This window comes from Pseudomonas sp. LJDD11 (assembly GCF_024584215.1).
GTDB lineage: Bacteria > Pseudomonadota > Gammaproteobacteria > Pseudomonadales > Pseudomonadaceae > Aquipseudomonas.
Map to the genome: position 1 here is coordinate 170,666 of NZ_JANJFL010000007.1, position 56,190 is coordinate 226,855.

The 56,190-nt window shown below is 61.4% G+C and carries 55 protein-coding genes and 2 pseudogenes (2 of these 57 only partly in view); 21 read left to right on the forward strand and 36 right to left on the reverse strand.

Annotated elements, in window-relative coordinates:
* Nucleotides 1–148, forward strand: the 3' portion of a protein-coding gene (locus NRB16_RS11270) for a GGDEF domain-containing protein (RefSeq protein ID WP_257106176.1). The gene continues 344 nt to the left of window position 1, outside the view; only the last 148 of its 492 coding nucleotides appear in the window; the start codon falls outside the window, past its left edge; it ends in the stop codon at nt 146–148.
* A gap of 150 nt (nt 149–298) precedes the next feature.
* On the forward strand, nt 299–757 hold the full coding sequence (locus NRB16_RS11275; protein ID WP_045481782.1) for a hypothetical protein: 459 nt from the start codon (nt 299–301) through the stop codon (nt 755–757).
* 14 nt (nt 758–771) lie between these two features.
* On the opposite strand, the gene NRB16_RS11280 is transcribed toward NRB16_RS11275, so the two are convergent.
* Both NRB16_RS11280 and NRB16_RS11285 read right to left on the reverse strand, forming a co-directional pair.
* Nucleotides 772–2,229, reverse strand: a complete 1,458-nt coding sequence (locus NRB16_RS11280) for a HAMP domain-containing sensor histidine kinase (protein WP_045481785.1) — start codon at nt 2,227–2,229, stop codon at nt 772–774.
* On the reverse strand, nt 2,229–2,942 hold the full coding sequence (locus NRB16_RS11285) for a response regulator transcription factor (protein WP_253118157.1): 714 nt from the start codon (nt 2,940–2,942) through the stop codon (nt 2,229–2,231). Before NRB16_RS11285 ends, NRB16_RS11280 begins: the two co-directional genes overlap by 1 nt.
* 157 nt (nt 2,943–3,099) lie before the next feature.
* Here NRB16_RS11285 and msrB point away from each other — a divergent pair, with 157 nt between their 5' ends.
* From msrB to NRB16_RS11325, 8 genes are all read left to right on the forward strand, one after another.
* Nucleotides 3,100–3,612, forward strand: coding sequence for a peptide-methionine (R)-S-oxide reductase MsrB (gene msrB, locus NRB16_RS11290; protein WP_253141166.1), 513 nt, complete (start codon nt 3,100–3,102; stop codon nt 3,610–3,612).
* Between the two features lie 10 nt (nt 3,613–3,622).
* Complete coding sequence (locus NRB16_RS11295; RefSeq protein ID WP_257106177.1) at nt 3,623–5,362, forward strand: cytochrome c biogenesis protein DipZ; 1,740 nt, start codon at nt 3,623–3,625, stop codon at nt 5,360–5,362.
* Between the two features lie 10 nt (nt 5,363–5,372).
* A complete protein-coding gene (gene msrA / locus NRB16_RS11300; RefSeq protein ID WP_257106178.1) occupies nt 5,373–6,065 on the forward strand; it encodes a peptide-methionine (S)-S-oxide reductase MsrA in 693 nt (230 codons plus the stop codon).
* Between the two features lie 175 nt (nt 6,066–6,240).
* Nucleotides 6,241–6,765 carry a sigma-70 family RNA polymerase sigma factor gene (locus NRB16_RS11305; protein WP_253141163.1) on the forward strand — a complete coding sequence of 175 codons (525 nt, stop codon included), beginning with the start codon at nt 6,241–6,243 and terminating at the stop codon, nt 6,763–6,765.
* A complete protein-coding gene (locus tag NRB16_RS11310; RefSeq protein WP_257106179.1) occupies nt 6,762–7,709 on the forward strand; it encodes a FecR domain-containing protein in 948 nt (315 codons plus the stop codon). The genes NRB16_RS11305 and NRB16_RS11310 overlap by 4 nt, the downstream gene beginning before the upstream one ends.
* Before the next feature lie 160 nt (nt 7,710–7,869).
* Nucleotides 7,870–10,209 carry a TonB-dependent siderophore receptor gene (locus NRB16_RS11315; RefSeq protein ID WP_257106180.1) on the forward strand — a complete coding sequence of 780 codons (2,340 nt, stop codon included), beginning with the start codon at nt 7,870–7,872 and terminating at the stop codon, nt 10,207–10,209.
* Nucleotides 10,210–10,508: 299 nt separating this feature from the next.
* Complete coding sequence (locus NRB16_RS11320; RefSeq protein ID WP_257106181.1) at nt 10,509–12,233, forward strand: ABC transporter permease subunit; 1,725 nt, start codon at nt 10,509–10,511, stop codon at nt 12,231–12,233.
* A gap of 11 nt (nt 12,234–12,244) precedes the next feature.
* Nucleotides 12,245–13,540 carry a nitrate/sulfonate/bicarbonate ABC transporter ATP-binding protein gene (locus tag NRB16_RS11325; protein ID WP_045481808.1) on the forward strand — a complete coding sequence of 432 codons (1,296 nt, stop codon included), beginning with the start codon at nt 12,245–12,247 and terminating at the stop codon, nt 13,538–13,540.
* Nucleotides 13,541–13,548: 8 nt separating this feature from the next.
* Here the strand turns inward: NRB16_RS11325 and NRB16_RS11330 are convergent, their stop codons facing one another.
* Nucleotides 13,549–14,349: an ABC transporter substrate-binding protein gene (locus tag NRB16_RS11330; RefSeq protein WP_257106182.1), complete on the reverse strand. Its 801-nt coding sequence runs from the start codon at nt 14,347–14,349 to the stop codon at nt 13,549–13,551.
* Nucleotides 14,350–14,486: 137 nt separating this feature from the next.
* On the opposite strand from NRB16_RS11330, the pseudogene NRB16_RS11335 reads away from it, so the two are divergent.
* Both NRB16_RS11335 and NRB16_RS11340 read left to right on the forward strand, forming a co-directional pair.
* Nucleotides 14,487–14,585 (forward strand): annotated as a pseudogene (locus NRB16_RS11335) (RidA family protein); the annotation flags it as partial.
* A 9-nt stretch (nt 14,586–14,594) separates the two neighbouring features.
* Complete coding sequence (locus NRB16_RS11340; protein ID WP_045481810.1) at nt 14,595–14,855, forward strand: hypothetical protein; 261 nt, start codon at nt 14,595–14,597, stop codon at nt 14,853–14,855.
* 19 nt (nt 14,856–14,874) lie between these two features.
* Here NRB16_RS11340 and NRB16_RS11345 read toward each other — a convergent pair whose 3' ends face one another.
* The 12 genes from NRB16_RS11345 to kynB all read right to left on the reverse strand — a co-directional run bounded on the left by NRB16_RS11345 (nt 14,875) and on the right by kynB (nt 27,327).
* Complete coding sequence (locus tag NRB16_RS11345) at nt 14,875–15,867, reverse strand: tripartite tricarboxylate transporter substrate binding protein (RefSeq protein ID WP_253141157.1); 993 nt, start codon at nt 15,865–15,867, stop codon at nt 14,875–14,877.
* Between the two features lie 40 nt (nt 15,868–15,907).
* Complete coding sequence (locus NRB16_RS11350; RefSeq protein WP_045481814.1) at nt 15,908–17,410, reverse strand: tripartite tricarboxylate transporter permease; 1,503 nt, start codon at nt 17,408–17,410, stop codon at nt 15,908–15,910.
* Nucleotides 17,411–17,419: 9 nt separating this feature from the next.
* Nucleotides 17,420–17,887, reverse strand: coding sequence for a tripartite tricarboxylate transporter TctB family protein (locus NRB16_RS11355; RefSeq protein WP_253141156.1), 468 nt, complete (start codon nt 17,885–17,887; stop codon nt 17,420–17,422).
* The gene (locus tag NRB16_RS11360; protein ID WP_253141155.1) at nt 17,884–18,858 is read right to left on the reverse strand and encodes an ABC transporter substrate-binding protein; all 975 of its coding nucleotides are present in this window, start codon (nt 18,856–18,858) and stop codon (nt 17,884–17,886) included. Before NRB16_RS11360 ends, NRB16_RS11355 begins: the two co-directional genes overlap by 4 nt.
* 105 nt (nt 18,859–18,963) lie before the next feature.
* Nucleotides 18,964–20,034: an LLM class flavin-dependent oxidoreductase gene (locus NRB16_RS11365; RefSeq protein WP_257106183.1), complete on the reverse strand. Its 1,071-nt coding sequence runs from the start codon at nt 20,032–20,034 to the stop codon at nt 18,964–18,966.
* Between the two features lie 423 nt (nt 20,035–20,457).
* A complete protein-coding gene (locus NRB16_RS11370) occupies nt 20,458–20,955 on the reverse strand; it encodes an RES family NAD+ phosphorylase (protein ID WP_253115124.1) in 498 nt (165 codons plus the stop codon).
* Nucleotides 20,955–21,428 (reverse strand): antitoxin Xre/MbcA/ParS toxin-binding domain-containing protein, encoded by a 474-nt coding sequence (locus tag NRB16_RS11375; protein ID WP_045481829.1) that lies wholly within the window; start codon nt 21,426–21,428, stop codon nt 20,955–20,957. Before NRB16_RS11375 ends, NRB16_RS11370 begins: the two co-directional genes overlap by 1 nt.
* Nucleotides 21,429–21,577: 149 nt before the next feature.
* Nucleotides 21,578–22,852: an OprD family porin gene (locus NRB16_RS11380; RefSeq protein ID WP_045481832.1), complete on the reverse strand. Its 1,275-nt coding sequence runs from the start codon at nt 22,850–22,852 to the stop codon at nt 21,578–21,580.
* Between the two features lie 52 nt (nt 22,853–22,904).
* Nucleotides 22,905–24,320 carry an amino acid permease gene (locus NRB16_RS11385; RefSeq protein ID WP_257106184.1) on the reverse strand — a complete coding sequence of 472 codons (1,416 nt, stop codon included), beginning with the start codon at nt 24,318–24,320 and terminating at the stop codon, nt 22,905–22,907.
* Between the two features lie 245 nt (nt 24,321–24,565).
* A complete protein-coding gene (gene kynA, locus NRB16_RS11390) occupies nt 24,566–25,420 on the reverse strand; it encodes a tryptophan 2,3-dioxygenase (RefSeq protein ID WP_253140720.1) in 855 nt (284 codons plus the stop codon).
* A gap of 10 nt (nt 25,421–25,430) precedes the next feature.
* On the reverse strand, nt 25,431–26,681 hold the full coding sequence (gene kynU / locus NRB16_RS11395; protein ID WP_257106185.1) for a kynureninase: 1,251 nt from the start codon (nt 26,679–26,681) through the stop codon (nt 25,431–25,433).
* Nucleotides 26,682–26,685: 4 nt separating this feature from the next.
* Nucleotides 26,686–27,327, reverse strand: coding sequence for an arylformamidase (gene kynB / locus NRB16_RS11400; RefSeq protein ID WP_253115120.1), 642 nt, complete (start codon nt 27,325–27,327; stop codon nt 26,686–26,688).
* 137 nt (nt 27,328–27,464) lie between these two features.
* On the opposite strand from kynB, the gene NRB16_RS11405 reads away from it, so the two are divergent.
* A complete protein-coding gene (locus NRB16_RS11405) occupies nt 27,465–27,944 on the forward strand; it encodes an Lrp/AsnC family transcriptional regulator (protein WP_045481844.1) in 480 nt (159 codons plus the stop codon).
* A gap of 171 nt (nt 27,945–28,115) precedes the next feature.
* Here NRB16_RS11405 and NRB16_RS11410 read toward each other — a convergent pair whose 3' ends face one another.
* The 11 genes and pseudogenes from NRB16_RS11410 to NRB16_RS11455 form a co-directional block, all read right to left on the reverse strand.
* Nucleotides 28,116–29,933, reverse strand: coding sequence for a glycoside hydrolase family 28 protein (locus tag NRB16_RS11410; RefSeq protein ID WP_257106186.1), 1,818 nt, complete (start codon nt 29,931–29,933; stop codon nt 28,116–28,118).
* Nucleotides 29,934–29,988: 55 nt separating this feature from the next.
* A complete protein-coding gene (locus NRB16_RS11415; RefSeq protein ID WP_253115118.1) occupies nt 29,989–30,357 on the reverse strand; it encodes a 5-carboxymethyl-2-hydroxymuconate Delta-isomerase in 369 nt (122 codons plus the stop codon).
* Nucleotides 30,358–30,386: 29 nt separating this feature from the next.
* Nucleotides 30,387–31,391 (reverse strand): methyl-accepting chemotaxis protein, encoded by a 1,005-nt coding sequence (locus NRB16_RS29650; RefSeq protein ID WP_373568458.1) that lies wholly within the window; start codon nt 31,389–31,391, stop codon nt 30,387–30,389.
* A 75-nt stretch (nt 31,392–31,466) separates the two neighbouring features.
* Nucleotides 31,467–32,000 (reverse strand): annotated as a pseudogene (locus NRB16_RS29655) (cache domain-containing protein); the annotation flags it as partial.
* A 120-nt stretch (nt 32,001–32,120) separates the two neighbouring features.
* Nucleotides 32,121–32,897: an ABC transporter ATP-binding protein gene (locus tag NRB16_RS11425; protein WP_045481854.1), complete on the reverse strand. Its 777-nt coding sequence runs from the start codon at nt 32,895–32,897 to the stop codon at nt 32,121–32,123.
* An 11-nt stretch (nt 32,898–32,908) separates the two neighbouring features.
* Entirely contained in the window at nt 32,909–33,748 is an 840-nt protein-coding gene (locus NRB16_RS11430) for an ABC transporter ATP-binding protein (protein ID WP_045481856.1), read from the reverse strand.
* An 11-nt stretch (nt 33,749–33,759) separates the two neighbouring features.
* Nucleotides 33,760–34,674: an ABC transporter permease gene (locus NRB16_RS11435; RefSeq protein ID WP_045493676.1), complete on the reverse strand. Its 915-nt coding sequence runs from the start codon at nt 34,672–34,674 to the stop codon at nt 33,760–33,762.
* Between the two features lie 61 nt (nt 34,675–34,735).
* Nucleotides 34,736–36,346, reverse strand: coding sequence for an ABC transporter substrate-binding protein (locus NRB16_RS11440; protein ID WP_045481858.1), 1,611 nt, complete (start codon nt 36,344–36,346; stop codon nt 34,736–34,738).
* 53 nt (nt 36,347–36,399) lie between these two features.
* A complete protein-coding gene (locus tag NRB16_RS11445) occupies nt 36,400–37,437 on the reverse strand; it encodes an ABC transporter permease (protein ID WP_253115116.1) in 1,038 nt (345 codons plus the stop codon).
* A 65-nt stretch (nt 37,438–37,502) separates the two neighbouring features.
* Nucleotides 37,503–39,113 (reverse strand): ABC transporter substrate-binding protein, encoded by a 1,611-nt coding sequence (locus tag NRB16_RS11450; protein ID WP_253115115.1) that lies wholly within the window; start codon nt 39,111–39,113, stop codon nt 37,503–37,505.
* Between the two features lie 81 nt (nt 39,114–39,194).
* Nucleotides 39,195–40,349, reverse strand: a complete 1,155-nt coding sequence (locus tag NRB16_RS11455) for a mandelate racemase family protein (protein ID WP_045481867.1) — start codon at nt 40,347–40,349, stop codon at nt 39,195–39,197.
* A gap of 348 nt (nt 40,350–40,697) precedes the next feature.
* Here NRB16_RS11455 and NRB16_RS11460 point away from each other — a divergent pair, with 348 nt between their 5' ends.
* Nucleotides 40,698–41,423, forward strand: coding sequence for an oligogalacturonate-specific porin KdgM family protein (locus NRB16_RS11460; RefSeq protein WP_045481869.1), 726 nt, complete (start codon nt 40,698–40,700; stop codon nt 41,421–41,423).
* Between the two features lie 102 nt (nt 41,424–41,525).
* A complete protein-coding gene (locus NRB16_RS11465) occupies nt 41,526–42,353 on the forward strand; it encodes an NAD(P)-dependent oxidoreductase (protein ID WP_045481872.1) in 828 nt (275 codons plus the stop codon).
* A gap of 9 nt (nt 42,354–42,362) precedes the next feature.
* Here the strand turns inward: NRB16_RS11465 and NRB16_RS11470 are convergent, their stop codons facing one another.
* Together NRB16_RS11470 and NRB16_RS11475 are read right to left on the reverse strand one after the other, a co-directional pair.
* Nucleotides 42,363–42,902 carry a thioesterase family protein gene (locus NRB16_RS11470; RefSeq protein ID WP_045481875.1) on the reverse strand — a complete coding sequence of 180 codons (540 nt, stop codon included), beginning with the start codon at nt 42,900–42,902 and terminating at the stop codon, nt 42,363–42,365.
* 128 nt (nt 42,903–43,030) lie between these two features.
* Complete coding sequence (locus NRB16_RS11475) at nt 43,031–43,624, reverse strand: acyl-homoserine-lactone synthase (protein WP_045481880.1); 594 nt, start codon at nt 43,622–43,624, stop codon at nt 43,031–43,033.
* 131 nt (nt 43,625–43,755) lie between these two features.
* Between NRB16_RS11475 and NRB16_RS29660 the strand changes: the two genes are divergently transcribed.
* Nucleotides 43,756–44,091, forward strand: coding sequence for a hypothetical protein (locus NRB16_RS29660; protein ID WP_373568455.1), 336 nt, complete (start codon nt 43,756–43,758; stop codon nt 44,089–44,091).
* Here the strand turns inward: NRB16_RS29660 and NRB16_RS11480 are convergent.
* Nucleotides 43,987–44,697, reverse strand: coding sequence for a LuxR family transcriptional regulator (locus tag NRB16_RS11480; protein WP_253115111.1), 711 nt, complete (start codon nt 44,695–44,697; stop codon nt 43,987–43,989). The genes NRB16_RS29660 and NRB16_RS11480 overlap by 105 nt on opposite strands.
* Nucleotides 44,698–45,114: 417 nt before the next feature.
* Here NRB16_RS11480 and NRB16_RS11485 point away from each other — a divergent pair, with 417 nt between their 5' ends.
* Entirely contained in the window at nt 45,115–46,572 is a 1,458-nt protein-coding gene (locus NRB16_RS11485; RefSeq protein WP_257106187.1) for a class I adenylate-forming enzyme family protein, read from the forward strand.
* Between the two features lie 73 nt (nt 46,573–46,645).
* Here NRB16_RS11485 and NRB16_RS11490 read toward each other — a convergent pair whose 3' ends face one another.
* Genes NRB16_RS11490 through rutA form a run of 7 tightly spaced genes read right to left on the reverse strand, consistent with a single transcriptional unit; the run spans nt 46,646 to nt 51,700 of the window.
* On the reverse strand, nt 46,646–47,407 hold the full coding sequence (locus NRB16_RS11490) for an SDR family NAD(P)-dependent oxidoreductase (RefSeq protein ID WP_257106188.1): 762 nt from the start codon (nt 47,405–47,407) through the stop codon (nt 46,646–46,648).
* Between the two features lie 23 nt (nt 47,408–47,430).
* The gene (gene rutF / locus NRB16_RS11495; RefSeq protein WP_173426678.1) at nt 47,431–47,967 is read right to left on the reverse strand and encodes an NADH-dependent FMN reductase RutF; all 537 of its coding nucleotides are present in this window, start codon (nt 47,965–47,967) and stop codon (nt 47,431–47,433) included.
* Nucleotides 47,968–47,993: 26 nt separating this feature from the next.
* Nucleotides 47,994–48,584 (reverse strand): malonic semialdehyde reductase, encoded by a 591-nt coding sequence (locus NRB16_RS11500; RefSeq protein WP_045481897.1) that lies wholly within the window; start codon nt 48,582–48,584, stop codon nt 47,994–47,996.
* Nucleotides 48,581–49,381, reverse strand: coding sequence for a pyrimidine utilization protein D (gene rutD, locus NRB16_RS11505; protein ID WP_045481900.1), 801 nt, complete (start codon nt 49,379–49,381; stop codon nt 48,581–48,583). The genes NRB16_RS11500 and rutD overlap by 4 nt, the downstream gene beginning before the upstream one ends.
* Nucleotides 49,378–49,785, reverse strand: coding sequence for a pyrimidine utilization protein C (gene rutC / locus NRB16_RS11510; RefSeq protein ID WP_045481903.1), 408 nt, complete (start codon nt 49,783–49,785; stop codon nt 49,378–49,380). The genes rutD and rutC overlap by 4 nt, the downstream gene beginning before the upstream one ends.
* Before the next feature lie 44 nt (nt 49,786–49,829).
* Nucleotides 49,830–50,579, reverse strand: a complete 750-nt coding sequence (gene rutB / locus NRB16_RS11515) for a pyrimidine utilization protein B (RefSeq protein ID WP_084709820.1) — start codon at nt 50,577–50,579, stop codon at nt 49,830–49,832.
* Nucleotides 50,576–51,700: a pyrimidine utilization protein A gene (gene rutA / locus NRB16_RS11520; RefSeq protein ID WP_045481906.1), complete on the reverse strand. Its 1,125-nt coding sequence runs from the start codon at nt 51,698–51,700 to the stop codon at nt 50,576–50,578. Before rutA ends, rutB begins: the two co-directional genes overlap by 4 nt.
* A 455-nt stretch (nt 51,701–52,155) precedes the next feature.
* On the opposite strand from rutA, the gene rutR reads away from it, so the two are divergent.
* The 4 genes from rutR to NRB16_RS11540 form a co-directional block, all read left to right on the forward strand.
* Nucleotides 52,156–52,800 carry an HTH-type transcriptional regulator RutR gene (gene rutR, locus NRB16_RS11525; RefSeq protein ID WP_084710191.1) on the forward strand — a complete coding sequence of 215 codons (645 nt, stop codon included), beginning with the start codon at nt 52,156–52,158 and terminating at the stop codon, nt 52,798–52,800.
* Between the two features lie 344 nt (nt 52,801–53,144).
* A complete protein-coding gene (locus NRB16_RS11530; RefSeq protein ID WP_045481909.1) occupies nt 53,145–54,239 on the forward strand; it encodes a BMP family ABC transporter substrate-binding protein in 1,095 nt (364 codons plus the stop codon).
* Nucleotides 54,236–55,750 (forward strand): ABC transporter ATP-binding protein, encoded by a 1,515-nt coding sequence (locus tag NRB16_RS11535; RefSeq protein WP_045481912.1) that lies wholly within the window; start codon nt 54,236–54,238, stop codon nt 55,748–55,750. The genes NRB16_RS11530 and NRB16_RS11535 overlap by 4 nt, the downstream gene beginning before the upstream one ends.
* Nucleotides 55,743–56,190, forward strand: partial view of an ABC transporter permease gene (locus tag NRB16_RS11540; protein ID WP_257106189.1) — the start only. 668 nt of this gene lie beyond the right edge of the window; only the first 448 of its 1,116 coding nucleotides appear in the window; its start codon is at nt 55,743–55,745; its stop codon lies beyond the right edge, outside the window. Before NRB16_RS11535 ends, NRB16_RS11540 begins: the two co-directional genes overlap by 8 nt.

Below are 56,190 nucleotides of genomic sequence, written 5' to 3' on the forward strand. Positions count from 1 at the left end.
CCTCTCGATCAGCATCGGCCTGGCCGATCACCAACCGCAAGAATCGCTGCTGAGCCTGATGCATCGCGCCGACCAGGCGCTGTATGACGCCAAGAGCGACGGCAAGAACCGCTATGCGATGGCCCGGCAGGTGGTGATGGTGGTCTGAGTCATCTGATGCGGCGTGCATGAACCAACCTCGCCCTGGCAGGTCGAAGGCCGACGACGATGCCACGCAGGGCTCAGGTTCTGCACAGCGCCGCCCCACCCTGGCACGGCAATCGTGCAAATCTTTCCGGGTGATAACAGGTTCTAAAAGATGAAAAAAATCGTTCTGCCAGTTCTGGCGCTGCTGTTTTTGCATGGCTGCGCGCAGATGCCCGACTACTCCAATGTCGAGGGTGACAAACCGGTCGACGAGTCGCGTTACACCGTGCTCGAAACCGAGACCTGGGCCACCCGCGAGCAGCGCAGCCTTCTGGATGATCGGCCGAATCTGAACATCATCAGAATCAACGACAAGAAGGTCGGCAACATCCCCTTCTCCACCTACTACTACAAGAACGACTCTCCGCAGCGCGCCGTGCTGCAACCTGGGACTTACACCATCCAGCTGGAATACCGGCTGCCGCTGCACTTCATGTTCACCGACCTGAAATTCAACGCCAAAGCGGGCCAGAAGGTCATTGCCCGCTCCAAGTACGTGGGCGTCAGCCGGCTGGAAATCTGGCTGGAAGATGCCGCCACCGGTGAAGTGGTAAGTACCCGGGTGCATTGACCCGCCGCGCACGGCTAGCCGCGCAGGCTCAAGCCGAAACGAAACACCGCGCCCTGCCCCGGCACGTCCAGCAGTTCGATCCCGGCGCCATGCAGTTGCAGAATCTGATAGACGATCCGCAACCCCAGGCCGCCATCACGCCGCGCACCGCCGATGGTAAACGGGCGCAGAAACAGCCCCTCGCGTAGCTCTGGGGCAATTCCCGGTCCGCTGTCGGCAACGATGAAGTTCAGTTGTTCTGCGGTCGGCTCCAGTTGCAGGGTTACGCTGCCGCCCTGCGGTGTATGGCGCAGGGCGTTGTCGAGCAGGTTGGTCAGCACCCGCTCGATCAGGCCCAGGTCGGCATACACGTCCGGCACACTGCGGGGCATCTTGGCCTCCAGGGTGATGCCCTTGGTCGCAGCAGTGAGTTCGAATTTCTGCAATACGTCCTGCAGCAAGTCCGCTGCCGAGAAGCGTTCGATCACCGGTTTGACGAAGCCGTGTTCCAGACGCACCAGTTCCAGCAACGCCTGGGCCAGGCCGCCGACCTTGTGGCTCTGGTCCAGGGCGATGCCCAGGTAGCGGCGGCGTTCTTGCGGGCTCAGGCGTTCACCTTTAACCGACAACACTTCCAGGTAGCCATGCAGTGAAGCCAGCGGGGTGCGCAGGTCGTGGGAGATATTGGCCACCAGTTCGCGGCGTTCCTGTTCCTGGCGATTGAGGGCACGCAGCTGTTCGGCCAGGCGCTGTTGCATCTGCGCAAAGGTGCGCTCCAGAGCGCCGATTTCATCGTTGCGCGGGCGCGCTTCGGGCACGGCTGGCGGCTCGGCGCTGGCGTCGATATCGAAGCGTTCCAGCGCAGTGGTCAGGCGGCGCAACGGCCGGGTGATCCAGGCGAATGCGGCAAGACCGGCCAGCAGGCACAGCGCGGCGATCAGGCCGATGGCCCACACCGCCGTGCTCAAGGCCTCGCTGGTGGCACCTCGGGCGGCAAACCGGTCATGCGCTTCACCGAGCAGCACCACGTAGAGAAAGCCGGCCCGCTGACCGGCGACCATCAGCGGCGCAACGCTGAACACCTTGCGGGCATCGAGGCTGCGCGGGTCATCACCAACGATCGGCAGCGGCTCACCGGCGATGAAGCGCTTGATCGGTGCCAGATCGACCTGGTCGCGCAGCAAACGGTCGCGGGGCGCGGCGTCGCCGATGATGCGCCCGTCGATGTCCAGCAGGTACACCTCAACGCTGGGGTTGACCAGCATCAATTGGCTGAACAGCTCGCGCACCGCGCCGGGCATCAGGCCGTTGGCGTCCATCAGTTGCGTATCGCTGGCGATATGGCGGGCCAGGTCGCGGGACAGCCCTTGCACCACTTCCAGCTCATGCATGCGGCTGGAGCGCACTTGCAGCCAGATCGAGGTGCCGCTGCACACCAGCAGCAGCACGGCGAACACCAGTGCCAGGCGGCGGGTCAGGCTAAGCGAAAACATCAGGCGTCACCGGCGGCTGCGAATTTATAACCGCGCCCCCAAACGGTGAGAATCCGCGCAGGGCTGGCGGGGTCGGCTTCGATCTTGGCGCGCAGGCGGTTGATGTGGGTATTGACCGTGTGCTCATAGCCGTCATGGCTGTAGCCCCATACGGCATCGAGCAGCTCCATGCGCGAGAACACCTTGCCCGGCTGACGGGCGAAAAAGTACAGCAAATCGAACTCCCGTGGCGTGAGGTCCAGGCTTCGAGCATCCAGGGTCGCTTCACGGGTAATCGGATCAATCCGTAAACCGGCGATCTCCAGGCCGCCGCTGTCCAGGCGCAGGTTGTTCGCCAGCGCCTCGACCCGGCGCAGCAACGCCTTGACCCGCGCGACCAGTTCCATCATCGAGAACGGCTTGGCCAGATAGTCGTCGGCGCCCAGTTCCAGGCCGAGAATGCGGTGCATTTCACTGGAGCGCGCGCTGGTGATGATGATCGGCGTGTAGCGGGTCATGGCCCGGGCGCGGCGGCAGATTTCCAGGCCATCGACCCCAGGCAGCATCAGGTCGAGGATCAAGGCGTCCCAGCCGCCTTGCTCCAGCAGGCGCAGGCCCTGTTCGCCATCGGCGCTGTGCACCACCTCGAACCGCTCATCGCGCAGGTGCAGGCAGATCAGCTCGGCGATGTGTTCGTCGTCTTCCACCACCAGCACGCGTTTGACCTGCTCCATTGCGCTAGCCCCTCCGGTATCGATTCGCTGGTCATTCTCACACAGCGCCGCCCGTGCAGTTATCACGAATTGTTTAACTCTGCGTGAGGATTTGGCGAAGCGCCGGGGCGTAGCCTGAGTCCATCAAAAAATTGGCCGTAGCGCACAGGAGACCACCATGCTCTCAAGACGAAAACTACTGCTCAGCGCCGGCTCATTCGGGGTCGCCGCCACCGCCTTTGCCGTGCTGCCACGGCTGGCCGACAGTCAGGTTCTGAATGTCGCAGATGACGACATCGGCAGCTTCGAGGTCAGCCATAGCGACGCTGAGTGGCGCCAACGGCTGACCGCCGAGCAATACCGCATCCTGCGTCAGCAAGGCACCGAACGCTCTTACAGCAGCCCGCTCAATAACGAGCACCGCGCAGGCACTTTTGCCTGTGCCGGTTGCCAGTTACCGCTGTTTTCGTCCGCCACCAAGTTTGACAGTCACACCGGCTGGCCGAGTTTCTGGCAACCGCTGGACAACGCCGTGGGGCAACACACCGACCGCAGCTACGGCATGTTGCGCATTTCAGTGCATTGCCGGCGCTGCGGCGGCCACCTGGGTCATGTGTTCGATGACGGCCCGCGCCCCACCGGTCTGCGTTATTGCATCAATGGCGCCGCCATGACTTTCACGCCGGCTTGAGGACAACCCCATGCTATTGCTGACACTCGCCTACCTGGGCGGCCTGCTGACCATCCTCAGCCCGTGCATCCTGCCAGTGCTGCCCTTTGTGTTTGCCCGTGGCGGGCGGCCGTTGCTGCGCAATGGCCTGCCATTGCTGGCCGGCATGGCCCTGACCTTCGCTCTGGTCGCTACCCTGGCGGCGGTCGGCGGGGCCTGGGTGGTGCGTCTGAACCAATATGGTCGCTGGCTGGCGCTGGCGTTCATCACCCTGTTCGCCCTGACCCTGCTGCTGCCGCAACTGGCAGAACGCCTGACCCGGCCACTGGTGGCAGCAGGCAATCGTCTTAACGCAGCTGCAGGTCACGACCAGCAGCCACGCGCTGGCACCTCATTGCTGATCGGCATCGCCACCGGCCTGCTGTGGGCGCCCTGCGCTGGTCCCATTCTGGGCCTGGTACTCACCGGCGCCGCGCTGCAAGGCGCCAACATCGGCAGCAGCTTGCTGTTGCTGGCCTACGCCGCCGGTGCCGCCACCTCGCTGGGCCTGGCCCTGCTGGTGGGCGGCAAGCTGTTCGAGGCCATCAAGCGCGGCCTGGGTGCCGGTGAATGGCTGCGCCGTGGGCTTGGCGCAGTCATGCTGGTCGGGGTGGCGGCCATTGCTTCGGGGCTCGACACCGGCCTGCTGACCCGTTTGTCGACCGCGACCACGGCTGGGCTGGAACAACATCTGGTAGATCGCTTGACCGGCCAGCAAGACGACGGCGCAATGATGATGCGCGCCACCGACAGCCACAGCGGCGAACTGCCGGTGGAAGGTAACCTGCCCGCCCTTGACGGCGCGGTGCAGTGGCTCAACTCACCGCCGCTGAGCGCCGAAGCACTGAAAGGCAAAGTGGTGCTGGTCGATTTCTGGACCTACTCGTGCATCAACTGCCTGCGCAGCCTGCCCTACGTCAAAGCCTGGGCCGAGAAATACCGCGACCAGGGTCTGGTGGTGATTGGCGTGCATGCGCCGGAGTTCGCCTTCGAGCGTGACATCGACAACGTCAAAAAAGCCAGCCGTGACCTTGGCATCACCTACCCGGTGGCCATCGACAACGACTTCGCCATCTGGAAAGGCTTCAACAATCAATACTGGCCGGCGCATTACTTCATCGATGGCCAGGGCAAGATCCGTTACCACCACTTTGGCGAGGGCCGTTACGACGAGTCCGAGCGGGTCATCCAGCAGTTGCTGCGCGAAGCCGGGCAGCACGACGTTGCCAGCGGCATGGTCAAGGTCGCTGCCAGCGGTGCTCAACAAGCCGCCACCCAGGGCATTCGCTCGCCGGAAACCTACCTGGGCTACGACCGCGCCCAACACTTTGTCTCGCCCGGTGGCGCCCGCCAAGACCGTGTGGCCAGCTACAACCTGCCAGGCAGCCTCAAGCTCAACGACTGGGGCCTGAGCGGCGCATGGCAAATCAACGAACAAGAAGCCGTGTTGGCCCAGGCCGGCGGGCATATCGCCTACCGCTTCAAGGCCCGCGACCTGCATCTGGTGCTCGGCCCGTCTGCCGACGGCAAGCCGGTGCGCTTCAAGGTCAGCATCGACGGCAAAACTCCGGGCGAGGCCCACGGAGTGGACATCGATGCCGATGGTAACGGCACGGTGAACGAACAGCGCCTCTACCAGTTATTGCGCGTGCCCGGCGACGCCGCCGAACACAGCTTCGATATCGAGTTCCTCGACCCCGGCGTGCATGCCTACGCCTTCACCTTCGGCTGAGACCACCACCATGCGAATGATCAAACGCTTTACCTTACAAGCCCTCGCCGGCCTGGCCTTTATCCAGATCAGCGCCTGCTCAATGGCCGCGGAAGATGCCGTAGTGATTCCCGCACCGGCCCATGACCTGAGCAGTACGGCTTCGACAGCCACTGCGGTGTTTGCCGGCGGCTGTTTCTGGGGTGTGCAGGGGGTGTTCCAGCACCTGCACGGCGTGACCCAGGCGGTGTCCGGCTATGCCGGCGGCAGCGCCAATACCGCGCACTATGAGCAAGTCGGCAGCGGCGACACCGGGCATGCCGAAGCGGTGCAGATCAGCTACGACCCGCAGCAAATCAGCTACGGCAAGCTGCTTCAGGTGTTCTTCTCCGTGGCCCACAACCCGACCCAGCTCGACCGCCAGGGCCCAGACCGGGGCACCCAGTACCGCTCGGCAATCTTTGTGCAGAACGACGAACAAAAGGCCGTGGCCCAGGACTACATCAAGCAGCTCGACGCCGCCCATGTCTACCCAAAACCCATCGTCACCCGCCTGGAACCGCCGGCTGCTTTTTACCCGGCAGAGGACTACCACCAGAACTACCTGACCAACCACCCGAACAACGGCTACATCGTGGTCAACGACCTGCCCAAGGTGATGAACCTCAAGCAGTTGTTTGGTGAGTTGTATATGCAGCAGCCGGTGTTGGTGAAGGTGCCCTGAGGTATCCGGCGTGAGCAGTTCCCTCCCACAGGGGCACACTTCATACCTCTGCGGGAGGCTCATCTGGCGACAAAGGGCTTCGCGGATAAATCCGCTCCTGCGCGCCGGGTGAGACAAGCTTCACCTTGCAATATCGCTACAACATCGCCACCATTGCGAATAGTTGTCATTCGCTATGGTCATCTCCGCCGTGATTGCTCCTCCCGCCGATACCCGTCAGCAAGTCCTCCATCGCCTGTTCGGCGACCATCACAGCTGGTTGCTCGACCGGTTGCGCGTGCGTCTGCGCTGCCGCGAAGACGCTGCCGATCTGGCCGCCGAGACCTTCGCTCAGGTGGTGGAGATGCCCGACCCGCAGAGCATCCGCGAGCCACGGGCGCTGTTGAGCACCATCGGCAAGCGGCTGATCTTCGCCCGCTGGCGGCGCAACGATATCGAGCAGGCGTATCTGCAGGCCCTGGCCGAACAGCCAGAACCACTCGCGCCATCGCCGCAGGAACACTGGCTGGTGATGGAGGCGCTGCTGGAGGTCGACCGGTTGCTCGACGGGTTGTCGTCCAAAGCGCGGGCAGCCTTTCTCTATAGCCAGCTCGACGGCCTGACCTATGCGCAGATCGCCGCTGAATTGGGTGTGTCGGTCACCCGCGTGCATCAGTACATGGTTCAGGGGCTGACCGCCTGTTATCGGGCGGCGCCGTGAGCGGGTTGCCGCCGGCGGTCAGCCAGGCAATTGAATGGTACGCAAGGCGGGCATCGGGCAGTTTCGATGAGGCCGCGCAACGTCAGTGGCAAAGCTGGCTGGACGCCGATGCCAGTCATCAGCAGGCCTGGCAGAGCTTGCAGCAGCAACTCAATCGCACCCTGACACCGCTGGCGCAACAGCCTGGCACGGCGCGGGCCTTGCGTGCTAGCGGTCACTCGCGGCGACGCTTGCTGCGCGGCGCGCTGGGGCTTGGCGGTCTGGCAGTGGCTGCGCATCTGCTGAGCTGGCGCGGCGGGCCGCTGCACGAGCGCTGGGGCAGTGACCTGCGCACCGGCACTGCCGAACGTCGCACGTTCCATCTCGACGACGGCTCGACCCTGCTGCTCAATGCCGAAAGCGCGGTGGACCTGAACTTCAATGCCAGCCAGCGGCGTGTGCAGTTGCTGCGCGGCGCGGTGCTGGCTGAGGTCAGCAAGGAGGCGGCGCCAGCCCGACCGTTCGTACTCGCCTGCCCTTGGGGTGAAGCGTGGCTGGACGGCGGCAGTTGCCTGCTGTCGCGGCAGGGCAATCAGGCCCAGGTATGGGCCATGAGCGGCGAGCTGGAATGGCGCACGCCGCAGCAACGTCAGCACCTGAGTACAGGCCAGGGCCTGGCCTTCGACGGTCAGCGCTGGCAGCCGATTACGCCGCAGCACACCCATCAGCGCAGCTGGATCAGCGGTTTGCTGGAGGTGCATAACCAGTCGCTGGGCGAGGTGATCGAACACCTCAAGCCTTATCACCATGGGCTGTTGCAGGTGTCTGATGGCGCTGCCGGACTAAGAATTTCCGGGGTATTTACCCTGGATGACAGCCATAGTGCGCTGGCGGCGCTCAAGGATGTGCTGCCACTGCGCATCGACAGTTATCTGGGGTTGTGGACGCGGATCGACCGGGCGTAGCGGTTGAGGCTGTCGCCAGCAGAGCTTGCCTCCCACAGGGTGCAGCCCTGCAAGCGAAAAGTTTTTTCACATCACCCCTGAAAATTTTCCAGGCTCGCGTCACATACCAGGCAGTCACGCGTTTTGCGCGTCCCGCACCGTCCTTTGCCGAGTCTCTTTCATGCATTTGAATACCCTCTTCCCGCTGGTACTCAGCGGTTGCCTGGCCAGTGCCAGCAGCTTCGCCAGTGACGCGCTGTACGACTTCAATATCGAGGCCGGGCCGTTGGCCAGAACGCTGATCAGCATCGGCCAGGTCAGTGGTCGTCAGGTGCTGTTCGTGCCTGCCGATGTCGAAGGTCGTCAGGCGCGGGCACTGCGTGGCCAGTTCAGCAGCCAGGAGGCGGTCCGCCAGAGCTTGCAGGGCAGCGGGCTGGCCTTGCTGGTAACTGCCAGCGGAGCACTGAGTGTGCAGCCGCTCAACCGTGACGGCCTGACCCTGGATGCGACGGTGATCGATGCCAACCGCCAGGGCGCCACAGCCGATGAAGTGATCGCCCGCCGCACCCCGGCGGCCAGCACCACGCGGCTGGGCCTGAGCAACCGCGAAACACCGCAGGCGATCAGTACCGTGACCCGCCAGCAGATCGATGACTTCAAGCTGACCAGCGTCAAGGATGCGCTGCGCAGTGCGCCGACCGTCACCGTGGAGCAATTTGAGACCGATCGTACGGCATTCACCTCGCGCGGCTTTATCATCGACAACTTCGAGTACGACGGCATGGGCATGCCCTTCTCGTCCGGTGTATTACTCGGTGACCAGGACCTGGCCGAGTTCGAGCAGATCGACGTGTTGCACGGCGCCAACGGCCTGATGAGCGGCGCGGGTAACCCGTCTGCCACGGTCAATGCGGTGCGCAAACGGCCGAGCGAAACCTTCCAGGCGCAGATCAACAGCAGTGTCGGTTCGTGGGACAACCGCCGCCTGGACTTCGATGTCAGCGGCCCGCTCAGTGAAAACGGCAAGGTGCGCGGGCGCTTTATCTATGCCCACGACAAGGGCAACTCTTATCTGGACCGCTACAGCCATGAGATCAACCTGGCCGCCGGACTGCTGGCCTTCGACCTGTCGGCGGCCGATACCCTGACCGTGGGTTACTCGGACCAGAAGAGCAATTCCAATGGCAGCACCTGGGGCGCACTGCCGATTGCCGACTACGCCGGCAACCGCATTCACTACAGCAGCCGCAGCTCAAGCATCGGCCAGCCCTGGAGCTACTGGAACATCCACACCCAGCGCGCCTTCGCCGAGTGGGTCCATGAGTTCGACGGGGGCTGGAAAAGTACCCTCACTGTCACCGGGGTGAACCAGCATCAGGACACCCAGATGCTCTATGCCATCCCCGCCACCGCCACTGACGTGTTCGCCTACATCAACCGCACCACCAGTACCGAGCATCAGCTGACCGGCGAACTGCAACTGGCCGGGCCGTTCAATCTGTTCGGCCGCGAGCACGAACTGACCCTGGGCGCCAACTACGGCCGCAGCCGTCACGACGAAACCGGACACTACCAGGACGCCTCGGGCTACATCATGGCCAGTTTGACCGACGCTCTGGCCGGCCGCGTGGTGAAGCCGCCGTTCACCTATACCGATAGCCTCAACACCCAGCTGTTCACCGACCGACAAAAGAGTGTGTATGCCGGGGCACGCTTCAGCCTGAGCGATGACCTGCACTGGATTGCCGGTGCACGAATGCTCAGCGCCGACGGTGACGGCATGGGCTACGGCTCGCCGCACGACACCCGGGTGCATGGCAAGGTCACACCTTACACCGGGGTGGTCTACGACCTGACTGCGCAGTGGAGCCTGTACGCCAGCTGGACCGAAATCTTCAAGCCGCAGTACCTGCGCAGCACCGCAGGCGGCGTGATCGAGCCGCTTGAAGGCAAAAGCACTGAGCTGGGCATCAAAGGCAGCCTGTTCGACGACCGCCTGAGCCTGACTGGCGCAGTGTTCAAGACCGACCAGCAGAACGTCGCCGAGACCACCGGCGAAATCATCGGCGGCCAGTACGCCTATCGGGGCGTGGACTTCAAGAGCCATGGCGTGGAACTCGAAGCCCACGGCGAAGCACTGCCCGGCCTGGAGCTGGCTGGCGGCTACACCTGGGTGCGCATCGAAGACAACAATGGCGACAAGGCGCGCCGCTACGTACCCAACCACACCCTGCGCGCCAGCCTGACCTGGCGTCTGCCGAACCTGCCACAAGCCAAAGTCGGCAGCCGCGTGCAATGGCAGAGCGCAACCGAGGCCGATTCCAACAGCCGCGTAAGCCAGGACGCCTACACCTTGGTCGACCTGATGGCCAGCTACGACTTCGGCGAACACTGGAGCACGTCGCTGAACCTCAACAACCTGTTCGATCAGAAGTACTTGTTGTCGCTGTACCAGACCGCCGGGTCCACCAACTATGGCGCGCCGCGCAATGTCATGGCTTCGGTGAGCTGGAAGTACTGAGCGTCACGGTTGGCGGCGCTGACGGTGAAACCCCCTTCACGTTCAGCGCCAGTTCATGGAACGGCCTGCCAGAGCGGCGTATAAAGCGCAGGCCTTACCGAAACATCCTGTAACTACTTTGACGAGAGCCATGGACAGTTATCCCGGTAGTCGCGCCCCGGCCCTTTTGCGAAAGGCCGGGCGCGCGATCAACACAGACACACGACAGTGCCCGCAACGGGCCGGTCGGTTGAGCCGCATGCCGGGCTGAGCCTCGTACGCGACTTGCCTGCCGGCGCGGCCGGGCCGAGGTAAGTCGAATGCCATTTTCCATTCGCCAACAGGCCTTGCGCCTGGGTCACGTTGCACCCAATCGTTGGGACTGGCTTATGCTGCCATTGGTCCTGGCGCTGATTGTTCTGCTCGCCTGGGGCGCCATGCAGATGAGTCGACCGTTTGTAGTCGGTGAAGCCACACCGGTATCACTGGACCCGACCGAGCTGCCCTATTACCTGCTGCGCACGATGCTGCGTATGTTCATCGCGCTGGGGATTTCGCTGCTGTTCGCCTTTGCCTTCGCCGCGCTTGCCGCCCGCTATCGTGCAGCAGAAAAGATCATGATCCCGTTGCTGGATGTACTGCAGTCAGTGCCGATCTTGGGGTTTCAGGCCATCGCTATCGCACCTTTCATAGCCCTGTTTCCCGGCAACCTGCTGGGTGTGGAGTGCGCGGCGATCTTTGCCATCTTCACCTCCCAGGCCTGGAACATGGCGCTGAGTCTTTATCAGTCGCTGCGCAACATCCCCGGTGAGCTGGAAGAAGCCGCACGCGTTTTCCGGCTCTCACCCTGGCAGCGCTTCTGGCGGCTTGAACTGCCATTCGCCATGCCTGGGCTGCTGTGGAACATGATGATGTCGATGTCCGGTGGCTGGTTCTTTCTGGTGGCGGCCGAAGCCATCTCCGTCGCCGGGCAGGACATCAAGCTGCCGGGCATTGGCTCATACATTGCCGTAGCCATCGAACAAAGCAATCAGCAGGCGATCGGTTGGGCCATCGCCGCGATGCTGCTGGGCATCGTCATTTACGATCAGTTGTTCTTCCGTCCGCTACTGGCTTGGGCTGATCGATTTCGTTTCGAAGAAACCGCTGGCGAAACCGCCCAGCGCTCCTGGCTGCTGGAGTGGGGCCGGCGCAGCCACTGGCTGCGAGCCGCCCGCCTGCCCCCGGCCGCGGCCCTGCACCCCGGGACCCGCGGGGTTGCATTTCGCCACGGCGGTTCGGTGCCACCGCGTCGGCGCCTGTCAGTGCCACGCCTGTGGTCACAGGTGGGCAAGGCTGTGCTGGCCCTGATCAGCCTGGGCGCACTGGGGGGCCTCACCCTGTTTATCCATCAGGCCGTTGGCTGGGCCGAGGTATTGCACGTGCTCTGGCTGGGGCTGCTGACCCTCACCCGGGTCATCGTGCTGATCATTCTCGCCTCGCTGGTCTGGGTACCGCTGTCGATCTGGATCGGCTTGCGCCCGCGCTACTCGCAAAAGGTCCAGGCACTGGCGCAGTTCCTGGCCGCATTCCCGGTCAACCTTCTATTTGCGCTGGTGGTCGTTCTGCTGGTCAGGCTGGACCTGAACCCGAATATCTGGCTCAGCCCGCTGATGGTGTTTGGCACCCAGTGGTACATCCTGTTCAACGTGGTGGCCGGAGCGAACGGCATCCCCAATGAACTGCGCCTGGCCGCCGAGAACATGGGCCTGACAGGCTGGCTGAAATGCAAACGCCTGTATCTGCCGGCGGTGTTCCCCAGCTTTCTGACCGGTGCGATGACCGCCAGCGGCGGCTCGTGGAACGCCAGTATCGTGGCCGAATACGTGACCTGGGGCGACATCACCCTGCAAGCCCAGGGGCTGGGCAGCTACATCAAACAAATGACCGATGCCGGAGATTTTCATCGCATCGCCCTGGGCATCGGGGTGATGTGCCTCTACGTCATGGTGTTCAACCGTCTCGTCTGGCGCCGGCTGTTACTGCGCGCCGCAACCCGTCGTTGAAGGAGGCTGTGATGAAAGCCAAGGCATTGATCGAACTCAAAGCAGTCAACAAAGGCTTCAAGGCCGCCGACGGCACGTCGCGCACAGTGCTCCAGGGCGTGGACCTGGCATTGCATGACGGTGAGATCGTCGCCCTGCTGGGCCGCTCCGGCTCAGGCAAATCCACCCTGCTACGGGTGATTGCCGGGCTGGTAAAGGCCGACCAGGGCCAGGTTCACTATCAGGGCCACCCCATCTACGGCCCGGTCAACGGCATCGCGATGGTGTTTCAGTCGTTCGCGCTGTTTCCCTGGCTGAGCGTGCAACAGAACGTCGAACTGGGCCTGGAAGCTCAGGGCGTCAAGCCGGCCGAGCGCGAACGGCTGGCCAGCGCCGCGCTGGAAATGATTGGCTTGGCCGGTTTCAGCGGTGCCCTGCCGCGCGAACTGTCTGGCGGCATGCGCCAGCGGGTAGGCATTGCTCGTGCACTGGTGACCAATCCGCAGGTGCTGCTGATGGACGAGGCATTCTCGGCGCTGGACGTGCTGACCGGGCAGAGCTTGCGCGACGACATACTCGAACTCTGGCAAGAACGGCGCATGGCTACACGCTGCATGCTGGTGGTGTCGCACAACATCGAAGAGACCGTAATGATGGCCGACCGTATTGTGGTCTTCGACAGCGACCCCGGTCGGGTGCGCTCTGAGTTGCACATCGACCTGCCCCGCCCGCGCAACGCCGACTCGCCACAGGTGCGCGCCCTGGTGGCGCAGGTTTATGCGCTGATGACTCAACCGTCAGCGGCGATTCACACAGCGGACAGCAGCGCACCGTTGGCGGCGCCATTGAGCTACAGGCTGCCTGAGGCTGATGTCGCACGGCTCGAAAGCGTGCTGGAGCGCCTGGCTGCCGAGCCGTTCAACGGCACTGCCAGCCTGCCGGCCCTGGCCGCCGAAACCGGGCTGCCCGACGAGGAATTGCTGCCGGTCTGCGAAGCCTTGGCGTTGCTGGGCCTGGCGCATATCGACCATGGTCATCTACGCCTGGACCGCCATGGGCGGCAATACTTGACCACACGCCAGGCACGCCGTCAGGATCTGTTCGCCCGTCAATGCCGGGGACGCATTGCACTGGTGAATTTCATTCTGGACCGTCTGCATCTTGAACCGGGTGCCAGCCTGGCCAGAACCGTGGTGCTTGGCAGGCTGGCAGAGTGGATGGATGAAGAACAGGCCGAGCGGGTCTTGAACGTTGCCATCGAATGGGGCCGCTACAGCGAGCTGTTCGAGTACAGCTTCCATAACCACTGCTTCACCCTGACCTCCTGATACGGCGGTCACGGCAGGCGGCTGGCTTGCGGACCCGGCAAGTCGTGCAGGTAGCTATCGATGATGCGCTCAATACTGCCGTCGTCGCGCAAGCGTTCGACGGCCTTTTTCAGCCGCTGGACCATCGGCTCGGCACAGCTTTTCGAGCAGGCCAGGTACAGGTCGGTCGGCATCATCGGCGGGCTCATCAGCAATGGCCGGCTGGACACGTCGCGCCAGATGTAGCGGGTTTCCGGCACCCCGTTGAACCAGGCATCGACCCGGCCCAGCAAGAGCATCTGCGCCGGGTTCTCGCCGATTTTCAACGGGTAGATCTGCTCATCGGCGAAGCCTTGTTCGCGCAGCATCTGCTCTTGGGCACTGCCCAGCCCCACAGCGATGCGCCGGTAGCTGCGGCGGGCCTCGTCGAAATTCTCCACCCGTTTATCGAGGCTGAAGAACGCCCGTTGCATGGTCATGATCGGCACGATCCAGGTGTAGCTGTTTTCCCGCGACGGGATGCGCGACAGCGGGATGATCAGCAGGTTCTCGCCCATCTGGACCGTACGCTGCGCGCGGTTCCAGGGCATGGATCGAACGTTCAGCTCATAGCCTGCCAGAGCGGCGGCCTTCTGCGAGACGTCGCCCAGAATGCCGCTGTGGCCAACCGGGCCAGACATGGTCAGCGGCGGCGCCTCAAGCAGGTAGATATCCGCCGGGGCCGCGAGCAGGGTCTGCCATGGGCAGAGCACGCCGACCGTCAAGGCTGCGCAAAACCGCTTCAAGGCTCGCAAGCCTGTGTAGCGCAGGGAATTGGTCGAGAAGTGCATCAGGGTAACCTGAGAGTGGACGACAAGCTGACATGGCAAGCATAGTTGCAAATACCTGATAGCGCATTGCCCTGCCCAATAAAGGAGCACTACCGCCCATGATCGGACAGCAGCGTTACGAAGCCGGCTTGCAGGCGCTGAGCGATGCAGGCGCGCATGTGCGCACCACCGTGGGGGTGTACCAGCTGCCAAAAAATGCGGCGGTGAAGGTCGATCTGCTGGCGATTGCGCAGTAGGTCCTCGCCATGGCGCACTTGATCAGGATCAGCGATGTACCGCGCGCCCGGTGGATCGCCTTGCGCGATCAACTGGCCGCCGATGGCTGGACGTTGATCAGGGGTGGCGGGCTGGATCACTCATGGGCAACGTTGCACCGCGGTGAGCCGGTGATTGAAATGCAATGGGACAACTGGACCGAAGGTGAGATCACCTACGCGCAGGAGCAGGCCGGGTTGATCGAGGCCCAATTGCCAGAGGACATCAGGGCGTTGCCAAAGGCGCCCTGAATGCAGCCAGCAGGTTGCCTTACTCGATTTTCACCTTCGCCGCACGAATCACCTCGCCCCAGCGCTGATGGTCATCGGCAATCACCTTGGCAAAGCCGGCCGGGGTGCTTTTTTCAAGGCTGATGCCGTTCTGCGTGAAACGCTCGGCGGTTGCCGGGGTATTGGCGATCACTTCGATGGCCTTGCTCAGGCGCTCGACGATCGGTGCCGGGGCGTCCTTGGGCAGCACCACGCCGAACCAGCCGGAAGCCACGAAACCTGGCAAGCCGGCCTCGACGGCACCGGGCACGCCCGGCAGCAGCGGCGAACGCTCGGCACTGCTGAGCACCAGACCCTTGAGTTTGCCGGCCTTGATCTGCGGCGCCAGCACGGTCAGGGTGTCGACCGCGATGTCCACTTCCCCGCCCAGCAACCCGGTGACCGCCGGAGCACTGCCTTTGTAGGGCACATGCAGCAGGTCGATCTGCGCCTGGTTTTTCAGCAGTTCTCCGGACAGGTGGCACAGCGTGCCGTTGCCGCAGGAGGAATAACTCAATGCGCCGGGGCGGGCCTTGGCGTTGCTGATCAGCTCTTGCAGGTTGTTGATCTTGCTGCTGGCATTCACCGCCACCACGTTGGGCACCGAGGCGACTACGGCCACCGGGGTGAAATCCTTCTGATAGTCGTAGCGCAGGTCATTCTGCAGGTTGGGCAGAATGGTCAACTGGCCGGCGGTGGCCAGCGACAAGGTGTAGCCATCAGGTTTGGCCTTGGCCACATACTCGGCAGCAATGGCAGTGCCGGCACCGGGTTTGTTTTCGACCACCACTGGCTGGCCCAGTGAGGTGGACAATTGTTCGGCGTAGTAACGGCCGACGGTGTCTGCCGCGCCGCCCGGCGGGAACGGTACGATCAAGGTCAACGGACGGCTGGGCCAGTTCTGTTCAACAGCAGTATCGGCATGCACCAGGCTGCTCAGCACACCCAGGGTCAGGCCGGCCAGGGCGGCAGTGAAGGTACGGGTCTTGTTCATTGGACATCTCGTTTTTCAGTGTTGGGCAAAAAGCGCAGGGTCAGTCTTCGTTGAACGCCACTTGGCGGGTGGCGCGAAAACGCGGCAACAGCAGCAAGGTCACAATCAACAGGGTCACAATCAGCAGGCTCAGGCTCAGCGGGCGCTGCACGAACACCAGCGGATCGCCGCGCGACAGCAACATGGCGCGGCGCAGGTTCTCTTCCATCATCGGCCCGAGGATGTAGCCCAGCAGCAGCGGTGCCGGTTCGCAGCGCAGCTTGATGAACAGGTAGCCAAGCAGGCCGAAGCCGACGGTGAGCAGCACATCGAACAGGCTGTTGTTGACGCTGTACACGCCAATGCAACAGAACAACAGAATCGCCGGGTACAGCAGGCGGTAAGGCACCGACAGCAGCTTCACCCAGATACCTACCAGCGGCAGGTTGAGCACCAGCAACAGCAAATTGCCGATCCACATGCTGACGATCAGCCCCCAGAACAACTCCGGGCGCTCGTCGAGCACCTGCGGCCCGGGCACGATGCCGTGGATCATCATCGCGCCGGCCATCAGCGCCATCACCGCGTTGGACGGCAAGCCCATGACCAGCATCGGGATGAATGAGGTCTGCGCCCCGGCGTTGTTGGCCGACTCCGGACCCGCGACACCTTCGATGGCGCCCTGGCCGAAGCGCGCAGGGTCCTTGGCCAGGCGTTTTTCGAGCATGTACGAGGCAAACGAGCCGAGCATCGCCCCGCCACCCGGCAGTACGCCCAACAGCGAACCCAGCCCGGTGCCGCGCAGAATCGGCTTCCAGGCGCGGCGGTAGTCATCGCGGCTGGGCAACAGGCGTCCGACCGGGGCGATCTGGCTTTTGCCGCTGTGGTCACGCTCCAGGTTGGCGATGATTTCGGCGATGCCGAAGATGCCCATGGAGATCACCACAAAGCTGATGCCGTCACTCAGTTGCGGCAGGCCGAAGGTGAAGCGCTCGGCCCCGGAGTTGACGTCAGTGCCCACCATGCCCAGCAACAGACCGAGCACGGTCATTGCCAGTGCCCGCAGCACGTCGCCCTGGGCCAGCACGATGGCCGCCACCAGGCCCAGCAGCATCAGCGAGAAGTAATCGGCCGGGCCGAATTTGAGCGCGAACTCCGCCAGCGGTGCCGCCGCGGCGGCCAGCAGCAGGATCGCCAGGCTGCCGGCAATGAACGAGCCGATCGCCGCGATGGCCAGCGCCGCCCCTGCCCGGCCCTTGCGCGCCATGGCATGACCGTCGATGCAGGTCACCACCGAGGACGACTCGCCCGGCAAGTTGACCAGAATCGCGGTGGTCGAACCGCCGTATTGCGCGCCGTAGTAGATGCCCGAGAGCATGATCAACGCCGCCGAAGGTGTCAGGCCATAAGTGATCGGCAACAGCATGGCGATGGTCGCCACCGGCCCCAGCCCTGGCAACACGCCAATCAGGGTGCCGAGGGTTACGCCCAGCAGGCAGTAGAGCAAATTGTTGACGGTAAAGGCTGCGTCCAGGCCGAGACTCAGGTGGGCGAGCAGTTCCATGGGGCTTCCTCAGACCGGCAGTACAGGCAGATTCAGGCCCAGTGCCCACGTGAACACCAGGGCACTGAAGCCGCCCAGCACACTGCCCAGCACGGTCAGTTCCTTGAAACTGGGTTTGCGCCGCGCCAGCCCGCTGAGCAGGGTCATGACCAACGTCGCCAGGGCCAGCCCCAGACTGGGCAGCAACAGCGCGAAAGCCACCACACTGCCGATGATCGATAACCCCGCACGCACGCTGAACAGCCCGCCCAGGCCGACCTGCTCACTGGAAAACGCCAGCCCGCGCAACAGGATCAACACCCCCAGCGCACTGAGCACAGTGCCAATCAGCAACGGAAAGTAGCCGGCGCCCATGCGCATTGTCGTACCCACGCTGTAGTCCCCGGCCAGGCTCAGGGCGACGCCGCCGAAGCCGAGAAACAACAGCCCGGCGCACACGTCACGGGCATCGCTGACCCGCGCCGGCCAGCGTTTCATGGCGTGGTCCTGGCACTGGCGGTCGCAGCCGCGACGCCCGGTTGCAGTGCCGCCGAGAACGACAGGTCGAACAGGCTGGCGGCCGGATAGGACTTGATCAGGCCCAGCCCGCTGAAAAACTCGATGGTCTGCTGCGCACCGGCAATCACCTGCTCGTTGAGCGGCCCAAGATCGGTTTTGGCCCGGACAAACCAGACCCGTGCGATGTCAGCGTCGGCGCGGGTACGCTTCGCCCAACTGTCGGCATACTGCTCACTGTGGGCCTGATCGCGCTGAGCCCAGTCACGGGCCTTTTTCAGGCGCTGCAGAAAATCTTCGATGGCCGCGCGCTTCTCGGCGATGGCCTTGTCGTTGGCCACCACGAAGCTTTGTGCCGGGATCAGGTCCTTGGCCGTGGCCAGTACCCGAGCACCCTGGCGCTCTTGCTGGGTGACATAGGGCTCCCAGGTGGCAATCACGTCCACCGAGCCGCCGTCCAGGGCATGGGAGGCATCCAGTGCGCTGAGGTAGCGCAGCTCCAGCGCATCACGCGGGACACCGGCCTTGTCCAGCGCCGTGAGCAACAACTGCTGGCTCCAGGAACCTTTCCAGATCGCGGCCCGCTTGCCGCGCAGGTCGCCCAGAGTCTTGATGGGCGAGTCCTTGCGGACCAGAATCGCCACCCCGTCAAGGTTCTGCCGGCTGACGGCAATCACCTTGATCGGCGCGCCCAGTGCCCCGAGAAACAAAGGCGGTGCGTCACCCAGCAAGCCGATGTCCAGGCTGCCGACGTTGAGCGCTTCGGCCACTGGCGAACCGGCAGTGAACTGCTTCCATTCCAAGGTGTAAGGCAAATCGTCGAGAACGTTGGCGGCTTCCATCACCGCCTGGGCGTTGTAACTCTGGTCACCGACGTTCAAGGTCAACGCCGAGGCGCTCAAACTCAGGGCCGCAGCCAGCAGGCCGACGGCCAGTTTCAGGGGTTTACGCACGGTAGTCTCCAGGACCGGTTGCACAGGCAACGGCCAGCAAGGTGAGGAGCCCGATCCGCACGTGCGGTCTCGTGACAGCCTGAGTCGATTCAGAATGAGGAGGGCTCAGCCCTGACGGGCAGCGATTTTGGCGCGGGTCAACGGGATCAACTCACGACCATAGTCTTTGGCGTCTTCGATGGGGTCGAAGCCGCGAATCAGAAAGGTGGTCACGCCCAGCTCGTAATAAGCCAGCAGCGCATCGGCCACTTGTTCGGGAGTGCCGACCAGTGCGGTGGAGTTATGCCCGCCACCCACCAGCCTGGCGATACCGGTCCACAGCCGCTCATCCACGCGCTCACCTTTGGCCACGGTATCAAGCAGGCGCTGGGCACCCACACTCTGCGGTTTGTTGGCGATCACCTGGCCTGCCTGTTCGATGCGCTGGCGGGCGGCAGTGAGAATCTGGTCGGCCTTGGCCCAGGCGGCGTCTTCGGTAGCCGCGATGATCGGCCTGAACGACACACTGAACTGCACCTCACGGCCATTGCGGGCGGCCTCGGCACGCACCTGCTCGATGGTCTCACGGGTCTGCTCCAGCGACTCGCCCCACAACGCGAAGACATCGGCGTGCTTGCCGGCCACTTGCAGGGCGGCCTGTGACGAACCACCGAAGTACACCGGCAAGTGCGGTTTCTGCAGCGGCTTGATGGCCGAGAAGGCGGCCTCGGCCTGATAGAACGTGCCCTGATGATCGAAGGGCTGCTCTTCGGTCCAGACCCGGCGTACCACCTCCAGAAACTCGTCGCTGCGCGCATAGCGCTGGTCGTGATCCTGATAGTCGCCATCCTTGCGCTGCTCGGCATCGCTGCCACCGCTGATGATATGCACGGCCAGACGACCATCAAGCAGATGATCCAGCGTGGCGAGCTTGCGGGCGGCCAGCGTCGGCGCAACGAAACCGGGACGGTGAGCCAACAGGAATTTGATCTTCGAAGTGACCTGGCCGGCCAGCGCAGTGACCAGAAAACCGTCAGGCTGATCGGACCAGTAGCCGACCAGAATCCGGTCGAAACCGGCCTCTTCGTGGGCACGGGCGAAGTCGGTGATCACGTGTTTATCGAAGATCGGCCCCGTCGGTGCCAGGGTCTCGGAAGTCAGGCGATGGCCGAGCATGCCGATGAATTGAACGCTCATAGGGGTCTCCTTGATAGCGAACCTTGATTTAGCGGTTATAAATTTAATCCCGCTAAAAACCTTTTCGCATAAGCTATCGAGAACCTTGCCCCTTGTGAAATGCATTTTTGTCATATCCTAATATGAAAAAGATGCAAAATAATTTTGATATAAGACAACCCTTCACAGGTGTGTGTTGCATGAAGGCAACCTCTTCACGACCAAGGTCGTGCCCACCGTATTTCAAGACAGAATCGGGGTGGGAACGACCTTGGTCGTGAAGAGGCCGGTAAAGTCACAGCATCTGCTGCGCCTGTGCAGCAATCTTCGTCGGCAACCGAAGCGCCGGCCTCTCCCACCGGGTATACGGCGTGAATCCGATCATTGCTCAGGCGTATGGCTTGATCAGGAGCAGCCTGGGGTTATAGATGCAGCCGCAGCCGGCTAGTTGACTGGCGGGTTGAGCCGCGTATCCAGGGCAAAGCGTTCCTGACTGAGCTCTTCGAACAGGCCGTCGGCGGTCAGCGGGTTGATCAGCACGTTCCAGCTGTAACGTGATACCGCCGAGGGGATGAGGATCAAGGGGTGCTGCGCCAGCAGACGGTCGCCGTACTGCTGCTGACCGCGACCGGGCGAACCGGGAACCAGCCAGTTGGGGTTGGGCACCTCATGGGGCAAGACCCGATGCACCCGCTCAGGCTCCAGCACCCGGGCGCAGGTCAGCACATGCGCCATTGTGTCGAGCGTCTGAAAGCCCTTGTGCACCGCGACTTCAAGAATTGCAGTGGCCGGGTCGGCACTGCAATACACCGTTTTGATGCCCCTGGAGTTCCAGCGCCCACCGGCCATTTCGGCACCGATCCCCGAAGCCCAACTGCTGGCATGCCTGGCCTGATCAAGACGCCACAGGTACAGCTCACGGCTGCCTGGCGCCACCAGCATCAGGAGTACACCCCGTAATCCATGCGGGTGAGGAAGTCTTCAACCAGCTCAAAGCCCATCTGGGTGGTCAGCAGCTCCAGCGGCACCCTGCCCTCCAGCCCCATGGCCGGCGTGGTCATCCAGTTCAACGCGCGCTTGCGCTCACCCAGCACCTCTTCGGCGCGGCTCAGCACACTGGCTAACCGCCAGGCGCCGTTGGTCTGTTCAGCCGTCAAAGGTTCAGGATTCTTGATTCGCCGCTGCAGAGTGCGGTCAGACAGACCAATGATGCGTGAGAACACCTGATGATCACGAAACTCGCTGCACGATTGTACGAAGGCGATGACCCGCTCTGACGGAAAGCCCTTTTCCATCAGCGAATGCAGCTCGAAAGCGTCGTTGATCGGCGGCTTGAGGTTGTCGCCGAACAACAACAACAGCGGCCTTGCCGGATCGTGGGGCACACAATAGGTGGCGCGATTTTCTGAAATCATGACGGTCACTCCTCTTGCCATATGGCAAAAATATAACGCCATATGACACAGAAAATCCAATCCACCTGATGACAGGTCGTCCAGTACGAAACCAGAGCATCCGCCTCGGCCGGGCACCTGCCAGAACTGGCAGGGCCTGGCCGCAAGGCTCAGAAGATATTGAGCGGGTATTCGATGAACGCACGCACCTCGTTGCCGTCATCCATGTAGCCGGCCGGGCGCATGTTATTGGAGGTGCGCAGCCAGGAGGTGCGCAGGCGCACTTTCAGATCCTTGGCCGCGCCGTTCTGCACCACGTACTGGAACTGATTGAAGATCTCATGCTCACGCCCTTCGCCCTGGCCGGTGCGTATGTTGTCGCCACGCACATAAGCCACGCGCCAGGTCAGGCCGGGCACGCCCAGAGCGGCGAAATCCAGTCCGTAGCCCAGTTGCCAGGAGCGCTCGTCTTCAGCATTGAAGTCCGACCAGTAGGAGTTGGCCAGAAACACCGTCGAGCCACCGTCGCCTACCCCACCGCCGCTGCCGTACCAGCCATATTGATAACCGGTGTCGCCGGAGCTGCGCTGGTGGGCGATGGTTACCGAATGCGGACCAAAGGCATAGGTTGCCGCCAGGCTCCAGATCTTGTTATCGCGGCCGGTGGCCAGGCTGTTGGCAAACTCGCGATCGAGCGTGGAACGATAGCCATTGAAGTCGAAGGTCAGCGACTGATCGCTGTGCAACGGCAAGCTGTAGGTCGCGCCCAGGTATTGCTTGGCGATGCGGTCCTCGACATCGGAAGCATAAAATGACGCACTCAGTTGTGGCGTGAACTGATAACGCGCGCCCCACAAGCGGATCGACGTCATGTCACCACTGTCACGGCCTTGCGCGCCTTTGCGAGCCTCGGCATGAAACTGCGCCGCAGTGAGCTCCAGGCCTTCGATTTCATTGGAGACCAGCATCGAACCGGTAAAACTCTCCGGCAGCAGACGTGAGTCGTCGTGATTGAGCACTGGCAGGGTCGGCATCATGTCGCCGTATTTGAGCACGGTGTTGGACACCCGCAGTTTGATCGCACCGCCGGCGCGGGCCAGGTCGTCGGCAGCCGCGCCCGAGTCACCCCGCTTGAAGAACTCGATCCCCGGCGCACCGCTGCGGCCCTTGCCACCATCCAGACGCACGGCATACATGGCAAAGGCATCCACACCCACACCCACCGTGCCCTGGGTAAATCCGGAACTGAACTTGCCGATGAAGCCCTGGCCCCATTCGGCTTTATCCTGCGCGCCGTGTTTGTAATCGCGGCTGATATAAGCATTGCGCATCAATACATTCAGATGAGCATCTTCGACAAAACCGGCTGACGCTGATTGTGCTGCGGCCCATACCGGAGCCGCGCCTAAAACACCCGCAGCCGCCATAAACAGACGAACGTACATATCACTCACTCCATGAAAAACAGGATTACAACCTGACTTGGTTACTTGCCAGTCATGGCTTCTGAGAGGTAAAAGCCGGGCTTTGAAGTTCGCTCATTGGCGGCTTTGCGAATTTGAAGGCGACCCACAACAGCACGACCCACACCGGGATCATGAACACCGAAATACGGATGCCAGGAATCATCAGCAAGACCACCAGGATCATCGCCATGAAGGCCAGGCAGAGGATGTTGCCGAACGGAAACCACAGCGCCCGGAAATGCAGGGCTTCACCTTTAATCCGCATGGCCCGGCGAAAGCGCATGTGGGTCAGGGTAATCATTACCCAGTTGATCAACAGCGCCGCCACCGCCAGCGTCATCATCAACTCGAAGGCATTGCCCGGCACCAGGTAGTTAATCAACAGGCACACGCCGGTGACCGCCGCAGAGGCCAGTACCGCCGCCACAGGAATGCCGCGACGGTTGACGCGCAGGAAGACTTTCGGCGCGTTGCCTTGTTCGGCCAGGCCGAACAGCATGCGGCTCATGCAGTAGGCGCCGCCGTTGTAAACCGACAACGCGGCGGTGAGGATCACGAAGTTGAGCACATGGGCCGCGACATCGCTGCCAATCAGCGAAAAGATCTTCACGAACGGGCTGGCGCCGTAAGCGTCCTGGCTGGACGACAGGCTGACCAGCAGCTGATCCCACGGATACAACGCCAACAGCAGGGTCAGGGCACCGACATAGAAAATGATGATGCGCCACACCACCTGGTTGATCGCCTTGGGGATCACCCGGCGCGGGTTGTCCGACTCGGCCGCAGTGATGCCGATCATTTCCATGCCGCCAAAAGCAAACAGGATAAAGCCCATGGCCATCAGCATGCCGGTGAACCCATTGGGGAAGAACCCGCCGTGCTCCCACAGATTGCTCACCGACGCCTGCGGCCCGCCATTGCCGCTGACCAGCAGGTAACTGGCGAGCACAATCATGCCGATAATGGCGGCGACTTTGACGATCGCGAACCAGAATTCGGTCTCGCCAAAGGCTTTGACGCTACTCAGGTTAATCACATTGACCAGCACGAAGAACAGCGCAGCGCTGACCCAGATCGGCACTTCCGGCCACCAGAACTGCACGTACTTACCAACGGCGGTTAGTTCGGCCATGCACACCAAGGCGTACATGATCCAGTAGTTCCAGCCGGAGAGAAAACCGGCGAAGCGCCCCCAATAACGGGTGGCGAAATGGCCGAACGAGCCGGCTACCGGCTCTTGAACCACCATTTCACCCAATTGGCGCATGATCAGAAAGGCAATGAACCCGGCAATCGCGTAGCCAAGAATCATTGAGGGACCTGCGGTTTTCAATACCCCGGCGGTGCCCAGAAACAGGCCCGTGCCAATCGCCCCGCCCAGGGCAATAAGCTGGATATGCCGACTGCTTAGACCACGCTGTAGGGTGGTCGTGTTTTCGATACTCATGTATGCAACCTCGATAAGGCCGGCATGCCACGTGCCCGCGCACGCAATAACGTCGCGCAAGGCCATACGGATGCAGGTCATGGAAGAGCAGCAATAAACTGTGCGTTTTTTGGTTTTATTACGGGCAGTCGGTACGTCGAGTACGATCAGAGAGGTTCATGGCTTACCTTATTATTATTGGATGTTTTTTTGTTCTAATGACACGCAGTACAACATGGCGCATCGCAGTCGATGCGCCAGATTCGTTACAAGGTGGAACGCAAACTCCAGAGTTCCGGGAACAGTTCGGTGTCGAGCATCTTGCGCAGGTAACCCACGCCCTCGGTGCCGCCCGAGCCTTTCTTGAAACCGATAATCCGCTCGACGGTGGTCACATGGCGGAAACGCCACTGACGGAAGGAGTCTTCCAGGTCGATGAACTTCTCGGCCAACTGGTACAAGTCCCAGTACTGGTGCGGGTGCTGATAGACCACCTTCCACGCCGCTTCCACCGACTCGTTATGGATCGTGCGGGTTGGCGCCACCTCTTGCAGGCGTTGCGCGTCGACGTCCAGGCCAGCCTTGGCCAGCAGGCGAATGGCTTCGTCATACAGCGACGGCTCGGCAAGGGTTTTCTGCAATTCGGCCAGCAACTCCGGGCGATGAGCATGAGGCTCCAGCAGTGGCACGCTTTTGTTGCCCAGAATGAATTCGATCTCGCGGTACTGGAACGACTGAAAGCCCGAAGACTGGCCCAGCGACGGGCGAAACGCCACGTATTCGCTGGGGGTCATGGTCGCCAGTACGGCCCAGGCATGCACCAACTGGTCGAAGATCCGCGAAACCCTGGCGAGCATCTTGAACGCCGGCGGCAGATCCCCTTGCTTGAGCTGTTCACGAGCCGCACGCAGCTCGTGGAGCATCAGCTTCATCCACAGCTCCGAGGTCTGGTGCTGAATGATGAACAGCAGCTCGTTGTGGTCGCTGGACAACGGATGCTGGGCGCTGAGAATACGCTTGAGATCCAGGTAGTCGCCGTAGGTCATGTCATTGCTGAAATCCAGCTTGGCGTCATGCCATTGCTGGGCGGCATTGCCATGGGAGAAAGGACATTGGCTCATGGAAATCTCCTCAGGTCACCGCGTGACGGGTCTGAAATTGTGGCGCACGCCACTCTTGGTTATCGAGCACTTCGACCAGCGCCTGCACGGCCAGCCCGACGTCCTGGAACGAGGTATACAGCGGGGTGAAACCAAAGCGCATGATGCGCGGCTCGCGGTAATCACCGATCACGCCCTTGGCAATCAGCGCCTGGACCACGGCGTAGCCTTCAGGGTGTTCGAAGCTCACATGGCTGCCGCGCTGTGCATGCTCACGCGGGGTCACCAGGGTCAGCGGATGATCCTTGCAGCGCTCCTCCACCAGCCGGATGAACAGGTCGGTCAGGGCCAGCGACTTGCGGCGCAGCGCCTGCATGTCGGTACGGGCGAAGAGGTCCAGGCCGCACTCGACCATACCCAGCGACACCAGCGGCTGAGTACCGCACAGGTAACGGGTGATGCCGGAGGCCGGTTGGTAGTGCGGCTCCATGGCGAACTGGCGGGCATGCCCCCACCAGCCAGACAGCGGCTGCCAGGTCAGGTCGCACAAATCTGGCGAGACCCAGACGAAGGCCGGTGAACCCGGTCCGCCGTTGAGGTATTTGTAGGTGCAACCGATCGCGTAATCGGCCTTGGCAGCGGTCAGATCAACCGGCACCGCACCTGCCGAGTGCGCCAGATCCCAGAGCGCCAGCGCACCGTGCCGATGAATCAGCTCGGTGGTCGCGCTCATGTCGAACATGTGCCCGCTCTTGTAGTTGACGTGGGTCAGCAGCACCAGCGCGACCTTGTCATTGAGCAATGTGGGCAAGTCTTCGGGCTTGTCGATCAGTTGCAGCTCGTAGCCTTGCTGCAGCAGGTCAGCGAGGCCTTCGATGACATACAGGTCGGCCGGGAAGTTGTGCAGTTCCGAGAGAATGATCTTGCGCTGCGGCGCGCGCTCGGCCTGGATGCGCAAGCCGGCGGCGAGGATCTTGAACAGGTTGACGGTGGTGGTATCGGTAATTACCACTTCACCGGGTCCGGCGCCGATCAGGCCGGCCAGCTTGTCGCCCAGACGGGTCGACAGGGTGCTCCATTGCGCGGTGTTCCAGCTGCGGATCAGGCCTTCGCCCCACTCCTGCTCGATCATCTGCGTGGCGCGGGCCAGTGCGGCTTTGGGCCGTGCACCGAGAGAGTTGCCGTCCAGGTAGATCACCCCGTCCGGCAGGGCAAATTCATTGCGCAGCGCAGCCAGCGGATCGGCCTGGTCCAGTTCTCTGAGTTCTTGTTCAAGTGACATGGTTTTATCCTTTCAAAGGTCGCAGTACCGCACGCACAGGACTGGCGTCGAGATGGGAAAAGCGCAGGGGCAAGGCGATCAACTCGTAATCGCCTTCAGGCACCTCATCCAGGACGATGCCTTCCAGAATCGCCATGCGTGAGCGTTCCACGCAGCGATGAGCGTCCAGGGTCTTGGAGTCCTGCGGGTCCAGAGACGGCGTGTCGATGCCGATCAGGCGCACCCCGTGGCGCGCCAGCAATTCAATAGTGGCCGGGGCGACGGCCGTGAAGGCACTGTCCCAGTGGCTCAGCGGTGCCTGCTGATAAGTGCGCAGCAGCACCCGTTCAGGCACCGCAGCCAGAGCCTGTTCGATATCACCGGGTTCGACCAGGGCGCCGCTGCCCAGGCAGTGAATGACCCGGCATGGCCCCATGTACAGGTCCAGCGAGACCTCACCGATCGGCAGGCCATCGGGGCTGTAATGCAGCGGCGCATCGACGTGCGCGCCGGTGTGTGGCGAGAGCGTAATGCGCCCGACATTGACCGGGCACTGTGGCCCATAGGCCCAGACGCGCTCTTCCTGAAACGGCGTGTCACCCGGCCAGGTGGGGGTCTGGGTGTTCAACGGCGGGCTGATGTCCCACCAGGCATTGTGCTGTTGCATTGTTATTTTGCTCCCGTGCAGCCTTTGAAGAATCTTATCCGCAGGGAAGCAGAATTATCTTGCCAAATGCTCGATCCAATGACATTTATTCGCAGATTATTCGAATCTTTAAACAAATATCGAAGGATTCTTCAATCGTGAAACTGGACAGCATTGACCTGCGCATCCTGGCCTTTCTCAATCAGGATGGACGGATGAGCAATCAGGACCTGGCAGAGAAAGTCTCGCTGTCACCCTCGGCCTGTTTGCGCCGGCTGCGCAACCTGGAAAGCGAAGGCATCATTGCCGGCTATGGCGTGCGGCTGGACGCGGCGAAACTGGGAATCGAGGTGCAGGCGATGGTCAACATCAACGTGCGTCAGGACGTGGACGGCTGGCACGAGCGGTTTATCGAAGCCATTCAGCAATGGCCTGAGGTAGCCGATGCGTTCATCGTCACCGGGGCGAGCAATTACCTGCTGCGGGTACGCACCCGCAACCTGGCGCATTACACCGACTTCATCGTCAACCGCCTGCATGCCACACCCGGCGTGACGGACATCCGTTCAGACATCATTCTGCAGAGCCTCAAATCCAGGGATAACCTGCTGGATCTGGTCAGGCCGACCCATCCTTGAAAGGACGGGATTGAGGATTACTGCCGCAGAGGTATGAGTTGCAAAAGCCAGGTTATCGGTAGGAGCGAGCTTGCTCGCGAAGGGGCCGGTAAAAGCACAACATTTGCTGTGAATGTCATGCAGCCTTCGCGACCAAGGTCGCTCCTACAGGTCAGGCGTGCTTGTCGGGGCTTACTTCGGCACCGGCGCTACATTGCGGAACGTCAGGCCCTGGCTGTTGCTGACCTGCCATGGCTGAGCGTCGCCGGTTTCGCTGAAGGTCACGGTGTCGAAGCGTGAGTCTTTCAGGCCGTTGATTTTCGCCACTGCCGGGCCGCTGAAGCGTACCCGCTCGAACACCAGCTTCTCGTGGAAGGCGTCGTGTTCGCTGTCACCCTTGACCTCGATCGCGGCGCTGCGGGCGTTTTCGACGGTTACGTCACTGACCCGGATATCACGGAACTGCCCAGGGATGGTCGATCGCTGGTAGTCGAGCTTGGCGTTCGGGTCGTGGTAGTCGAGGGTAAAGATAAACGCCTGCTTGACCGTGTTGCGGATTGCCGAGTCGCGGAAGATGACGTTGCGCGCGCCACCGCCCATGAAGTTGGTGCTCTTCATGCGCAGGCCGGCGTCGGTGCCGTCAGACACGTTGTCTTCGGCCAGAATATTCTGGATCCAGGCCCCGGTATGACTGCCGGCGACCACCATGCCGTGACCTTTGCGGAAGTAGTTGTTGAAGATCCAGGCATCTTCCTGGGGCTTCTGCTTGACCGCCTCGGCGCCGGTGCCGGAGGCGAAGTTGACGCAGTCATCGCCGGTGTCGAAGAAGTTGTTGAAGACCATGGCACCACGGCTGTTGGCGAACTCGATACCGTCACCGTTGTTGGCGTCGTAGGTCTTGTGCGTGGTGTTGGCCATCACCACGTTTTCGGTTTCCAGGTTCATGATGCCGTGAAAGGCCGGGTTGAGCACCGTGAAGCCGCCGTAGAACACGTTCTTGACATCGCGCACGGTAATCAGCGACGAACGCATCTGGCCGTAGGAGTCCTTGACGTTCAGGCCTTCGGCTACCGCGCGCTCGACCTGAGACTTGGCCAGGATGCCGTCCTGCATGTAGCGGGTATTGTCGCTGGGCAGGTAGAACGGCAATGGCTGGCCGCGCTCGTCAGTCTCATCGGCCTTGCGTTTCCAGCCGTTGCCATCGATGGTGCCCTTGCCAACGATGCGGATATTCTCGAATGTCTGATGCTTGCGCGGGTCACGCGGCAGCGCGTTGATCAGCGATGCCGGACGCACGGTGGTGGAATACGGATACTGGATATAGCCGTCACGCGGATAGTCTTCGGTACGCTCGGAACCGAGCAGGGTTGCGCCCTGGGCAATCTCCAGGGTCATGTTGCTCTTGAGGTACAGGGCGCCACTTTTATAGGTACCGGCTGGCAGCAATACCTTGCAGCCAACGGTGCAGGCATCAATGGCTTTCTGGATCGCCGCGGTGTCGAGCGTCGTCCCGTCGCCTTTGGCCCCGTACTGACGGACGTCGAACAGTGCCGGTACAGCTGTGGTGCGTTGTACCACCACCGGGCTGTCAGCCGACTCCTTGCCGTCACGATCCACCGAACGCACGGTAAAGCGGTACTCGGTGTCCGGCGTCAGGCCTTCGGCGGTAAAACTGTGAATCGAGATGCGGTGATGGAAGTTGCGCGTGTCTTGCTCATAGAACTTGTCGATGTAAGGCTTGGCCGGCGACACCTTGTCATTGTTGGCATTGGCGCCACCGAGCAGCTTGCCATTGGCATAGACCCGGTAGTCCTGGATTTCGCTGTGATTGGCCGGTTTTTCCCAGACCAGAATGATCTGCCGGTCGTCATAGGCCAGGGTCGGAACCTGCACCTTCAGCGGAGCATCCAGCGCCCAGGCCGGCAGGCTGCCGCCTAAAACCAGGGTAGCCAGCAGCGAGCGCGCCAGCGGGTTACGGGGCAAGTTCAAAACAGCGTGTTGAGCGGGCATCTTGTTTTCCTTTTTATTGTGTCCATCACATCCCGGCGGCATTGCTGCGCCGTATTTACGCCGGCGAGCCGGCTTCCTCAAGGTACTGTTTGCGGTTGACGAAGGTCTCTCTGGGCATTTCCCTCACATCCATGGATAACGCCTCGACCTCTGGCAGCAGGGCCACCAATGCCGCCAGGGTCGCCAGCGACAGGCTGCGACGTTGCTCGGCACTGCGCCCGGCGAACAACGCCAGGGTCACGTGGACAAAATCGTCCTGGGTGGTGCCACAGCGGTAATGCTCGTACAGCGCCAGGCGTACCTTGATGTCGCCGGGCTTGAACAACCCGCTGGCGTCGATGGCGTCGTGTACCGCCGCCAGTAGTGTCTGTTCACCCACGCGCCGGGCCAGGCTGGCGGGACAATCAATGGTGCAGTGCGGCATAGGTTCTTTCCTTCAGTAGTAAGGCGTGTCTAAAGACGAAAACGCGCAACCGACTCACGCAGCTCATCGGCCAGACGTTCAAGTGAATGCAGGTTACCGTGGGCGGCCCGTACCGAAGTGGCAGACTCTTCGACGCGGGTGGCGATGTTCTCGATGTTCTGTGCAACGCTGGCGCTGGCCAGGCTCTGTTCGGCGGTGGCAGCGCTCACTTCGCGCACCTGAACCAGAGTCAGCGAGGCGCCGCTGTTGATCTGCCGCAATGCGCCGGCGGCCTGTTCGGCCAGCGCCAGACCGGCAGCGACCTGTGGGGTCACGGCGGTCATGCCATCGACCACCGAGCCGGTGTCGACCTGAATCGAACTGATCATGCGGGTAATGTCTTGAGTGGCCAGGGCGGTGCGCTGAGCCAGATTGCGGACCTCATCGGCGACCACGGCAAAGCCGCGGCCCTGCTCGCCTGCCCGTGCTGCCTCAATGGCGGCGTTGAGCGCCAGCAGGTTGGTCTGGCTGGCGATGTTGCTGATCACGCTGGTGATGCCGTCGATTTCCTGAGTGCGCTTGACCAGCCCGGCAATGCGCTGCGAAGCGTCTTCGACCTGGCTGGACACCTGGGCAATCGCGCCGGCCGCTTCACTGACCCGTTGCTCGCCTTCGGCAGCCAGTTGCGCCGAACGCGCCGAACTGGTTTCAGTCTCTTGGGCACTGGAGGATATCTGGCCGATGGTGATGGACATCTGCTCAATGGCCGCCGTCGTGGCCGTGGTCGCCTCCGAGGTCTGCCGGGAAGCGTGGTCGATCTGCTGCATCTGCCCGTTCAGGCCAATGGCGGCCTGGCCAAGCAATTGCGAACCGCTGTGGATACCATGGATCATCTCGCGCAGGCTCGCCTGCATGGTCGCCACCGCCGCCAACAGGCTGTCGGCAGCGTAGTGGCCGTGCACCGGGCGGCTGAGGTCGCCGCCGGCGATGGCCCGCGCCACCTCGCTGGCATAGGCCGGTTCACCGCCCAGGCTGCGGTAGATGCTGCGCGACATGCCGACCGCCAGTGCCGAGGTCACCAGCACCACCAGCAGCCCCACGCCGAAGAAGTAGCTGGCCAGGCGCCAGAACGCGGCATCGATGTCATCGACGAAAATACCGAAGCCCACCAGCCAGTCCCAGCCTTCGATACGTATGATGCCGTTGATTTTCGGCACCGGCTGCTCGGCACCCGGATACTTGGCCAGGTCATCGAAAAACGCATAGGGGCGGTCTTTCAAGCCGTCCAGATAGGACTGCCACTTGGTTCGGCCATCGGCCAGAGTCACGCCGACATCGACCTTGCCGATCACCGCCGCATTGGGATGAACCAGACCCAGCGCGCCGACGGTGCGCGCCCATACATAGGATTTTTTGCCGTCGCGCAGGCTCGACAGCGCTTCTACAGCCTTGGCCTGAGCGTCTGCGCGGCTCAGCACGCCGCGCTGCTCCAGCGACTGGAAATAAGCCACTTGATGAGCGGCCAGGTCCAGCACGGTAAAGATTTCGCTGCGTTTGTTTTCCAGCATGTTCGAGCGCAAGGCGCTCAATCCGAAGCCGGCAATCAGTAGCAGCCCGAGAACGCAACAAAAAATGATCAGAGTGAATCGATGACGCAGCTTCATACGCCTTCCTTTGCGTGATGCACGACTGATTACATCCAGCGCACAGCCGTCCTGCGCAGCATAAATGCGCAGGACGGGTATTGCGGGAGCTTGCAGGTAAAGCGCGGTGCGGGCAGCTAATCAGCCTGCCACGGCGCGTGGCGACTCGGCGCTGAAATCGCGGCTGGCCTGGACCAGCATGCGGGTGTAGTCGTGGGTGGCCAGGTCCTGGCTCAGCGCCTGGCTGTCGAGGCGCTCGACGATTCGGCCTTGCTGCATCACCGCCACCTTGTCACACAGGTGGCTGACCACCCCGAGGTCGTGGGTGACCATCAGGTAGGTGAGTTTTTCACGCTGGCGCAGGTCCGAGAGCAGGTTGAGAATCTCGGCCTGCACCGACACGTCAAGGGCCGAGGTCGGCTCATCGAGCAACAGCACGCGCGGTTCGAGAATCAGCGCCCGGGCAATCGCCACCCGCTGACGCTGACCGCCGGACAACTGGTGCGGGTAGCGATAGCGGAAGCTGTCGTTCAGACCCACCTTGATCAGGATGTCGTTGATCCGGTCGTCACGCTCGTTCATGCCGTGAATGGTCAGCGGCTCGCGCAGCGCGGTGTCGATGGTGTGGCGCGGGTGCAGCGAACCATAGGGGTCCTGGAAGACCATCTGCACCTTGCGAAAGTGCTCCTTGGGAATCTTGTGCTGCAGCGGCACGCCGGCAATGCTAAGCGCGCCGGTCCAGTGCCGGTACTGGCCGGCCAGGCAGCGCAGCACGGTGGTTTTGCCAGAGCCCGACTCACCCACCAGGCCGAACGACTCACCGTCTTCGACACTCAGGTTGACGTCGTGCAGGACCTGATTGAGCGCCGGGCCGACACCGAAGCTCAGGTTCAGCGATTGTGCTTGGATCATGGACATGCTCAGTTACCTCAGGCGGTGAGCCATTGTGGGTCGCGTTGCAGCACCGGCAGGCGCGGACGACGGTTGTCCATGCTCGGCAGGGCAGCCAGCAGGCCACGGGTGTAAGGGTGTTCGGCGTATTGCAGGTCGCAGGCGGCCAGTGACTCGACCACACGCCCGGCATACATCACCAGCACCCGGTCGCAATAGTTACGCACCAGGTTGAGGTCGTGGCTGACGAAAATCAGCCCCATCTGCTGCTCGACCACCAGTTCTTCAAGCACGTTAAGCACCTGCTGGCGCACCGAGACGTCAAGCGCCGAGGTGGGTTCGTCGGCAATGATCACTTCCGGGTTGGTGATCACCATCATGGCGATCATGATGCGCTGGCCCATCCCGCCGCTGACCTCATGCGGGTACAGATCGTAGACCCGCTTGGGGTCGCGGATGTGGACCTTCTCGAGCATCAACAGCACCCGGTCGCGGGCCTCGGCCCGGCTGGCCTTGTGGTGCGCCAGGTAGGCCTCGGCGATCTGGTCGCCAACCTTGACCACCGGGTTGAGCGAGTACTTGGGGTCTTGCATGATCATCGAGATGCGCTGGCCGCGAATCTTCTGCATGGCCTTTTCGCTGGCGCTGAGCAGATCGACATCGCCGAACTGCAGGGCCTTGGCGGTGATCTGGGTGCTGGCCGGGTGCAGCTTGAGCAAGCTGCGGCCTACGGTGGATTTGCCCGAGCCGGACTCACCGACAATGGCCAGCTTCTCGCGGCCCAGGGTGAACGACACATCACGAACCGCATGCATTTCTTTCTTGCCGTTGACGAAACGCACATTGAGCGAATCGACATTGAGTTTGATCGTCGACATAAAGCCTCCAGTTACTCGCTACGCGGATCGAGAATGTCCCGCAGGCCATCGCCCAACAGGTTGAACGCCAGGCTGACCAGCATGATTGCCGCGCCCGGTACCGCGACCAGCCACCAGCATTCGAGCATGTAACGCCGGCCGGTGGAGATCATTGCGCCCCACTCTGGCAGCGGCGCCTGAGCGCCCAGACCGAGAAAGCCCAGTGCAGCGGCGGTCAGGATGATGCCGGCCATGTTCATGGTCAGGCGGATGATCACCGACGACATGCACATTGGCACGATGTGGCGCAGGATGATGCGCGTCGAAGAAGCGCCCTGCAGTTCGACCGCGACCACGAAATCTGCCTTGCGCAGCGACAGGGTCTCGGCGCGTGCCAGGCGGGCAATCGGTGGCCAGGAGGTCAGCGCGATGGCGACCACCGCATGCTCAAGACCAGGGCCCAGGGCGGCGATGAAGGCCAGCGCCAGTACCAGGCTGGGGAAGGAGATGAAGATGTCGGTGATGCGCATGAACACCGTATCGACGATACCGCCGAAGTAGCCCGAGACGGTGCCGATGAACAGCCCGATCGGCCCGACGATGATGGTCACCAGGGCAATGATGTAAAGGGTAATGCGCGCGCCGTACACCAGCCGGCTGAAGATATCGCGGCCGTATTCATCGGTGCCGAACCAGTTGGCCGCACTGGGCGGCTGCAGGGCGGCAGCGAGGTTCTGCACCACTGGGTCATGGGTGGCGATCCAGGGGGCGAAGGCAGCGACCACCACCAGCAGCAGGGCCACCAGCAACCCGGCCAGGGTCATGGGGTTGCGCAGCAGGTGGTTAAACACCCGCAAGCTGCTTTTATACAGCGCTTCCATGCTGGAAGCGGGCGTGTTGTCGGCTTTGCGCTTGGCGGCTTCGGTAGAAGACATGTTGGCAATCATCGGCATGCTCTCGATGTGAAGTCATGGCCACTGCAAGCGCCCGCAGGCGCTGCAGCAGTGTTCAGCGTTGTTTGTAGACACCCAGGTAACGGGTCGCCTCGGCGTCATCGCCGGTAAAGCCCTTGACGTCCACCGCACTCACGGCGGTGTCGGTCATCTGCGAGATGACCATGATCGGGCCGACCTCCTGCTCGTAGCGGTTCTGCGCCTGGTGATACATGGCCAGGCGTTTGTCGGCATCACGCTCTTCACCCAGGCGGTCGACCAGTTCATTGATCTGCTGATCGAAGAACGAGGCGCGCCAGCCCTGGAAGTTGGGCAAGCCGGCGTTGTCGCTGTTGTCGGGGTTATAGGCAAATACGCGCAGGCTGAAGTACGGGTGCGGATAGCGTTCGGCGCCGCGCGCCACGATCATGTCAAAGTTGCGCGCGCGCATCGCGCCGTACACCTGGTTGCCGGTGCCGGTGATGATGCTGGCCTTGATTCCGCCTTCGGCGAGGGTCGACTGCATGCGCGCCGCGATGTCGATGAACGGCGGTTCGGACAGGGTGCGAATGGTCGTGCTGAAGCCTTGCGGGTAGCCCGCTTCGGTGAGCAGCGCCTTGGCCTTGGCCACGTCCATCTTGTAACCCGGATCAGGCAGACGGGCTTCCAGGCCCAGTTGCATCGGCCGCTGGTTGAGCGTGCCGTAGTGCGGCATGACCTGCTCGTCCAGGCCTTTGTAGTCGATCAGGTTACGCACCGCTTCGCGAACTTTCTTGTTGGCGAATTCAGGCTGTTTCATGCTCATCGCCACGTAGTACATGGTGCCGCGGGTCAGCGCCTGGACTTGCAGCTTTTTATTGCTTTCGATGGCCTTGATATCCGGTGCCGCGATGCCGTAGGCCAGGTCGAGGTCGCCGCGCTCCAGCATCAGACGCAGCGATTGCGATTCGGTCATGTGCCGGACCAGCACCCGCTTCATCTTGGCAGGCCCGCCCCAGTAACCGTCGAAGCGGGTCATCACCAGCGAGTCGTTGGCGCTCCATTTGGTCAGGGTGAACGGGCCGCTGCCGGCGGCGTTGGTCACCAGCCAGGCAGCGCCCAGATCGCCATTCTTCTCGTGCTTCAAGGCTTCGACGCGATCGACGATCACCGCACTGGGCGACACCGCCAGCGAGTCGATCACCAGCAACGGGTTGGTCGGTTGCGGCAGGTCGACCACCAGCGTGTGCTTGTCCGTGGCGCGGATCAGGCTCTGGATGTTTTCAGTGCTGTAGCCATAGGCCTTCCAGGTGGTGGCCAGGCCGAAGTTGAGTTTCATCACCCGGTACAGCGACCAGGCCACATCTTCTGCGGTCAGCGGGTTGCCAGAGTGAAACTTGACGTCAGTGCGCAGGTTGAAGGTGATCTGCTTGCCGTCGTCACTCACCGTCCAGCGCTCGGCCAGTTGCGGCAAGTGCTTTTCCGGGCTGCCGTTGTCACGCTTGATCAGCGTGTCGTAGAGGTTGGCGTTGATTCCGGAAGCATCCAGGCCCGGTGCGTTGGCCGGATCGATGGAGAACAGGTTGACCATGCTCATGCCGACGATCAACTGGTCGGCAGGGGTCTTGGCCTGTACCGCAGCCATTGGCCCCAGCGCCAGCATGACGCCAAGCAGGCTCATACGCAGTGTCGGAAATACAGTCTTCATGTGGGCATCCTTCTTTTTATAGTTATTCAATGTGTTCGCGCCAGCCTCGCGGCTTAGCGGGTCCTTGGGTCGAACACTTTGTACAGGGCATCACTGATCAGGTTGAGGGCGACGAAGATCAGACCGATCACCAACACACAGCCCATCACCGCGTTCATGTCACCGAGCATCAGGCTGCTGGTCAGGTACTGACCGAAACCAGGCCAGGCGAAGACGGTTTCGATCAGTACCGCGCCTTCGAGCAATGAGCCATAGGCCAGGGCAACCACGGTGAGCAGTTGCACGAGAATGTTGCGAAACGCATGACCCCAGACCACCTGACGGCGCGACAGGCCCTTGACCCGGGCGGTGATGATGTATTCCTGCGACAGTTGCTCAAGCATGAAGCTGCGGGTCATGCGGCTGATGTAGGCCACCGAGTTCAGGCCGAGGATCAGGCCCGGCAGGACGATGTGGCGCAGGGCACTGGAGAACGCATCCCAGTCACCGGCAATGACGGTGTCGATCAGCAGCAGGCCGGTGACTTCCGGCACCATGCCGTCGTAGGCCAGGTCGATCCGCCCTGCACCGCCGGCCCAACCGAGCCAGGCGTAGAAAATCAGCAGGCCCATCATGCCGACCCAGAAAATCGGGGTGGAATAGCCGAACAGGGTAATCACTCGCGCCACGTGGTCACCGACCCGGCCCTGGTTGGCCGCCGCGACGACGCCCAGCGGCAAGCCGATGACGATACCGAACAGGATCGCCAGCGTGGCCAGCTCGATGGTCGCCGGGAACACCCGCTTGATGTCTTCCAGCACAGGGTGACCGGTGAGCAGGGCATTGCCGAAATCACCGCGCAACAGATCGCCAAGGTACAGGCCGAACTGGGCATAGATGGGTTTGTCCAGGCCCATCGAGCGATACACCTGGTCGTAGGTGGAGCTGTCGGCGTCTGGACCGACCACGGCCAGCACCGGGTCCAGCGGCATGACCCGACCAATGAAGAAAGTCAGCGCCAGCAGGCCCAGCAAGGTCACCAGAACGGTGCCTGCGCGGCGGGCAGTACCGGATACGCGAGTACCCAGAACAGAGGCAGTCGAAAGAAACATAACAGGCTCCTGAGAAAGCTTTACCAATCACCGAGGTGTGAGGGGCGCGCACGCCCCGCTACCCATCAACGCGACTTGTAGACGTCTTTATATCGGGTGGTGGCCGCAGTATGGCCCTGGTAGTTCTGCACATCGTGGTACAGCACCACGGTGTCAGTCATCTGCGAGATTGGCATGATGGCTCCCACCTGCTCGTCCAGAATATTCTGGATCTGCTGGTACTGCGCCAGTTGCTGCGCCTTGTCCGGCTCGACCTCGGCCTTCTCGATCAGGCTGTTCAACTCGGGGCTGTAGAACGAGGTGCGCCAGCCCTGGAAGTTGCTCAGCTTGGCCTCGTCGCGGTTATCCGGGTTGTACACCAGGGTGCGCAAGCTCGAATGCGGATGGCGCTCGGCACCACCGCCGCCACGGCCGACCATGATGTCGAAACTGCGCTCACGCATGGCGCCGTAGATCTGGTTGCCGGTGCCGGTGATGATGGTCGCCTGAATGCCTGCCTGGGCCAGGGTGGCTTGCAGGCTGGAAGCGATGTTGATGAACGGTGGCTCGGTGAGCACCCGGATGGTGGTTTTGAAACCGTCCGGGTAACCGGCTTCGGCCAGCAGTTTCTTCGCTTGCGCAACGTTCAGGGTATAGCCCGGATCGTCCAGCCGCGCCGGCAGACCCAGCGGCAGCGGACGCTGGTTGATCAGCCCGTAGTGCGGCATGACGGTCTGGTTGATGCCTTGATAGTCGATCAGCGAACGGACCGCCTTGCGCACCCGGGCGTCATCGTAGGGCTTGTTCTTGACGCTCAGCGCCACGTAATACAGGGTGCCGCGCTGAACGGTCTCGGCGCGGACCTTGTCGGACTTCTCCAGCGCAGCGATATCCGGGGCAGACATGCCCTTGGCCAGGTCCAGGTCACCACGCTCGACCATCAGGCGCAGCGACTGCGACTCGGTCATGTTGCGCATGACAATCCGTTTGAGCTTGGCCGGACCGCCCCAGTAGCCGTCGAAGCGGGTCATCAGAATCACATCGTTGGCGCGCCAGTCATTGAGAATGAACGGGCCACTGCCAGCGGCATGGGTGGTCAGCCAGGCACCGCCCATGTCATCGCCTTTCTGGTGCTTGAGCACCACTTTGCGGTCAAGGATGAATGCGCTGGGCGAGGTCGCCAGGGTATTGAGCACCAGCATCGGGTCGGTCGGGCGTGGCAGCTCGACCACAAAGGTGTGCTCGTCGGTGGCACGCATGTACTGCTCGACATTGCTGGCGGTGAACCCGTAAGCCTTCCAGGTCGAGGCCAGTGCCATGTTCAGTTTGAGGATGCGCTGCAGCGACCAGGCGACGTCTTCGGAGGTCAATGCGTTACCGGACTGAAACTTGACGCCCTTGCGCAGATTGAAGGTCAGGGTCTTGCGGTCGTCGCTGATCTGCCAGCTCTCGGCCAGCGCCGGTTGCAGCACGTCTGGCTGCTTGACGTCCTGCACCAGCAGCATGTCGTACAGGTTGGCGTTGACTTCCGAGACATCCAGACCGGTGGCCGCAGCCGGGTCCAGCGACAGCAGGTTAATCATGCTCATGCCGACGATCAATTGATCGGCAGGCGTCTTGGCGAAAGCAGCGGGGACCGAGGTCATTGCCAGCGAGGCGGCAAACACCCCCGCCCAAAACTTGGGGAGAACGTTCATGTGAGTAGCCTTTCTTGTAGTTATTGGACTCTCGGGCGGCACGCAATGGTGCGTACCGCCAATCTCAGCGTGTTGCGCGAATCAGAAACTCTGTAGCGTATTGGTCTCGACGTAGTTGAAGTCGATGTCCTCGCCCAGACCTGGCAGGTCGGACAGGTGCACGAAACCATCCTGGTCCATCGGGTCGACCAGACGAGTGAGGTAGGCCGGCACTTCGTCGTAGTCCAGGAACGGGTGCAGCAGGCCGCGCTCGTACCAGGTGCAGTTCTTGATTGCACCGACCACGTTCAGGTTGGCAGCCCCATTACCGTGGATTTCGCAATCCATGCCGAACGACTCGGCCATGTGGGCGACCTTCAGGCACGGGGTGATACCACCGACACCGGCAACCCCGGCACGCAGGATGTCGCACACATCATTCTTCACCCAGCTGGCGCGGCTCAGGTGCTTGCCGCCCAGACTTTCCGGACCCAGGATCGGGATGTCCAGCTGACGCGCCAGCCAGGCGTAAGACTCGGCCGAGTCTTCCATCATCGGTTCTTCGAACCAGGCGAAATCGAGTTTTTCCAGCGCGCGGCCGATAGTCAGAGCATCGGTACGGCTGTACCAGTGATAACCGTCGATCATCAGCGCGATGTCCGGACCTACCGCTTCACGGACTGCGGCGCAGGCCTTGATGTCCATGCTCACGCTTGGCGCGAAAGACACCGGCGGCATCCAGGTGTGCAGTTTGATTGCCTTGTAGCCACGCTTGACCAGGGTCTCGGCGAAACGGCCGTACTCTTCCGGGGTCGACAGACCGCCTTCGAGCTCGTCACCGCACATGGTCGAGCCGTAGGCCGGGACCTTGTCGCGGAAGCCGCCAATCAGCTTGTGCACTGGCACGTTCAGCTTGCGGCCGGCCCAGTCCCACAGCGCCTGTTCGACCAGCGCCAGAGCACGGTCGGTCAGCTGGCTGGCGCTGCCGCGCTGCCAGTGCGCCAGGTCGTGCCAGATTTTTTCGCGATCGAATGCATTGGCGCCAACCAGCACCTTGCGCACGAAGTTATCCAGCACGTAAGGACGAATCAGCTCGGGCGCACCGAGTGCATAACCTTCGTTGCCGCATTCGGTCTTGATCCGCAGCAAGGCCATTTTGGCCTGGCTCACGTCGCCCGGATGGGCATGGCCGGCGCTGTCTACAGCGCGGCGCGTGGGGTAGGAAAAGATCTGGACGTTGACAGCGGTGATGATCATTGAGGTCGGGCCTTCTTCTTGGATTTGTGGCGGGTGTGTCACGCTCTGGGATCGATCCTACGTCATCATACAACGTTTGAAAAGCACCCCCTGAAAACTTTCTAAACCCGCCTATCCGGCGATATTTCTCCCAAAAAACCCCTGTCAAAAGATGGTAATCAAGCTTGAAACCATTGATTTAGAGCCTTTAACACCCGTGATATGACAACATTCAAAGAATTTCTAGACAACCTAAAAGTTGTACGATAACTTATTTGGAAATTCACCACGGAGGCTCCACCCACACCCCACTCACACCCGCCGCACACCACTCATAACGACCTCTACAACAACAAAAAAGAAGATCGCATGAACACAACACTCCGCAACCTCATTGCTGTAGGTACGCTCGGCCTGTCTTTCTACGCTTGCGCCGATTCTGCGAGCATCAACTACCGTCACAGTTTTACTGAAGACGACAGCATCCACTCCGACCGGATCAAACTCAGCTACCGCATGGACAGCGGTCTGGGCTTCGCTGCCGAGGTCAAATACAAGACTGCCGGTGATCGCGAAGACGTTGCCTACGACAACGTCGTAAACAACGGCCATGAGTTCACGGTGGACTACAACTACAAGCTCAGTGCCAAATCGACACTGCAGCCCTTGTTCATCATGGACAGCGTCAAAGACGCCACCACGTACAAGTTCGGCTTGAAGTACACCTACAAGATCGACGATGCCTGGTATGTCGCAACCCGCATTCGCCATGACGCCAGACGCCTGGACCGCGACGTGATCGATCGCAGCAAGGATGACCGCGCCAAAGACAACCAGAACACCACGCGTTTTGAAGGCTGGCTTGGCTGGACCCCGACAGGCCCTTGGGCCTTCGAGTACCAGTACATCTACTTCGATACCGATTACATCCGCTACGACAACAAGAAGAGCGACTACGAGCAAAACATGGTCGTGAAGTACAAGATCAACAAACAGTGGCAGCCGTTCATGGAAGTGGGTGACATCAAAGTCAACTCCACCACCGATGACCGTCAGGCCCGCTGGCGTGTAGGCATCCAGTACAACTTCTTGTAATACCCCCGCCGCCGGGCAGCCACCAGGGTTGCCCGGCATTGCTGCAAGACGCGAAATCCCCCACTTGCTCAACCCTCGTTTTCTCAACAGAAGGCGCTCGTCATGACCACCTCATCCGTGCCTGCCGACTCAGGCAAACCCTTCAATCGTCTGCTGCTGACCGGCGCTGCCGGCGGTCTGGGGCAGATCATGCGTGAAGCACTGCAGGCCCATGCCAACATCGTGCGCGCATCGGACATCAGCCCGATGGCGCCTGCCGCCGGCGATCATGAAGAAGTGATAAGTTGCAACCTGGCCGACAAGCCAGGCGTACTGGCACTCGCTCAGGATGTCGATGCCATTGTGCATCTGGGCGGGATCTCTACCGAACGAGCGTTCGAAGAGATTCTTGATGCCAATATCCGTGGCACCTTTCATATTTATGAGGCTGCGCGCATCCACGGCATCAAACGGGTGATCTTCGCCAGCTCCAATCATGTGACCGGCTTTTACCCACAGGATGAACAGCTCGACGCTCATTCTCTGCGCCGGCCAGACTGTTACTACGCACTGTCGAAGTCTTACGGCGAAGACTTGGCAACGTTCTATTTTCATCGCTACGGCATCGAAACCGTAAGCCTGCGAATCGGTTCGGCATTCCCGGAACCGCGCAACCTGCGCATGCTCTCGACCTGGCTGAGCTACAGCGACCTGGCCCATCTGGTCGAGCGCTCATTGCTTACCGAGAACGTCGGGCACACCGTGGTATATGGCGTATCGGCCAACCGCGATCTGTGGTGGAACAACCGCTACGCGGCGCACCTGGGTTTCAACCCGCAAGACAGCTCCGAGCGCTTTCGCGCCAGGATGGAGCAGTTGCCAAAACCGGCAGCCGACGACCGCAGCGCCACCTTACAGGGCGGCGCCTTTACCACTGCCGGGCCGTTCTGAACCCTGTTCTTATAAAGCTTCATCACGCAGGTCCTGACTCATCTGGTCGCAACTGCTCGACCAGGCCGCCAGCCACTGGGGAATGGCCGCAGACTGCTCCGCCAGCCCCAGCGCGCTGACCAGCTCAGCCGGTGCGACCAGCCCTCTGGCCGAGCGAAACAGCCCACGGATGATGACCACGCCCACCACTCGCCCACGACTGACGAAGCGGTGTTCAAGAAACACCCACTTTTCGTCCCAGCCCAACAGGCGGGTTTGAAGCTCGAAGGCTTCGAACAGCTTCAACTCCCGACGAAACTTGCCCCAGGCGTCACCGACGATGGGCACGGCTTTATGTCGCAGTGCAACTTTATAGGCACCGGTACGCAGTACAAAATCCATGCGCCCGACATCCGCCAGGGTAAAGTAACGACCATTAGTGACATGCCGATTCAAATCAAGATCAAGCGGCCACACCCGCAGATGCAGCGAAGTAACAGCGGTCCCCTCAACCGGGTGCCGCCACGGCCGGCGTAATAACATGCACAACAATCGAAACCAGAGATTCATGACCCACCCGCGCCTGAGATATCAAGAACAGACTTTAGGCCAGCCCCGCTATTGAAGGGTAGGTCTGTAACTTACAGTTTTGCCAAAGACTGTGCATGTTGATCATTGACCGTCATCAAACGCTGCACTCAATGGCGCATGCCACTGAGTGCCTTTTCCAGCGCTGCGGTGGTTTTATCGTTCAACTGGATGCGCAGCGCGACCGCACGCTCGACGCCGATCTGCAGCGCCGGGCCAAAACGGCTGATATCCAGCCCCAGCCGGATCAGCATTTTTTCAACACCGACCGTCGTCACGGTAACGAACTGCTCGACGCCGCAATCAATGGCGAAGTTGACGATCGCGTGAATGGCCTGGGTGGTGCCCATCGAGAAACCGAAACGGTTGCCGTCCGGCAACTCGATGGCAAAGCGGCTCAGCTCCCAGATCGATTCGGAACAGGGCGCCGGCTGGCCGTGCAACAGTTCCGGGAAGGTATGCGCCAACATGTTCGGGCCTGTCGTCGGCAGAATCCGCCAACAACCGCAAACATACGCCTGATCAGAACTTTCGTTAATAATCATGTAGTAAGGATCAAGCGCATCATAGCCATCGATTTCCATGTCATTGATCAGCGGAATATCCCACATCTTCTTATGTTTGAAGATCCGCGCACGCAGCTTGTGCATGGCGTTCAACGCTTGTGGATGGGTATTAGTGCGGCGCTCAATAGAAATAAACATGGTGACTACCGTTGGCTGGATATTGCCGAGAACGGTATATTCAAAATGAATAAATTAGAGCCTCCCAGATTAAGGAGGTGGTTCACGCCTGGCGGGTTTGTTAGTTTGGGGCTTTGCGAGGATCTATCCAGATGAAGCTTCTCAACACCTCGGCAGTCCGCGAGGTCGCCCATCAAGCCATTAGTCGGCGCCTGAACCTCAAGCAGAGCCAGACCGAATTCTGGTCAAGGTTCGGCATCAGCCAGGCCTGCGCCAGCCGCATCGAGTGCACCAGCCAGGTCCCCGCGCCGGTTTACATTCTGCTTCGCCTTTACCTCAGCGGGCGCCTGCAAGAAAGCGACCTGGCGCAAACCCCACGCCAGTCAGGGCGTGATCAATTTCTGCTGAATGGCTCGCAGCACCGCCATCTGCCGAGAACTGACCTGGAACTTGCGGCGGATGTTCTTGAAATGAAAGTCGATCGCTGAGGTGGTACAGGACAGGATCATCGAGATTTCCCAGGTCGTCTTGCCGGCAGCGCTCCATTGCAGCACCTCTTTTTCCCGCGCCGTCAGATGCACCGGCGCATTGTGTTCGGCCTGAGCCCTGAGCACCCATTCAATGGCGTAATCACGCAACATGGTTGCCATTGGCAACGACTGCAGCATGGTCACGCCTGCCTGGGCACCCTTCTCATCAGGCTTGAGGCAAAGCATGCCAGCCTCGCCTCTGGGGCCGTGCAGGGGCAACGCCAGCCCCTGTTCGAGCCCGTACATCGTCGCCTCCTCAAAGAACGCTGACTCCGACGGCAGCCGATAATTTTCACGCTTCCAGATCAGCGGCCGGTTCGAACCCAGACAGTGATGAACAATCGGGTCGACAGCCATATAGGACTGAGCATCGTACTGGGTCCGCCAAGCGACCGGGTAGTCAGTGTGAATCAGCACTTGCTGGCCAGCGGCGGCGACGCCTGGCTTGAGGCCTACCAGAAAATTCGAGTAACCCAGCTTGAGCGTCAACGTCTTGAGACTCGCCAGCCAGTTCTCATAACGCTCTGTCTCACAGAGCTGTATCAGTTCATCAATTGCCAGCATGGCCACTCTCCCACCCTGGTGCCACCTTTTACCCGGTGCACCATCCCGAGATGGTACGCGAGCGGATCAATCCATTCACTGAAACCATAGACAAAATAGTGATATGGCTTTTTGAAATCAATCCACGGCATGTACAAGTTGCCAAGACATTCAGAAACCAAAACACACTACAACCCCCCTCATCCGGGAGCTAGCCGTTTGCGCAACGCCCCTGTTAACTAAGCCGGTTTGAACAAGCTGGCCTGGTTACGACCGCGAGCCGGCGCTGCCTTGCCAAGACTCGCCATTGATCTGCCGAACCTGCAATGCCACCACACCTCGACGCTGCACACCGACCCAACTTGTGGCCGACGAACCAACTGATCCGGCGCCAATACCCGACGCTGTCTTTCAGCTGATCCTCAAGGAGACCCACGAGTGCTTCAGCAGCAGTTCTTGAACGTGGCGACCCGCCACCCAGACCACCCGGCAGTTGTCGATCGCCACGGCAACATCCGTACCTATGCTGATCTGCTTCAGGACATAGAAGCCTTGCGCGCGCGCCTGCACGCGGTCGGCTTGCGTAACGGCGATGTGGTGGTCACGCAGCTGGGCAACAGCACCGGCTATGTCGCGCTACTGTTCGCCATGGCCAGCCTGGAGCTGGTGCACTGCCCGATAAGCCTGACCTGCAGCACGGCGTACCGGGCCAAACGCCTGAAACAGGTGCATGCCGCCGTGCTGGTCACAGAATACGGCACCATGCCCGCAGGCACCCAGGTTCCCAGTTTCGCCCTGCGCAGCCAGCCACCTGCCACCCTGCAAGCGCCTGCCCACCAGCAACAGACCGGCTTGATGCGCATGCAGGAGACCACTGGCGACCCTGGCGCACTCCGGCTCGCGCTATGGCGCCAGGAGCATCTGCATCGGGAGATCCTGCACTGGGTCGAATCCGCAGGGCTCGACGCCAGCGCACGCTATCTGAACATCCATAGCCTTGATAGCCGCCATGCCACGGACCTGCATGTGTTCCCGGCGCTTTTGACCGGCGCGACATTATATTTAGGCGAGGCCGCGAACGTCGAAGAGACCCTGCGCACTCTCGACCAACAGCGCATCACCGTGATGAGTGCATTGCCGTCACAGTATCTGGCCCTGACACAGTTCGCCGAACAGACTGGTATTCGCTTGCCAGCACTGGCCATGCCATTGTGCGAAGACCCTTATCTGGATGAGCAGATCCTGCTGCAAGCCGAGCGCTGCCTGGGCATTCATATCAAGCGGATTTACGGCTGCGCTGAATTCGGCATGATCCTCGCCGACTTCAGCCCCGGTCTGCAGCTCGAAAGTGGCATGCAGCCGCTGGGCAACGTTGAAGTGACACTGACCGCCATCGACCCAGGGTACCCCGACATCGGCGAGATCAGCGCCCGCTGCGCCCATCATGGATCAGGCTACTACCCGCTTGCGAGCGATGCGAGAGAGGATGATGTTCACGCCTGTGGCGACATCGCCCGTCGACTTGCTGACGGCAGCCTGATCTTGATGGGCCGGGCCACTGATGCCCTGCTCAGCACACAAGGCATTCAATTCACGCCCGCCATCGAGCGACATATTGCGCAGACACTGATGCCGGAGTGCGTCGTGGTCATGGTGGACGAGCACGACCGTCGCCGCGCCTGTGTCGCTGTCCAGGCCAGTGCCACTGCGGCTGACCAGCAGCAGACGGCACTGCGCGGCCTGCTCGACCGGCTGGGCATCAGCGCAACCATCACGGTGCTCGACAAAATGCCGCTGACAACCTCCGGCAAGCCGGATCGTGCACGCCTGCGCCGGCAACTCGGCGCTCAAAGTACGGGTAATGACAGAATTCCGCTTTTGAAATCACTGACTTGAAACTGTGCCCGTCACTGACTTCAGATAGACCTCCCCCCCCGTCACAGGCCAGCCAAGACGCTTTTCCCATCCATTAATTGTCGCGATCGATGGCATAGGCCGCCCAAGCCTGGCGTGTCGGAACCACTTCGAGACGATTGATATTGATATGCGACGGCAGGCTGCACACATAAAAAATCTGCTCGGCAATGTCCTCAGCAGTCAATGGCGTAGTACTGCCATACAGCGCATCGCTGGCAGCCTGATTGCCGTTGGTTCGCACCAGGGTAAACTCGGTTTCGGCAATCCCTGGCGCAATGTCGGTGACCCGCACACCAGTGGCGATCAGGTCGCAGCGCAGGTTATAGCTGAACTGTTTGACGAACGCCTTACTGGCACCATACACATGCCCGCCCGGGTAAGGCCATTCGCCCGCCACCGAGCCGATATTGATGATGCTCGCGCCCTGGCCGGTTTCCAGCAGTTTGGGCAGCACGGCATGGGTGACATTGACCAGCCCGGTGATGTTGGTGTCGATCATGGTGTGCCAATCTTGCAGCGCCACCGTCTGCGCGGGCTGCGGCGCCAGTGCCAGACCTGCGTTGTTGACCAGTGCGTCGATGCGCGCAAAAGCGGGCGGTAACTGCGCGACGGCATGCGCTACAGCCTCGGCGTCGCTCACATCGAGTTGCGCGATATGCACCGGCACGCTTGCGCCCAGTTCGTCCTGCAGCGCCAGCAGCCGCTCAACGCGTCGCCCGGTCAGGATCAGCGACCACCCGGCAGCGGCGAAACGCCGCGCAGTCGCGCGACCGAAGCCGGACGTAGCGCCGGTAATAAAAACGACTTTGCTCATGACATTCTCAGTCTGGTTAAGGGTCAGCAACTGGCTTGCAGTTCGTGATACTGCCGATTGAAATAGATCAGGCTGTGCGCCTGCGCGGTGCTGTGGATCGCCAGCACTTCACAGATGAGCACATCGTGGGTGCCGACCGCGGTGATCTGCTGCAGCCGGCAATCGAAAGAGACACTGGCCTGTTGCATCACCGGCGAGCCAGAAACGCCGCTCTGCCATGTCGCTGCCGCGAAACGCTCCTCCATCGAGGTCTTGCCACCGAACAGGTTGGAAATATCCTGCTGCCCGGCGCCCAACACGTTCACGCACAGCACCGCGTTGCGTTTGAAGGTTTCGTACACTGAGGCGCTGCGGTTGAGGCACACCAGCAGGCTCGGCGGCTCATCGCTGACGCTGCACACCGCAGATGCGGTAAAGCCGGCCCGGCCGCCAGGACCATCGGTGGTGATGATGTTAACGGCAGCACCGAGGCGCGCCATGGCGCTGCGGAACTCGGCTTTACCGGGCGCCGAGTGCTCAATGGCGTGCGACGCACTGAAGGTTGCAAGGCTGCTAGACATGATGGGTTACCAGATTGAAGTTGATTTCAGAGCAACTGACAGGCGTCGTCGAAGGCCAGCCGTGGCAGGCGGTCGTACAGTTTTTCCGGGTTGCCGTGGCCGAGGTTGACGATGAAGTTGGCCGTCCAGGTGCTACCGGCAAAGAACTCGGCATCGACCTTTTGGGCATCGAAGCCTGACAAAGCGCCAACATCCAGCCCCAACGAGCGAGCCGCCATGATCAAGTAGGCCCCCTGCAGCGAGCCGTTACGAAATGCGGTCTCATGCGCGGCTTCAGGGCTGTGGGTAAACCAGCTCTTGGCGTCGGCGTGCGCAAACAGTGTCGGCAGGTGCTCGTAGAAGGCACGGTCCCAGGCAACGATCACGCTGACCGGAGCGGTCATGGTTTTCTCCAGATTGCCCTTGGACAAAGCAGGTGCCAGACGCTCCTTGGCGGCCGCGCTACGCAGAAACACGAAGCGACCGGGCGAACAGTTGGCCGAAGTGGGCGCCATTTTCAGCAGGTCATAGAGTTGACGCAGGACATCGTCATCAATGCGCTGATCGCTCCAGCCATTGTGGGTACGGGCTGCGCTGAACAGGGTAGCCAGCGCGGCATCATTCAAAGCTTGGCTCATGTACGCTCCCCGGATTGGGCCTCAAGAAACGCCAACAACTGTTCGTTGAACACGCTGGCGGCAGTGATGTTGTGGGCGTGCGCGCCCTGCTCGACGATATGCAGGCGTGCATTGGGCAAGCCTTGGGCAAGCTGTTGCGAACAGGTCCAGGGCACCAGTACATCGTCTCTGGCCGCCGACACCAGCGTGGCAACGTTGATCCCGGCCAACCGCTCACTGATATCGAACCGGCGAAGCGCCGCAATGCGCGCCTTCATGGTGGCGACCTCAGGAAAGCCGGCAAAGGCATGCTCCACTTCGGCTTGCACTGTCTCGGCGTTGGCCGCACACCAACTGGCCGGGTACAGGAAGATCGGCTGCGCCTCGACGTAAGCGCGCGGGCCAACCGCATCCAGCAACGCCAGACGCGCCTCGAAGCAGCGCGCCGAATGCGGGTTGGGCGCCGCCCAGGCATTGATCAGGGTCAGGCTGCGCAGCCGCTCAGGGAAATCCAGCGCCAGTTGCAGCCCGGCCAGCCCGCCCAGTGCATGGCCGATCAAGTGGCATTCGCCGGTCTGCGTGATGTCAAGCAGGTCGCGAATGTCCAGGGCCATATCGGCAATACGGTAATCCTGCGCCAACGTCTGACGACTGCGCCCGGTGCCGCGCTGGTCGTAGGCGATGACCTTATAGCCGGCGGCTACCAGCCGTGGAACCAGCGCCGACCAGTAGCCCGCCGCGCCGCCCAGCCCGGATGACAGCAGCACCGCAGGCCCATCGGCAGGTCCGTGCACATCAAAGTGCAGGGCCGTACTCACTGGGCGTTACCTGCAGGCGCTTTGCCAATATGAGCGATGCTGGCGATCTCGATCAGGGCATCGGCTTTGACCAGGCCGGTCTGCACGCAATAGCGCGCCGGTTTTTCACCGGGAAAGAATTCGGCATACACGCTGTTGATAGCCGCATAGTCTTCCCAGTTTTTCAGGAAAACGTGGTTGAACGTGATGTCATCCATGGTGCCGCCCGCTGTTTCGACAACACCCTTGATGATGTTCAGGACATGCCGGGTCTGCGCCGCAGCATCACCGACGTGCACCACGTTGTTCTCGCTGTCGAATGGCAGGGTGCCCGATACATAAAGAATGCCGTCGGCCAGTGTGCCGGGGACGAAAGGGGCGAGCGGTTTGCCGGTGCCTGGCGGAGTGATGACTTGTTTGGGCATGGGAGTAACCTCATAAGTTAAAAACGAGAAGAGCGACCTGACGATCAGTGCGCCGCGATGCTGGTGATGAAGTCATCTACGGTGGAAACCCAGCCGAAGAAGCTTTCGATGTTGTAAACCGTGCTGGCCTGTATGGGCGCGCCGCCCAGCTCATGGGTGGCGTCGTGGAGCATTACGCCGAAGTACTCAAGGTGAAAGGCATCGCGCAGGGTGCTTTCAACGCAGACATTGGTAGCGATCCCGGTGAAGACCAGATTGCGGATGCCCCGGGCACGCAAGGTGCTGTCCAGGCTGCTGTTGAAGAAACCGCTGTAGCGCGGCTTTGGCACCACGATGTCGCCCGGTTGCGGCGCGAGCGCGTCGACGATCTGATAGTCCCAACCGCCCTTGGCGAGAAAGCGCCCCTGCAGGTGCGGATTTTTACGCATGGTTTTCAGGGCGTTGGACTTGTACCAGTTCGGCGAACCGGGGCCGCCGGCCTCCACGTAGTCGCTGTCCCAACCGTTCTGCAGATAGATCACGCAGATCCCGGCCGCCCGCGCCGCAGCGATGGCCTCGCCGGTCTTGGCAATGACGCTTTGGGCACCGGAAATATCGAAGCCGGCCGAGTCAACATAACCACCGACACTGGCGTAGGCGTTTTGCATGTCAACCACGATCAACGCCGTATTGGTTTGATGCAGGTACAGAGGCTCCGGGCGCGCCGGCAGCACGATCGGCGCACCGGCGCCCGGCACCTCGGCGATACCCGCCGGGATGGTCGACGTGATGGTCAGGTTCTTGGCAGTGCTCATGATGCAACCCCGACAGCTGCGGGTTGGGAGTCGGCCTGGCTGGGCACCGGCGTGGCCACCTCGATACGGCTTTTCATCAGCGGCTGGATGCGCTGCCCAAAGGCTTCAACGCCTGCGATAAAGTCGTCGAAGGTCAGCAACACGCCTTCGGTGCCCTCCACTTCGGCCACTTCGTCGAGCATGCGCGCAACGTTGGCGTAAGAGCCCACCAGGGTGCCCATATTGATATTGACGGCATTGGTCCGATCGGCCATTTGACGCACATTGGTGTCAGCTCCGGAGGTTTTGTCGACCGCACCTTGCGCGCCCAACCAGGCGACCGCCTCTTCATCGACGCCAGCCTTGTAGTGCTCCCACTTGGCGCGGGCGGCCTCGTCGGTCTCATCGGCGATGACCATCATCAGCACGAAGGTAGTGACGTCACGACCGGTTTCACGGCTCGCCTCAATCAGCTTCTGCGCGGCGGGGGCAAAGGCCTTGGGCGTGTTGATGCCCTTGCCGAAACAGAAGTTGTGGTCGGCATGCTGCGCCGAAAAGGCCATGCCAGCGTCGCTTTGCCCGGCACAGATCACTTTCATGTTGGCCTGCGGCTGGGGGCTGACGCGGCAGTCGTCCATCTGGAAGTGCGCGCCCTTGAAATCGGATTTACCGGTACCCCACAGGTCACGCAGTACCTGGATATATTCAGAGAGGTATTCGTAGCGATTGGAAAAAAACTCATCCCCAGGCCACATGCCCATCTGCGAGTACTCGGGGCGCTGCCAGCCGGTGACCAGGTTAACGCCGAAGCGGCCGTTGGAAATCGAGTCGATGGTCGCCGCCATGCGCGCGATGATCGCCGGCGGCATGACCAGCGAAGGGGCGGTGGCGAAAAGTTGGATACGGCTGGTGACCGCCGCCAGGCCCGCCATCAGGGTGAACGACTCCAGGTTGTGATCCCAGAACTCGGTTTTGCCACCGAAACCGCGCAGCTTGATCATCGACAAGGCGAAGTCGAAACCATAGTGCTCGGCCGCCAACGTGATCTGTTTGTTCAGCTCGAACGTTGGTTTGTACTGAGGAGCGTTTTCGGAAATCAGCCAGCCGTTGTTGCCGATCGGGATAAAGATACCCACCTTCATAAGCTTCTCCACTCGCCGTGCACATCCCCATTGGATGCGGGTCGAAAGAAGCTTTGCATGCGTCATGCCATTTATTTTTTGTTGTTTTTTATCAATTAGTTAGATAAAAAAAATGATTCATTAGCAGACCAAATGGTCTGTTTTGAACCGTTTGAATTTTAAAAGCTGCCCGATATTGATGCGCAGCGAGCCAGCATGGGGCACCGAAGGCTTGGCACCTGACATCCGTCAATAACCCAGGCATTAGCGCCACAGGCTGGCGATGCCAGATCTGCCCTCACGAGCAAGCCTGATACAATCGCCGCTCGATTCGCTGGGTGGTTGAGATCGTGAAAAGCAAATCCGTCGAAAACGTGGCTGCCGCTGGCAAGACACTGAAAAAGGCTGCCGCCAAAAAGGTCACCGGCAAAACCAAAAAGCCTGCTGCCGGGGTAAAGACCACCGTGGCGCGCAGCATGAGTGCGAAATCGGAACAGCGCCGCCAGGCGCAGATAAAGAACAAGCGCGAGTCGATCATTCACGCAGCGCTGGAGCTGTTTTCCCGGTTCGGCATGCACGGCACCAGCCTTGACCAGGTCGCCGCGGCAGCGGACGTGTCCAAGACCAATTTGCTCTACTACTTTTCCAGCAAGGAAGAGCTGTACACCAATGTGCTGCAGCATCTGCTGGAGATCTGGTTGTTGCCGCTCAAGGGCTTCGATGTCCAACAGCAGCCGATGGACGCCATCGGGGACTACATCCGCGCCAAGCTTGAGCTGTCTCGCGACCACCCCGCCGAGTCGAAACTGTTCTGCATGGAGATCATGCAAGGCGCCCCGCTGATAAAGGCGCAGCTCGAACAACAGCTACGGCAGATGGTCGAGAACAAGGCCGCAGTGATTCAGAGCTGGATCGAAGCAGGCAAACTGGCACCGCTGGACCCTTATCACCTGATCTTCTCGATCTGGAGCACGACTCAGCACTACGCCGACTTCAGCACTCAGATACAAGCCATTACGGGCAAAACACTGGCGGACCCGGTGTTCTTTGAAGAGGTTTTGCATAACCTGCAGAACTTGCTCTGCCACGGCATTCGCCCCCGCCCTGACACTGAGCGCTGATCCAAACAACTGGAGCAGCCCGAAAGACTGCTCCTTAAGCCTCAGCACTTCGCCGCTTCACCGCCCGCCCCCGCCTCAACGCCTTATTACGTCCCTGCGGCTCACGCCCGGCGGTCCTGCCTGACGATTGTGTCGCCCGCTTCTCGTGCGCCACGCACAAACTAAGTGCTCTAAATCAGACCATATGATCCGTTTTCATCGCATTCGATTTGTAACCTACTGTTAATAAAAGACTTATTTTTAATGGCACGGAAGCTGCTGTTGGCCATACCGCGCTGAGCCAGAGGGCCCGCCGGCTCAGCCTTGTGCTGTTAATCATTCGCCTATCAGCAGGAAAACGACTTATGTTCAGGAATGTTTTGCAGAGTACTGTGTGTGCGGCCGTTCTGTTTGCCAGCGCCATCGGGCTGGCACAGGCCGAGGGGCTAACGCTCAAGGCACCGGCGAAGATCGCCATGGTGTATATCAGCCCGCGTAACGACGGCGGCTGGACGCAAGCCTTCGATGAGGCCCGGCAAAAACTGGAAAAAGAACTCGACCAGAAGATTCAGTTCGTCGAGAGCGTGCCTGAAAATGCTGCGGCCATCACTCCGGTCGTTGACCGGCTGATCGCCCGGGGCGCCAACATCATTGTCGGCACAGCCTTCGGCTACTCCGATACCTTTCTGGAACTGGCCCGCAAATACCCTGACGTCGCCTTCCTCAATGGCTCAGGCACGACCAACGCAGCCAACCTTGAATCGTTCTATGGGCGCACCTATGAAAGCCAATACCTGTGCGGTATGGCTGCCGCAGCAGCGTCCAAGTCCGGCAAGCTGGGCTTTGTCGCCGCCAACCCCTTCGGCCAGGTGAACTGGACGGTCAACGCCTTCGAGTTGGGTGCCCAGCAGATCAACCCGCAAGCTACCGTCAATGTGGTCTATACCGGCGCCTGGAATGACCCGGTCAAGGAGCGCGCCGCGACCATGGCGCTGATCGACAACGGTGCAGACGTCATCGGGCAACACGTCGACAGCCCGACGCCGCAGTTGGTCGCCCAAGAGCGTGGTGTGCACGGCACCGGCTATCACCGTGACCTCAGTGAGTTTGCGCCAAAAGCAACTGTCTGCTCGTCGATGTGGGTCTGGGAGCGCTTCCTGGCGCCGGAACTGAAAAAAGTCATGGCCGGTAACTGGCAGCCCTCGGCCAACGGTGCACTGCTGTCGATGCAGCAAGGTGGCACTGATATCAGTCTGACCGACGCCCCGATCATTTCTGCTACTGATCGGGCGAAGATCGAGGCCGCCCGCGCCGAGTTGCTCGCCGGGACCAAAGTCCTCTACAGCGGCCCGCTGAGTGATCGTGACGGCAAAGAGCGCATCGCCGCCGGCAAAGTCATGCCTGACGCCGAGCTGTGGAAAATGGACTGGTTCGTCAACGGCGTGAAGACTCAGCAATGAGACAGGTCAACGCGCTACAACTGACCGGCATCAACAAGTCTTTCGACGGTTTCCAGGCCTTGAGTGACGCGCACTTCAGCGCCGCATGGGGCGAGGTCCACGCATTGCTGGGGGAGAATGGCGCTGGCAAATCATCATTGATGAACATTGCCGCCGGCCTGTATGCGCCGGAAACCGGCAGCCTGCTGGTGGATGACAACCTGGTGCGGCTCAGCGGTCCAAAGGATGCCAGCCGCTACCGGATCGGCATGGTCCATCAGCACTTCAAGCTGGTGAAGCCATTCACGGTGGCGCAGAACATCCTGCTCGGCCTGCCCGCCGAGCCGCAACAGGGCCACTATGGCAAGCGCCTGAAACGGCTGGAAGAGCAGATCAGCGCCAAGGCAGCCGACCTGGGCTTTGTGCTCGACCCACGCCAGCCGGTGGAACAACTGTCGGTGGCCGAACAGCAGCGCGTGGAAATTCTCAAGGTGCTGCTCGCCGGCGCGCGCATTCTGATTCTCGATGAACCCACCGCCGTGCTCACTGATGTGGAAGCCGAACGACTGCTCACGACCGTGCAAGCGTTCGCCCGACAAGGCGCCGCCGTGGTGCTGGTGACCCACAAGATGACCGATGTGAAGCGCTTTGCTGATCGGGTGACGGTGATGCGCGGCGGCAAAACCATTCAGACCCTCGATCCCCGGAGCGTCAGCATCGAAGAGCTGGTGCGCCTGACCGTGGGTGAGGCCAGCCAGGCCGGTTATCAGGCAGGTCCACCAGCCGGGCCGGTGCGGGTGCATGTGCGTGATCTGCGCAGCCCGCCCGGTAGCGGGCCGCTGGCGGGGGTGAACATGAGCCTGCGCGCCGGGCAGATCTACGGCATTGCCGGGGTGGGCGGCAACGGTCAGAGCGAGCTGGCAAATGCCCTGATGGGCCTGCCCCAGCCGACCGAAGGCGAGATTCACCTGGAGGGTTTCGGTGATCTGCGCGGTGCCAGCGCCGAGCAGCGCCGCACCCTGCGCATCGCCTGTATTCCGGCTGACCGCTACGGCGCCGCCTTGGCGGGTTCATTGAGCGTGGTCGAGAACTTTGCCATCGGTCAGGTTCATGCTGGGCGCTACGGCTCGTTCCTGCGCCTGCTCGGCAAGCGTATGCGCAGCGATGCGCAAGCAGCGGTGAGCGGGTTCGATGTGCAAGGCGTGCGCAGCCTGGACCAGGGTGCTGCCCTGCTCTCCGGCGGCAACGCGCAGAAGCTGGTGATTGCCCGCGAGTTCAGCCGCGACCCGCAACTGGTGGTGGTGCACAGCCCCAGCCGTGGCCTGGATGTGCGTGCCACCCAAGCCGTGCATGGCCGCTTGCGTGCCGCCCGTGATGCTGGCGCCGCCGTACTGGTAATAAGTGAAGACCTCGATGAAGTCCTGACGCTGGCCGACCGAATTGGCGTGATGAACGGCGGGCGCATTGTCGCCGAGTTCGCACACCCCGCCGACCGCCAGGCCATCGGTAAAGCAATGGTGAGCCATGACTGATACCACGCTGCCTCAATCCACCGCACGCCCACGTCAGCCGCTGTTCGGCCGACGCTATGCTCTGGAAACCCGCCAGCAGATGACCTGGCACCAGCAAGCGCTGGTGATCGGCCTGGCGCTGCTACTGGGTCTGACCATCTGCGCGTTGATCCTGATCAGTGCCGGTATTCCAGCGGGGGAACTGCTCAACGAGTTTGTTGTGCAGACCCTGCTCGATGCCCAGAACCTGCGTGCCGTGTTGTTCCAGGCGGCGCCGATGATCATGGTCGGCCTGGCCGGCTGCATGGCCTTTCGCGCACGGTTCTGGAACCTTGGCCTGGAAGGCCAGATGATCTGGGGCGCGATTGGCGCCACGGCGATTTCACTGTTCGACATCGGCCCGCAGGTCCTGCGTCTGCCGCTGATGATGCTCGCAGCCATGCTGTGCGCGATGCTCTGGA

Excerpts from the sequence above, each read along its gene's own strand:
- NRB16_RS11275 (WP_045481782.1), top strand. The coding sequence starts at position 299 with ATGAAAAAAATCGTTCTGCCAGTTCTGGCGCTGCTGTTTTTGCATGGC.
- NRB16_RS11280 (WP_045481785.1), bottom strand. The coding sequence starts at position 2,229 with ATGTTTTCGCTTAGCCTGACCCGCCGCCTGGCACTGGTGTTCGCCGTG.
- NRB16_RS11285 (WP_253118157.1), bottom strand. The coding sequence starts at position 2,942 with ATGGAGCAGGTCAAACGCGTGCTGGTGGTGGAAGACGACGAACACATC.
- msrB (WP_253141166.1), top strand. The coding sequence starts at position 3,100 with ATGCTCTCAAGACGAAAACTACTGCTCAGCGCCGGCTCATTCGGGGTC.
- NRB16_RS11295 (WP_257106177.1), top strand. The coding sequence starts at position 3,623 with ATGCTATTGCTGACACTCGCCTACCTGGGCGGCCTGCTGACCATCCTC.
- msrA (WP_257106178.1), top strand. The coding sequence starts at position 5,373 with ATGCGAATGATCAAACGCTTTACCTTACAAGCCCTCGCCGGCCTGGCC.
- NRB16_RS11305 (WP_253141163.1), top strand. The coding sequence starts at position 6,241 with ATGGTCATCTCCGCCGTGATTGCTCCTCCCGCCGATACCCGTCAGCAA.
- NRB16_RS11315 (WP_257106180.1), top strand. The coding sequence starts at position 7,870 with ATGCATTTGAATACCCTCTTCCCGCTGGTACTCAGCGGTTGCCTGGCC.
- NRB16_RS11320 (WP_257106181.1), top strand. The coding sequence starts at position 10,509 with ATGCCATTTTCCATTCGCCAACAGGCCTTGCGCCTGGGTCACGTTGCA.
- NRB16_RS11325 (WP_045481808.1), top strand. The coding sequence starts at position 12,245 with ATGAAAGCCAAGGCATTGATCGAACTCAAAGCAGTCAACAAAGGCTTC.
- NRB16_RS11330 (WP_257106182.1), bottom strand. The coding sequence starts at position 14,349 with ATGCACTTCTCGACCAATTCCCTGCGCTACACAGGCTTGCGAGCCTTG.
- NRB16_RS11340 (WP_045481810.1), top strand. The coding sequence starts at position 14,595 with ATGGCGCACTTGATCAGGATCAGCGATGTACCGCGCGCCCGGTGGATC.
- NRB16_RS11345 (WP_253141157.1), bottom strand. The coding sequence starts at position 15,867 with ATGAACAAGACCCGTACCTTCACTGCCGCCCTGGCCGGCCTGACCCTG.
- NRB16_RS11350 (WP_045481814.1), bottom strand. The coding sequence starts at position 17,410 with ATGGAACTGCTCGCCCACCTGAGTCTCGGCCTGGACGCAGCCTTTACC.
- NRB16_RS11355 (WP_253141156.1), bottom strand. The coding sequence starts at position 17,887 with ATGAAACGCTGGCCGGCGCGGGTCAGCGATGCCCGTGACGTGTGCGCC.
- NRB16_RS11365 (WP_257106183.1), bottom strand. The coding sequence starts at position 20,034 with ATGAGCGTTCAATTCATCGGCATGCTCGGCCATCGCCTGACTTCCGAG.
- NRB16_RS11370 (WP_253115124.1), bottom strand. The coding sequence starts at position 20,955 with ATGCTGGTGGCGCCAGGCAGCCGTGAGCTGTACCTGTGGCGTCTTGAT.
- NRB16_RS11375 (WP_045481829.1), bottom strand. The coding sequence starts at position 21,428 with ATGATTTCAGAAAATCGCGCCACCTATTGTGTGCCCCACGATCCGGCA.
- NRB16_RS11380 (WP_045481832.1), bottom strand. The coding sequence starts at position 22,852 with ATGTACGTTCGTCTGTTTATGGCGGCTGCGGGTGTTTTAGGCGCGGCT.
- NRB16_RS11385 (WP_257106184.1), bottom strand. The coding sequence starts at position 24,320 with ATGAGTATCGAAAACACGACCACCCTACAGCGTGGTCTAAGCAGTCGG.
- kynA (WP_253140720.1), bottom strand. The coding sequence starts at position 25,420 with ATGAGCCAATGTCCTTTCTCCCATGGCAATGCCGCCCAGCAATGGCAT.
- kynU (WP_257106185.1), bottom strand. The coding sequence starts at position 26,681 with ATGTCACTTGAACAAGAACTCAGAGAACTGGACCAGGCCGATCCGCTG.
- kynB (WP_253115120.1), bottom strand. The coding sequence starts at position 27,327 with ATGCAACAGCACAATGCCTGGTGGGACATCAGCCCGCCGTTGAACACC.
- NRB16_RS11410 (WP_257106186.1), bottom strand. The coding sequence starts at position 29,933 with ATGCCCGCTCAACACGCTGTTTTGAACTTGCCCCGTAACCCGCTGGCG.
- NRB16_RS11415 (WP_253115118.1), bottom strand. The coding sequence starts at position 30,357 with ATGCCGCACTGCACCATTGATTGTCCCGCCAGCCTGGCCCGGCGCGTG.
- NRB16_RS29650 (WP_373568458.1), bottom strand. The coding sequence starts at position 31,391 with ATGTCGCGCAGCATCTACCGCAGCCTGGGCGGTGAACCGGCCTATGCC.
- NRB16_RS11425 (WP_045481854.1), bottom strand. The coding sequence starts at position 32,897 with ATGTCCATGATCCAAGCACAATCGCTGAACCTGAGCTTCGGTGTCGGC.
- NRB16_RS11430 (WP_045481856.1), bottom strand. The coding sequence starts at position 33,748 with ATGTCGACGATCAAACTCAATGTCGATTCGCTCAATGTGCGTTTCGTC.
- NRB16_RS11435 (WP_045493676.1), bottom strand. The coding sequence starts at position 34,674 with ATGATTGCCAACATGTCTTCTACCGAAGCCGCCAAGCGCAAAGCCGAC.
- NRB16_RS11440 (WP_045481858.1), bottom strand. The coding sequence starts at position 36,346 with ATGAAGACTGTATTTCCGACACTGCGTATGAGCCTGCTTGGCGTCATG.
- NRB16_RS11445 (WP_253115116.1), bottom strand. The coding sequence starts at position 37,437 with ATGTTTCTTTCGACTGCCTCTGTTCTGGGTACTCGCGTATCCGGTACT.
- NRB16_RS11450 (WP_253115115.1), bottom strand. The coding sequence starts at position 39,113 with ATGAACGTTCTCCCCAAGTTTTGGGCGGGGGTGTTTGCCGCCTCGCTG.
- NRB16_RS11455 (WP_045481867.1), bottom strand. The coding sequence starts at position 40,349 with ATGATCATCACCGCTGTCAACGTCCAGATCTTTTCCTACCCCACGCGC.
- NRB16_RS11460 (WP_045481869.1), top strand. The coding sequence starts at position 40,698 with ATGAACACAACACTCCGCAACCTCATTGCTGTAGGTACGCTCGGCCTG.
- NRB16_RS11465 (WP_045481872.1), top strand. The coding sequence starts at position 41,526 with ATGACCACCTCATCCGTGCCTGCCGACTCAGGCAAACCCTTCAATCGT.
- NRB16_RS11470 (WP_045481875.1), bottom strand. The coding sequence starts at position 42,902 with ATGAATCTCTGGTTTCGATTGTTGTGCATGTTATTACGCCGGCCGTGG.
- NRB16_RS11475 (WP_045481880.1), bottom strand. The coding sequence starts at position 43,624 with ATGTTTATTTCTATTGAGCGCCGCACTAATACCCATCCACAAGCGTTG.
- NRB16_RS29660 (WP_373568455.1), top strand. The coding sequence starts at position 43,756 with ATGAAGCTTCTCAACACCTCGGCAGTCCGCGAGGTCGCCCATCAAGCC.
- NRB16_RS11480 (WP_253115111.1), bottom strand. The coding sequence starts at position 44,697 with ATGCTGGCAATTGATGAACTGATACAGCTCTGTGAGACAGAGCGTTAT.
- NRB16_RS11490 (WP_257106188.1), bottom strand. The coding sequence starts at position 47,407 with ATGAGCAAAGTCGTTTTTATTACCGGCGCTACGTCCGGCTTCGGTCGC.
- rutF (WP_173426678.1), bottom strand. The coding sequence starts at position 47,967 with ATGTCTAGCAGCCTTGCAACCTTCAGTGCGTCGCACGCCATTGAGCAC.
- NRB16_RS11500 (WP_045481897.1), bottom strand. The coding sequence starts at position 48,584 with ATGAGCCAAGCTTTGAATGATGCCGCGCTGGCTACCCTGTTCAGCGCA.
- rutC (WP_045481903.1), bottom strand. The coding sequence starts at position 49,785 with ATGCCCAAACAAGTCATCACTCCGCCAGGCACCGGCAAACCGCTCGCC.
- rutB (WP_084709820.1), bottom strand. The coding sequence starts at position 50,579 with ATGAGCACTGCCAAGAACCTGACCATCACGTCGACCATCCCGGCGGGT.
- rutA (WP_045481906.1), bottom strand. The coding sequence starts at position 51,700 with ATGAAGGTGGGTATCTTTATCCCGATCGGCAACAACGGCTGGCTGATT.
- rutR (WP_084710191.1), top strand. The coding sequence starts at position 52,156 with ATGAGTGCGAAATCGGAACAGCGCCGCCAGGCGCAGATAAAGAACAAG.
- NRB16_RS11530 (WP_045481909.1), top strand. The coding sequence starts at position 53,145 with ATGTTCAGGAATGTTTTGCAGAGTACTGTGTGTGCGGCCGTTCTGTTT.
- NRB16_RS11535 (WP_045481912.1), top strand. The coding sequence starts at position 54,236 with ATGAGACAGGTCAACGCGCTACAACTGACCGGCATCAACAAGTCTTTC.